General features: G+C 40.3%; 58 protein-coding genes (2 of these 58 cut by a window edge). 31 read left to right on the plus strand and 27 right to left on the minus strand.

The window, feature by feature from the left end; all coding sequences use genetic code 11:
• On the plus strand, window positions 1-186 hold the end of the coding sequence (locus AC4CU0_RS00220) for a hypothetical protein (RefSeq protein WP_078194105.1). It extends 192 nt beyond the left edge of the window; 186 of the gene's 378 nt are visible here — the last part of the coding sequence; the start codon falls outside the window, past its left edge; its stop codon occupies window positions 184-186.
• A 106-nt stretch (window positions 187-292) separates the two neighbouring features.
• The gene (gene dnaJ / locus AC4CU0_RS00225) at window positions 293-1,411 is read left to right on the plus strand and encodes a molecular chaperone DnaJ (protein WP_490743623.1); all 1,119 of its coding nucleotides are present in this window, start codon (window positions 293-295) and stop codon (window positions 1,409-1,411) included.
• Window positions 1,412-1,495: 84 nt separating this feature from the next.
• On the opposite strand, the gene AC4CU0_RS00230 is transcribed toward dnaJ, so the two are convergent.
• Window positions 1,496-3,139 carry a PglL family O-oligosaccharyltransferase gene (locus tag AC4CU0_RS00230; protein ID WP_490743622.1) on the minus strand — a complete coding sequence of 548 codons (1,644 nt, stop codon included), beginning with the start codon at window positions 3,137-3,139 and terminating at the stop codon, window positions 1,496-1,498.
• 198 nt (window positions 3,140-3,337) lie between these two features.
• Here AC4CU0_RS00230 and dapB point away from each other — a divergent pair, with 198 nt between their 5' ends.
• Together dapB and AC4CU0_RS00240 are read left to right on the plus strand one after the other, a co-directional pair.
• On the plus strand, window positions 3,338-4,159 hold the full coding sequence (dapB, locus tag AC4CU0_RS00235) for a 4-hydroxy-tetrahydrodipicolinate reductase (protein ID WP_078194102.1): 822 nt from the start codon (window positions 3,338-3,340) through the stop codon (window positions 4,157-4,159).
• Window positions 4,160-4,217: 58 nt separating this feature from the next.
• On the plus strand, window positions 4,218-4,862 hold the full coding sequence (locus AC4CU0_RS00240; protein WP_490743621.1) for an START domain-containing protein: 645 nt from the start codon (window positions 4,218-4,220) through the stop codon (window positions 4,860-4,862).
• 32 nt (window positions 4,863-4,894) lie between these two features.
• Here AC4CU0_RS00240 and AC4CU0_RS00245 read toward each other — a convergent pair whose 3' ends face one another.
• Window positions 4,895-5,323 carry a hypothetical protein gene (locus AC4CU0_RS00245; RefSeq protein WP_439737274.1) on the minus strand — a complete coding sequence of 143 codons (429 nt, stop codon included), beginning with the start codon at window positions 5,321-5,323 and terminating at the stop codon, window positions 4,895-4,897.
• 107 nt (window positions 5,324-5,430) lie between these two features.
• On the opposite strand from AC4CU0_RS00245, the gene AC4CU0_RS00250 reads away from it, so the two are divergent.
• Window positions 5,431-6,867 (plus strand): aminotransferase-like domain-containing protein, encoded by a 1,437-nt coding sequence (locus AC4CU0_RS00250; RefSeq protein WP_490743620.1) that lies wholly within the window; start codon window positions 5,431-5,433, stop codon window positions 6,865-6,867.
• A gap of 70 nt (window positions 6,868-6,937) precedes the next feature.
• Here AC4CU0_RS00250 and ahr read toward each other — a convergent pair whose 3' ends face one another.
• From ahr to AC4CU0_RS00310, 12 genes are all read right to left on the minus strand, one after another.
• Window positions 6,938-7,960 (minus strand): NADPH-dependent aldehyde reductase Ahr, encoded by a 1,023-nt coding sequence (gene ahr / locus AC4CU0_RS00255; protein WP_490743619.1) that lies wholly within the window; start codon window positions 7,958-7,960, stop codon window positions 6,938-6,940.
• A 25-nt stretch (window positions 7,961-7,985) separates the two neighbouring features.
• Window positions 7,986-8,555 (minus strand): DNA-3-methyladenine glycosylase I, encoded by a 570-nt coding sequence (locus AC4CU0_RS00260; protein WP_439737272.1) that lies wholly within the window; start codon window positions 8,553-8,555, stop codon window positions 7,986-7,988.
• Window positions 8,556-8,575: 20 nt separating this feature from the next.
• On the minus strand, window positions 8,576-8,821 hold the full coding sequence (locus tag AC4CU0_RS00265) for a hypothetical protein (protein ID WP_180003637.1): 246 nt from the start codon (window positions 8,819-8,821) through the stop codon (window positions 8,576-8,578).
• Window positions 8,822-8,836: 15 nt separating this feature from the next.
• Window positions 8,837-9,364, minus strand: a complete 528-nt coding sequence (locus AC4CU0_RS00270; RefSeq protein WP_168379469.1) for a M23 family metallopeptidase — start codon at window positions 9,362-9,364, stop codon at window positions 8,837-8,839.
• Between the two features lie 67 nt (window positions 9,365-9,431).
• Window positions 9,432-10,478, minus strand: a complete 1,047-nt coding sequence (gene mutY / locus AC4CU0_RS00275; RefSeq protein ID WP_490743618.1) for an A/G-specific adenine glycosylase — start codon at window positions 10,476-10,478, stop codon at window positions 9,432-9,434.
• Window positions 10,479-10,633: 155 nt separating this feature from the next.
• Window positions 10,634-10,993 (minus strand): HIT family protein, encoded by a 360-nt coding sequence (locus tag AC4CU0_RS00280; protein WP_078191628.1) that lies wholly within the window; start codon window positions 10,991-10,993, stop codon window positions 10,634-10,636.
• A 51-nt stretch (window positions 10,994-11,044) separates the two neighbouring features.
• A complete protein-coding gene (locus tag AC4CU0_RS00285) occupies window positions 11,045-11,785 on the minus strand; it encodes a dienelactone hydrolase family protein (RefSeq protein WP_490743617.1) in 741 nt (246 codons plus the stop codon).
• A 193-nt stretch (window positions 11,786-11,978) separates the two neighbouring features.
• On the minus strand, window positions 11,979-12,671 hold the full coding sequence (bamJ, locus tag AC4CU0_RS00290; protein ID WP_180073496.1) for a BamJ family beta-barrel-assembly machinery protein: 693 nt from the start codon (window positions 12,669-12,671) through the stop codon (window positions 11,979-11,981).
• 54 nt (window positions 12,672-12,725) lie between these two features.
• Entirely contained in the window at window positions 12,726-13,439 is a 714-nt protein-coding gene (bamJ, locus tag AC4CU0_RS00295; RefSeq protein WP_078191625.1) for a BamJ family beta-barrel-assembly machinery protein, read from the minus strand.
• Window positions 13,440-13,684: 245 nt separating this feature from the next.
• Window positions 13,685-15,877 carry a polysaccharide biosynthesis tyrosine autokinase gene (locus tag AC4CU0_RS00300; protein WP_490743615.1) on the minus strand — a complete coding sequence of 731 codons (2,193 nt, stop codon included), beginning with the start codon at window positions 15,875-15,877 and terminating at the stop codon, window positions 13,685-13,687.
• A gap of 16 nt (window positions 15,878-15,893) precedes the next feature.
• Window positions 15,894-16,322 (minus strand): low molecular weight protein-tyrosine-phosphatase, encoded by a 429-nt coding sequence (locus AC4CU0_RS00305; RefSeq protein WP_490743614.1) that lies wholly within the window; start codon window positions 16,320-16,322, stop codon window positions 15,894-15,896.
• Entirely contained in the window at window positions 16,322-17,398 is a 1,077-nt protein-coding gene (locus tag AC4CU0_RS00310; protein WP_490743633.1) for a polysaccharide biosynthesis/export family protein, read from the minus strand. Before AC4CU0_RS00310 ends, AC4CU0_RS00305 begins: the two co-directional genes overlap by 1 nt.
• A 399-nt stretch (window positions 17,399-17,797) precedes the next feature.
• On the opposite strand from AC4CU0_RS00310, the gene tviB reads away from it, so the two are divergent.
• From tviB to AC4CU0_RS00395, 17 genes are all read left to right on the plus strand, one after another.
• On the plus strand, window positions 17,798-19,075 hold the full coding sequence (tviB, locus tag AC4CU0_RS00315) for a Vi polysaccharide biosynthesis UDP-N-acetylglucosamine C-6 dehydrogenase TviB (protein ID WP_490743613.1): 1,278 nt from the start codon (window positions 17,798-17,800) through the stop codon (window positions 19,073-19,075).
• Between the two features lie 12 nt (window positions 19,076-19,087).
• On the plus strand, window positions 19,088-20,110 hold the full coding sequence (locus AC4CU0_RS00320; protein WP_490743612.1) for an NAD-dependent epimerase/dehydratase family protein: 1,023 nt from the start codon (window positions 19,088-19,090) through the stop codon (window positions 20,108-20,110).
• 10 nt (window positions 20,111-20,120) lie between these two features.
• Complete coding sequence (locus tag AC4CU0_RS00325) at window positions 20,121-21,293, plus strand: lipopolysaccharide biosynthesis protein (RefSeq protein ID WP_490743611.1); 1,173 nt, start codon at window positions 20,121-20,123, stop codon at window positions 21,291-21,293.
• Window positions 21,293-21,886: an acyltransferase gene (locus AC4CU0_RS00330; protein ID WP_490743610.1), complete on the plus strand. Its 594-nt coding sequence runs from the start codon at window positions 21,293-21,295 to the stop codon at window positions 21,884-21,886. Before AC4CU0_RS00325 ends, AC4CU0_RS00330 begins: the two co-directional genes overlap by 1 nt.
• Window positions 21,887-22,005: 119 nt before the next feature.
• The gene (locus AC4CU0_RS00335; protein ID WP_225531209.1) at window positions 22,006-22,554 is read left to right on the plus strand and encodes an acyltransferase; all 549 of its coding nucleotides are present in this window, start codon (window positions 22,006-22,008) and stop codon (window positions 22,552-22,554) included.
• A gap of 31 nt (window positions 22,555-22,585) precedes the next feature.
• A complete protein-coding gene (locus AC4CU0_RS00340) occupies window positions 22,586-23,704 on the plus strand; it encodes a glycosyltransferase (RefSeq protein ID WP_490743609.1) in 1,119 nt (372 codons plus the stop codon).
• Window positions 23,701-24,795 (plus strand): glycosyltransferase, encoded by a 1,095-nt coding sequence (locus AC4CU0_RS00345; protein ID WP_490743608.1) that lies wholly within the window; start codon window positions 23,701-23,703, stop codon window positions 24,793-24,795. Before AC4CU0_RS00340 ends, AC4CU0_RS00345 begins: the two co-directional genes overlap by 4 nt.
• Complete coding sequence (locus AC4CU0_RS00350; RefSeq protein WP_490743607.1) at window positions 24,792-25,931, plus strand: glycosyltransferase family 4 protein; 1,140 nt, start codon at window positions 24,792-24,794, stop codon at window positions 25,929-25,931. The genes AC4CU0_RS00345 and AC4CU0_RS00350 overlap by 4 nt, the downstream gene beginning before the upstream one ends.
• Before the next feature lie 32 nt (window positions 25,932-25,963).
• Window positions 25,964-26,503 carry a serine O-acetyltransferase gene (locus tag AC4CU0_RS00355; RefSeq protein WP_490743606.1) on the plus strand — a complete coding sequence of 180 codons (540 nt, stop codon included), beginning with the start codon at window positions 25,964-25,966 and terminating at the stop codon, window positions 26,501-26,503.
• Window positions 26,504-26,658: 155 nt separating this feature from the next.
• A complete protein-coding gene (locus AC4CU0_RS00360; RefSeq protein WP_490743605.1) occupies window positions 26,659-27,267 on the plus strand; it encodes a sugar transferase in 609 nt (202 codons plus the stop codon).
• Window positions 27,260-27,916, plus strand: coding sequence for a NeuD/PglB/VioB family sugar acetyltransferase (locus AC4CU0_RS00365; protein WP_490743604.1), 657 nt, complete (start codon window positions 27,260-27,262; stop codon window positions 27,914-27,916). The genes AC4CU0_RS00360 and AC4CU0_RS00365 overlap by 8 nt, the downstream gene beginning before the upstream one ends.
• 35 nt (window positions 27,917-27,951) lie before the next feature.
• Window positions 27,952-29,121 (plus strand): DegT/DnrJ/EryC1/StrS family aminotransferase, encoded by a 1,170-nt coding sequence (locus AC4CU0_RS00370; protein WP_490743603.1) that lies wholly within the window; start codon window positions 27,952-27,954, stop codon window positions 29,119-29,121.
• 61 nt (window positions 29,122-29,182) lie between these two features.
• Window positions 29,183-31,027: a polysaccharide biosynthesis protein gene (locus AC4CU0_RS00375; RefSeq protein ID WP_490743602.1), complete on the plus strand. Its 1,845-nt coding sequence runs from the start codon at window positions 29,183-29,185 to the stop codon at window positions 31,025-31,027.
• A gap of 52 nt (window positions 31,028-31,079) precedes the next feature.
• The gene (locus AC4CU0_RS00380) at window positions 31,080-32,327 is read left to right on the plus strand and encodes an oligosaccharide flippase family protein (protein ID WP_490743601.1); all 1,248 of its coding nucleotides are present in this window, start codon (window positions 31,080-31,082) and stop codon (window positions 32,325-32,327) included.
• On the plus strand, window positions 32,320-33,387 hold the full coding sequence (locus AC4CU0_RS00385) for a polysaccharide pyruvyl transferase family protein (protein WP_490743600.1): 1,068 nt from the start codon (window positions 32,320-32,322) through the stop codon (window positions 33,385-33,387). Before AC4CU0_RS00380 ends, AC4CU0_RS00385 begins: the two co-directional genes overlap by 8 nt.
• Window positions 33,388-33,391: 4 nt before the next feature.
• Window positions 33,392-34,201 (plus strand): glycosyltransferase family 2 protein, encoded by an 810-nt coding sequence (locus tag AC4CU0_RS00390; RefSeq protein WP_490743599.1) that lies wholly within the window; start codon window positions 33,392-33,394, stop codon window positions 34,199-34,201.
• A gap of 78 nt (window positions 34,202-34,279) precedes the next feature.
• Complete coding sequence (locus tag AC4CU0_RS00395; protein WP_490743598.1) at window positions 34,280-35,275, plus strand: EpsG family protein; 996 nt, start codon at window positions 34,280-34,282, stop codon at window positions 35,273-35,275.
• Between the two features lie 22 nt (window positions 35,276-35,297).
• On the opposite strand, the gene AC4CU0_RS00400 is transcribed toward AC4CU0_RS00395, so the two are convergent.
• Entirely contained in the window at window positions 35,298-36,389 is a 1,092-nt protein-coding gene (locus tag AC4CU0_RS00400) for a glycosyltransferase (protein ID WP_490743597.1), read from the minus strand.
• 341 nt (window positions 36,390-36,730) lie between these two features.
• On the opposite strand from AC4CU0_RS00400, the gene AC4CU0_RS00405 reads away from it, so the two are divergent.
• Complete coding sequence (locus tag AC4CU0_RS00405; RefSeq protein WP_004691346.1) at window positions 36,731-37,693, plus strand: IS30-like element IS18 family transposase; 963 nt, start codon at window positions 36,731-36,733, stop codon at window positions 37,691-37,693.
• Window positions 37,694-37,845: 152 nt separating this feature from the next.
• Here AC4CU0_RS00405 and AC4CU0_RS00410 read toward each other — a convergent pair whose 3' ends face one another.
• Window positions 37,846-38,412 carry an IS630 family transposase gene (locus AC4CU0_RS00410; protein ID WP_121533679.1) on the minus strand — a complete coding sequence of 189 codons (567 nt, stop codon included), beginning with the start codon at window positions 38,410-38,412 and terminating at the stop codon, window positions 37,846-37,848.
• Window positions 38,402-38,857, minus strand: a complete 456-nt coding sequence (locus AC4CU0_RS00415; RefSeq protein ID WP_004973749.1) for a helix-turn-helix domain-containing protein — start codon at window positions 38,855-38,857, stop codon at window positions 38,402-38,404. The genes AC4CU0_RS00410 and AC4CU0_RS00415 overlap by 11 nt, the downstream gene beginning before the upstream one ends.
• Before the next feature lie 50 nt (window positions 38,858-38,907).
• On the opposite strand from AC4CU0_RS00415, the gene AC4CU0_RS00420 reads away from it, so the two are divergent.
• From AC4CU0_RS00420 to AC4CU0_RS00445, 6 genes are all read left to right on the plus strand, one after another.
• Window positions 38,908-40,257: an undecaprenyl-phosphate glucose phosphotransferase gene (locus AC4CU0_RS00420; RefSeq protein WP_490747050.1), complete on the plus strand. Its 1,350-nt coding sequence runs from the start codon at window positions 38,908-38,910 to the stop codon at window positions 40,255-40,257.
• 98 nt (window positions 40,258-40,355) lie between these two features.
• Window positions 40,356-41,231 carry a UTP--glucose-1-phosphate uridylyltransferase GalU gene (gene galU, locus AC4CU0_RS00425; RefSeq protein WP_490743645.1) on the plus strand — a complete coding sequence of 292 codons (876 nt, stop codon included), beginning with the start codon at window positions 40,356-40,358 and terminating at the stop codon, window positions 41,229-41,231.
• Between the two features lie 19 nt (window positions 41,232-41,250).
• Entirely contained in the window at window positions 41,251-42,507 is a 1,257-nt protein-coding gene (locus AC4CU0_RS00430; RefSeq protein ID WP_490747051.1) for a nucleotide sugar dehydrogenase, read from the plus strand.
• The gene (gene pgi, locus AC4CU0_RS00435) at window positions 42,504-44,168 is read left to right on the plus strand and encodes a glucose-6-phosphate isomerase (RefSeq protein ID WP_490743594.1); all 1,665 of its coding nucleotides are present in this window, start codon (window positions 42,504-42,506) and stop codon (window positions 44,166-44,168) included. The genes AC4CU0_RS00430 and pgi overlap by 4 nt, the downstream gene beginning before the upstream one ends.
• A gap of 1 nt (window position 44,169) precedes the next feature.
• Window positions 44,170-45,186: a UDP-glucose 4-epimerase GalE gene (gene galE, locus AC4CU0_RS00440; protein ID WP_490743560.1), complete on the plus strand. Its 1,017-nt coding sequence runs from the start codon at window positions 44,170-44,172 to the stop codon at window positions 45,184-45,186.
• A gap of 176 nt (window positions 45,187-45,362) precedes the next feature.
• Window positions 45,363-46,820: a capsule assembly Wzi family protein gene (locus AC4CU0_RS00445; RefSeq protein WP_490743561.1), complete on the plus strand. Its 1,458-nt coding sequence runs from the start codon at window positions 45,363-45,365 to the stop codon at window positions 46,818-46,820.
• 103 nt (window positions 46,821-46,923) lie between these two features.
• Here AC4CU0_RS00445 and AC4CU0_RS00450 read toward each other — a convergent pair whose 3' ends face one another.
• The 9 genes from AC4CU0_RS00450 to AC4CU0_RS00490 all read right to left on the minus strand — a co-directional run bounded on the left by AC4CU0_RS00450 (window position 46,924) and on the right by AC4CU0_RS00490 (window position 55,969).
• Window positions 46,924-48,294 carry a phosphohexomutase domain-containing protein gene (locus AC4CU0_RS00450; RefSeq protein WP_490743562.1) on the minus strand — a complete coding sequence of 457 codons (1,371 nt, stop codon included), beginning with the start codon at window positions 48,292-48,294 and terminating at the stop codon, window positions 46,924-46,926.
• Window positions 48,295-48,349: 55 nt separating this feature from the next.
• Window positions 48,350-50,188 (minus strand): glutamine--fructose-6-phosphate transaminase (isomerizing), encoded by a 1,839-nt coding sequence (glmS, locus tag AC4CU0_RS00455; protein WP_490743563.1) that lies wholly within the window; start codon window positions 50,186-50,188, stop codon window positions 48,350-48,352.
• A gap of 12 nt (window positions 50,189-50,200) precedes the next feature.
• On the minus strand, window positions 50,201-51,565 hold the full coding sequence (gene glmU, locus AC4CU0_RS00460) for a bifunctional UDP-N-acetylglucosamine diphosphorylase/glucosamine-1-phosphate N-acetyltransferase GlmU (protein WP_490743564.1): 1,365 nt from the start codon (window positions 51,563-51,565) through the stop codon (window positions 50,201-50,203).
• A gap of 21 nt (window positions 51,566-51,586) precedes the next feature.
• Window positions 51,587-52,063 (minus strand): phosphatidylglycerophosphatase A family protein, encoded by a 477-nt coding sequence (locus tag AC4CU0_RS00465; RefSeq protein WP_180056358.1) that lies wholly within the window; start codon window positions 52,061-52,063, stop codon window positions 51,587-51,589.
• A gap of 22 nt (window positions 52,064-52,085) precedes the next feature.
• Window positions 52,086-53,003 carry a thiamine-phosphate kinase gene (gene thiL, locus AC4CU0_RS00470; RefSeq protein WP_490743565.1) on the minus strand — a complete coding sequence of 306 codons (918 nt, stop codon included), beginning with the start codon at window positions 53,001-53,003 and terminating at the stop codon, window positions 52,086-52,088.
• A gap of 20 nt (window positions 53,004-53,023) precedes the next feature.
• Window positions 53,024-53,473: a transcription antitermination factor NusB gene (gene nusB, locus AC4CU0_RS00475; protein ID WP_067765594.1), complete on the minus strand. Its 450-nt coding sequence runs from the start codon at window positions 53,471-53,473 to the stop codon at window positions 53,024-53,026.
• A gap of 4 nt (window positions 53,474-53,477) precedes the next feature.
• Complete coding sequence (gene ribH, locus AC4CU0_RS00480) at window positions 53,478-53,948, minus strand: 6,7-dimethyl-8-ribityllumazine synthase (protein ID WP_067765591.1); 471 nt, start codon at window positions 53,946-53,948, stop codon at window positions 53,478-53,480.
• An 11-nt stretch (window positions 53,949-53,959) separates the two neighbouring features.
• Window positions 53,960-55,081 carry a bifunctional 3,4-dihydroxy-2-butanone-4-phosphate synthase/GTP cyclohydrolase II gene (gene ribBA, locus AC4CU0_RS00485; RefSeq protein ID WP_078191533.1) on the minus strand — a complete coding sequence of 374 codons (1,122 nt, stop codon included), beginning with the start codon at window positions 55,079-55,081 and terminating at the stop codon, window positions 53,960-53,962.
• Between the two features lie 309 nt (window positions 55,082-55,390).
• Window positions 55,391-55,969, minus strand: a complete 579-nt coding sequence (locus tag AC4CU0_RS00490; RefSeq protein WP_427938566.1) for a TetR/AcrR family transcriptional regulator — start codon at window positions 55,967-55,969, stop codon at window positions 55,391-55,393.
• A gap of 152 nt (window positions 55,970-56,121) precedes the next feature.
• Between AC4CU0_RS00490 and AC4CU0_RS00495 the strand changes: the two genes are divergently transcribed.
• On the plus strand, window positions 56,122-56,865 hold the full coding sequence (locus AC4CU0_RS00495; protein WP_180056341.1) for an SDR family oxidoreductase: 744 nt from the start codon (window positions 56,122-56,124) through the stop codon (window positions 56,863-56,865).
• A gap of 49 nt (window positions 56,866-56,914) precedes the next feature.
• Window positions 56,915-57,508, plus strand: a complete 594-nt coding sequence (locus AC4CU0_RS00500) for a 2-hydroxychromene-2-carboxylate isomerase (protein WP_490743566.1) — start codon at window positions 56,915-56,917, stop codon at window positions 57,506-57,508.
• A 93-nt stretch (window positions 57,509-57,601) separates the two neighbouring features.
• Here the strand turns inward: AC4CU0_RS00500 and exaC are convergent, their stop codons facing one another.
• Window positions 57,602-57,671, minus strand: the 3' portion of a protein-coding gene (exaC, locus tag AC4CU0_RS00505; RefSeq protein ID WP_067765576.1) for an acetaldehyde dehydrogenase ExaC. Its footprint extends 1,442 nt past the window's final position; only the last 70 of its 1,512 coding nucleotides appear in the window; the start codon falls outside the window, past its right edge; its stop codon occupies window positions 57,602-57,604.

Here is a 57,671-nt window from a genome sequence, read left to right on the forward strand (position 1 = left end):
TCCATGATGGCCATTTTTGCCGCACTGTGGTTTATTCCTTTATTTTTCTATTATTGGGACACCTATCTTTGGGTGACTGCATGTACGGTAATTGGTGTGGTCTTTGCTGCGATTGCCTTTTTGTATTTATTAAATGCATGGATCCAAGGTCTATCTAAATTCGTTAAAAATAAGGCTGTTTTCTAAGTCGATTTATTTTTTTCCTGCCTACCCCTTGAAAAAATGGTTTGATTCCCCAATTTCAGACCACAGTTAAGTATTAAATTAAATTCCGTGAGGAGCATCGCCAGACATGGCTAAACGTGATTATTATGAGGTTTTAGGTGTATCTAAAACCGCAAGTGATGATGAAATTAAAAAAGCCTACCGTAAGTTGGCGATGAAGTATCACCCTGACCGTAATCCAGATAACCCAGAAGCTGAAGAAAAATTCAAAGAAGCTGCAGAAGCATATGAAGTTTTATCGGACAGCGAAAAACGTAGTATGTATGACCGTATGGGACATCAAGCTTTTGAAGGCGGCATGGGCGGCGGCGGTGGCTTCGGTGGCGGTTTTAGCGCAGAAGATATCTTTAGTCAGTTTGGTGACATATTCGGTGGCGCATTTGGTGGTGGTGGCCGTGGTGGTCAGCAACGTGCACACCGTGGTTCAGACTTACGCTATGTTATGGAGCTTACCCTTGAGGAAGCTGTAAAAGGCGTGAAAAAAACCATTACCTTTACTGCGCCAGCGCCATGTGATGCCTGTGATGGTAAAGGATCTAAAAATCCAAACGACGTCGAAACCTGTAAAACTTGTCATGGTGCAGGTCAAGTGCGTATGCAACAGGGCTTCTTCTCTGTGCAGCAAACCTGTAGCACCTGTCGTGGTCAAGGTAAAATTATTAAGAACCCATGTAATAAATGTCATGGTTCAGGGGTTTCTGACCGTCAGCAAACTTTAGAAGTGACCATTCCTGCAGGTGTGGATAATGGCGACCGCGTACGTTTAAGTGGCAAAGGCGAGGCGATCCGTGATGGCCAAGCAGGCGACTTATATGTAGAAGTGGTGGTACGTGAACACGAAATCTTCCAACGTGATGGCGCTGACCTATATATGGATGTGCCTGTAAGTATTGCAGATGCTGCATTGGGTAAAGAAATTCAAATTCCGACACTCGATGGTCGTGTGAGCTTGAAAGTACCTGAAGGGACTCAAACTGGTAAATTGTTCCGCTTACGTGGTAAAGGTGTGAAGCCTGTACGTACCAGCATGACCGGTGACTTACTCTGTCGTATCGTGGTGGAAACGCCTGTGAACTTAACGGCTCGTCAACGTGAATTGTTGAAAGAGTTACAAGACACGATGGATGGCGATGACAATAAATCATCTCCGAAGAAAAAATCATTCTTCGACCGTTTATTTGATTAATTGATATGATTTGCTTGAGTTCGCTGTGATGTGAACTTAGCTATAAAAAAGCCTGCATAATTGCAGGCTTTTTTATTGAGCGTTTTAAGGTTTCGGCTGTGCTATAGGTAGTAATAAACTCTCATAGCTCATGTCGAGCCTATAGATATTTTTAAGACGCTGTAGCTGATGACGTGCTTCAGCCTCACGACCATTAAAGGCCAATAAACGTGCATATTTAATGATGTGGTATTTCGCTGGATAGCTGCGAACCAATTTTTCAGTATCCTGAATGGTTTGTTCAGAAACGATGGAGTACGGATTTAAACGAATAATCGCCACCCGATGTCTAAATTCCGTCAGCAAATAGATCGGCTCATGATTAGTGATTTTCTCTGGCGTTTTTTCATATTTTGATGCCTGACCCAGCTGAATTGCTGCATTGGCATAATCACGATAAATCACCGTAATCAGCACTGCGCCAATCACGAAAACAATGCGGATAAACCACGGAGACAGACTTAATGTAGCCGTCTGTGATTTCGCAGCTTGAAGAATCCCGATAATAAAACCCGCAGGCAGTAAGAAATATGCGTAGTTTTGCGGAAACTCCAACATGGCATGAATAACGAAGACACCGACCATCAATAGGCCAATCACAGATAATGCAGACTTGGCTAACTTCTGTAATTGGATGCCCCAATAGGCGAAATAGGCCAAGAACGGTACACCAATAATGGCACCATTCCACAATAAGAAATCCAAAATAAAGTTGTGTGAGCTACGAATCCATACAGGCCCTTGCACCGTGTCCGAGATCGAGACAAACGCGCTACTGGTTTGATGCCAACCATAGCCAAACCAAGGCTGTGCAGCCACGGCATGCGCCATTTGTTGCCAAATGGCTAAACGAGACATATCGCCACCAGCACGTTTGACTACGTCACGACTTTCTTGAATATTCATGTCGGACATTTGGCTCATGATTTGACTTAATTTTGGCATCAATACAATCAGTGCCACAAAGCCGATAAACCAGGCCAAGCTGTAAAACCAGCGAAGACGGATATAATCTTTGTACTGTGCATAAGCCAAATAGACTAGGACACAGATACTTGCCACCCAAGAGGTGCGAGATTGGCTGAGCGCGACCCCAATTAAAATAGGAATTGCACAAGCGACCAAATAGCGGGTTTTAACTTTTTGCTGTTCATAAACATATAAGCAGGCTAACAAGGACATGAGCAGAAACGTGGCCATGTTATTTGGCTGAGCAAAGTTTGCAAATGGGCGCGTAGTTCCACTAATTTTCATCACAAAAGGAAGAAACGAGTCAAAATCTAACCACTGACATATTGCGATGAGCCCTGTCATGACCCCAGAAGCAACAAAGGTATAGCTCAGGTATAAGAAGGTTTTTTCGCGTTTTTCTGTACCTTGTGAGAGGCTAAAACCAAGGTTGATACACAGCCAGAAGCTGAACACAAACAGCATGCAGAGCAAGGCGATACTAAAATAATATACCTGCCCAAAAGCCAGTTGGACGAAGGGAATCAGCGCTAAAAGCAACAGGGGCAAGGAAATTTTTGCCACCATGAGCTTTTCTTTAAAGAAGGTTGCCGTTAAGGCAAACAGTGCAAAGAAGGTATAAAGCTCACCGGTATATGTGGCCCAAGGTCGGTAATGAATCGGAATCAGCCATGCCAGTGCAATACAGACTGCCGCACAAAGATACAATAGGGTTTTCATGAATATTCAAGATCAATAGAACGCGCCTATCATACCGTGAAAATGCCCAAACTTGGTGAGGGAATAGTCAGCGTCTGTCGAAGAGCTTGATTTGCAAAAGTCTTTCGGAAAATACAGGATTTTTTTGTTTGTAACTTAGCCTGCGCATGGAGTTTTGATATAGTAAGACCAATTTCGAATCAACATTAGGAAAATGTTATGTCAGCAGCTCCACGTATTGGTATCTTGGGCGCAGGCGGTCGTATGGGACGCATCTTAATTCAGGCGGTTCAGCAAGCTGGCTATCAATTGGCTGCTGCGGTAGAACGTCCTGAAAGTAGCTTAGTCGGTGCAGATGCCGGTGAACTTGCAGGGATTGGCGCGGTTGGCGTAAAGGTTGTTGGTAACCTTGCTGAAGTTTTAAAAGATTGTGATGTCGTGATCGACTTTACTGCACCTGCAGCAACGGCACAGCATCTTAAACTTTGCCGTGAAGCAGGCGTTGCGATTGTCATTGGTACCACAGGTATGAATGATGAGCAAAAAGCTTATCTCGATGAAACAGCAACAGAAACCCCAGTAGTCTATGCAGCGAACTATTCTGTCGGTGTAAACGTTTCAATCAAACTTCTTGAATTGGCATCAAAAGTGTTTGGCGATACTGTGGATATTGAAGTGATTGAAGCCCATCATCGTCATAAAGTTGATGCACCATCAGGTACAGCGCTAATGTGGGGCGAAGCCATTGCCGGTGCTTTAGGACGTGACTTAAAACAAGATGCTGTGTATTGCCGTGAAGGTCATACGGGTCCACGTGAACGTCAAACCATTGGCTTCCAAACGATTCGTGGTGGTGACATTGTGGGTGAACATACTGCGATGTTTATTGCGGATGGCGAACGTGTTGAAATTACCCATAAAGCGACCAACCGTATGAACTTTGCCTCTGGTGCAGTACGTGCAGCTGCATGGGTAGTTGGTCGTGAAGCACGTAAGTACGATATGAAAGATGTCCTGGGTTTTAACGATATTGACGTATAAAAGCGCGTTAAAATCCGTTATAACAACAGCATAAAATTAAAATAAGACGATCAATGGAATGAAAAAAGTCATCTTTATGGCCTGTGCTGTCGCATTCATTGCGGCAGTACAAGCGAAAACTATGGATAATGCCAAACTCACGATTAATAAAAATAATATTAAGGTTTGGACCTACCAAAATGCTCAAAATCCTGTCTTTCAATACAAAGCTGAAACCAGTTTTGATGTGCCCATCGAAAAAGCGGTTTCCCTGATTTTAGATGTGGAAAATGCAGTGAATTGGGTCCCTTATATGGGCAGTGTCAAAGTCTTATCCCGCGATGACCAGAAAGGTGAATTCAGCTTATATATGGTGCTGGATTTTCCTTTTCCCTTGAAAGACCGTGATTTGGTGGTACAAGGCAAAATGCGTAAAGATGCACAGGGCATTATTAGCATCCAAAATAAAGCGGTGAAAAAAGGTTATCCGATCAATCCCAATTATGTACGCCTAACCGACTATGAGGGCGATTGGACCTTCCAGCGTTTAGGCAATCAAAAAGTCAAAGTGTCGACCTATGGCTATGCCAATCCGGAAGGCTCCATTCCGCTCAGTTTTGTGAATATGTTTGTGCAGCAACAGCCTTATCAAATGCTACAAAAAATGAAAGTGCAGCTGGGTAAAAGCAAAACCGTTGCGACCGTTCCCGAAATTTTAAAATAAGCACCAGTAATGATTCAGTTCAATATGAACGATCAATGACTTTGCATCTCAGGCAGGCGAAAAGCAGTCAACTGCTGCATGTGCTGTGCTTCTGGAAGTTCGATACTGAGTAAGGTCTGTTCTGGAAATGGATGTGGATGTAACTTGATTTGAAATTGCCGCGCGGTCATTTGTTCACAGGCAAAGCGAAGTTTGGCTTGCTGCGGCATGATATTCATGCCGTTTTCAGACTTGGCTTTATAAATATATAGCTGCTGATGTAACCCACCGCTGGTGATCGGTTGGATCTGCTCAAGTTCATATTGCGTCAGTTTTTGGGCACTCAAAAAGCCTTGAATTAAAGATTTACAGATAAAATTTTGCTGGCTTTGAGCTTGAGTGTGCTGCTCGGGTTGGCACGCTATAAGCGTGAGTGTGCTGAAGATGATTAGACCTGCTCGAAACTGCGTGAAGTCATTCATTTAATTGTCCCCCTATCGTTATTTTTGAGATATCAACCTGATGCATTCAGCTTAAATCTGTTAACTTAATGGGTACAGATACAAAAATGATTAAAAAAAGGGTACAGATGGCTTTTCAATATCAGCAGCTTGCGCAGCAGTTGGCACAGAAAATTTATAGTGGTGAATTGGCCGCAGGGCAGCGTCTGTATGCGCTACGTCAATTTTCACAGCAGCATCAGATCAGTTTAAATACCGCGAAACGCTGCTATGAATTACTTGAAGCCAAAGGCCTCATTTATGTTAAAGAAAAGTCTGGTTATTTTGTGCAATCCTCACAGAAAGCCCAGCAAATTGCCGTGCCGAATCATCCTGATTTTGATTCCCGACCACGTGAAATTTCGAATTTAGAATTGCAAATTCAGATCCATGAAGCATCTGCAAATAGCCGCCTGATTCATTTGGGTTCAATTCAGTTGTCCCCCAATTTTGTTCCTGTTGAAGCACTCAGACGTTCAATCCAAAGGGCATTAAAGCATTGTAAACCAGAAGATTTTTTATATAACAATCGGCAAGGTCATCCACAATTGCGTGAAGCGTTGTCGGCACATTGGGCTGAAGATGGTTTTTACATGCCTAAGGATGATATTTACATCAGCAATGGTTGTATGCCTGCTTTGTCAGTGATGTTGCAAAATCTGAGTGCGGAAGGGGAGAGTGTCATTGTCCCGACGCCGAACTATAACGGGCAATTGCAATTATTGGCTTTATTGAAGCGGAAAATTGTTGAAATTCCTGCCAATACGGAAGGTTTTGATTTAGATCGTTTAGAGCAGGCGATGCGGGATTCAGGCGCGAAAGTATGCTTATTGACTGCAAATTTTCAAAATCCTTTGGGTTTTTGTTTAAGTAATGAAGATAAGGAACGAATTGCACAACTGGCTGAAAAATATCAATGTTATGTGATTGAAGATGATATTTATGCTGAGTGTAGTTTCAATGCAAAGCGACCATTGCCTATCAAATATTGGGATCGGGCGGGCTATGTGATCTATTGTGCGTCGATTTCAAAATCTTTATCGCCTTCTTATCGGGTGGGGTGGTTTTGTCTTCCACCACATTTGCAACATTTGCGTCCGAAATTACTTTTGCAAAATGATTCGGTGAATACGCCTTTGCAGTTAGGACTTGCCGATTTGATTTTTAGTCGTGGGTATCGCCAACATCTTGCTGAATTGCGTCCTAAATTAATGGTGCAAGTCGAGCAGTATCGTCAGTATATTTACGATGCTTTTCAAGGGGTTGATATCCGTCTAAATCGGCCTCAAGGCAGTTATGCTCTGTGGTTGCAGATGCCTGAACAAATAGACAGTTTGGCGCTGTATTACCATGCGCAAAAACATGGCATCAATATTGTGCCAGGTTTAATTTTTGGTGAGGACAATCGTTATAACAATTGTATTCGCCTAAATGCAGGGCATGAGCTATCGACAGAAATTCAGCAGGCCATTTTGTTGCTTGCAGATTGGGTGCGTAAGGAATGCAGAAACACAAATGTCATCTAGATTAATGAGTCCATAAAGCATACAAAAAAAGCCTGCATGCAGCAGGCTTTTTGGGCTTAGATTTTTGCCGTTAAAAATCAGCTTTCAACACGATACGATAACGCACGTTTCCTGAATGCAAACGTTCAATCGCTTCGTTCACCTGAGACATGGGATACATTTCAATTTGTGGTGCAATATTTTGACGTGCAGCGAATCGAAGTAATTCACGCAGTGCTGCAGGAGAGCCTGTTGATGAGCCAGTGATAGATTTAGCACCACTGATCAGCATACCTGCGGGGATTTGCATTGGCTCAAGTGCTAGGCCGAGCATGTGAACGCTTCCATTCGGTGCCAAAGTCGAAAGATAGGCTTGCCAATCCAACGTCACATTGACCGTGCTTAAAATCAAATTGAATTTCCCACGCTGCGCTTTAATTGCAGCAAGATCACGACTATTCACCACATGGTCAGCACCCATGGCTTTAAGTTCATCGGTTTTATCTAAGTTTGAACTGAACGCAGTAATTTCACAGCCCCAAGCTTTGAGCAGTTTAATCGCCATATGACCTAAACCACCAATGCCGATCACGGCAACATGGTGAATGGCCTGAATTTGGTGCTGTAAAATGGGATCAAATACCGTAATCCCGCCGCAGAGCAGAGGGCCAGCACTGGTTGGATCGAGATCATCTGGAAGCGGAATAACCCATTGCCAGCCCGCACGGACTTTGTTGGCAAAGCCACCCGCATGACCGACGATTGTCGCCGTCTTGGTTCCAGTACATTGCACTTGGCGACCATCGATACACGAGTCACAGTGTTGACAACTTTCTGCTGTCCAGCCAATGCCTACACGTTGTCCGACTTTGAGTCCTTTTGCTTCGCTGCCGAGTTGGGTAATGGTTCCAATCACTTCATGCCCTGGGACCACAGGATATACCGAAGATTTCCAATCATTTTGGATAATAGAAATATCTGAGTGACAAAGACCGCAATACTCGACTTTGACTTCAACCTGATGGGCTTGTAATTCACCTGCATCAAATTGGTAGGGAACAAGGGCTTCACCACTGTTCATTGCTGCATAGGCTTGAATTGTATTGTCACTCATTATTCTATCCTTTCTGTTTTTGAGGTCATTCTGCGTGCGTGTATTTAAAGTCACAGTGATTTTCATGATCATTGACCATGCCGATAGCTTGCATCAGGGCATAGCAAGTCGTCGGGCCGACAAATTTAAAGCCATGCTTTTTTAATGCTTTGGACATTGCCTGACTTTGAGCGGTTTGTGCAGGGGCGCTACGATATTCAACTACATCATTATTGGCAATTTGACCTTCGACAAAACTCCAAAGAAATTCCACTGGATGAATCCCTTGGGCTTTTAACTGTTGCCATGCTTTTGCATTATCTCGAATGGCAGTGAGTTTGCCGATATGACGAATCAAACCTGAATCTTGTAATTTTTCTTGTAATTGTAGGTCACTCAACGCTGCGATTTCGGCAATGGGATATTGAAAAAAATGCTGCTGATAACAGGCCCGCTTTTTCAGCACAGTAATCCAAGACAGCCCTGCTTGTTGTCCTTCAAGACACAGCATTTCAAAGAGATGCTGCTCATCAAAACTAGGTTTAGCCCACTCAGTGTCGTGGTAGGCAATATACAAAGGATCTTCGGAGCACCAAGCACAGCGTTGTATCGTCATGTTGAATGCTCCTTTTTGACTTAAATTTTAAAAGCTGTCCATTGGTCGTTTTTATTGTCCCAATACAACAGTTCCGCTTGATCGAGATCGGCAAATTGAATCCATACATCTTTACCTGATTTGTCTGCGTAGCCGGTGCTGATGAGTAATGCTTCTTCAGTGATCTCCATGATCCAGCCCTGATAAGACTGTCCATTGAGGCTGATTTTTTGTTGATTACCAGATTCTGCAAATTCCACCAGACGATTGATCAACGCTTCTGACATGTATGTTTCCTAAAATTAACGTAAATATGGATAGGGGTTAACGGCATTGCGACCTTTACCACCCAAGTAAATGCCATAATGCAAATGTGGTGCAGTATGTCGAGCATTGCCAGTATTACCTACATAGCCGATGACATCACCTTTTTTGACATAGTCGCCGACGTTTAAGCCACGCTTATGACCATCAAGATGCGCATAATAATGCCAAGAACCTGCGGGTCCCATAATCCATATCACTTTACCACCCAAATTGTTATTACGTAAGTCAGCAACTAAACCTTCTGTAGCACTGAGGACTTTTGTTCCACGTGGAACAATAATATCAATGCCTTCGTGGCTTCGTCCTTGGCTACGCGCTGCACCCCAAGTATCCTTAAGCGCACTTCGTTTGACTTGATGAACAGGAACAGGCAATTGATTGGATAAACGCATGTTTTGTAATTTTTTCACTTCATGAGCAGGCAATGTACTGCCTGATGGTTTGGGTGGAGTCGACGTACAGGCGCTGAGTAAAAGCAAAATAAAACCAATACCGCCGAACAACCCTTTGCGAAGCTGAAAAAATCCTTGAGTCACATTTGTCCCTATTCAATTGATGAGCAGTTCAAAACTATGGCATAGAATGGCTTTCGAGTTCTAGCGTAGAAATGAGTTTTTTCATGGCAGTAGGAACACCGAGAGCAGTGGCTTGTATCGGTGTAAACCACTGTGCGTTGCATTCAATCGCTAAATGCTCTTTTTGATCGGCAGCAACAGTAAATACAGTAGCTTCTAAAAGCCAAGTGAAGTGGGTAAAACTATGCGATATTTGCACTTGAGTGGTGGTAGGTTTCAGTCCAAGCTGCTGAGTGTGCGATTGAAACTCATGGGGTTGATCAAAAATAGGTAAACACCACAGACCACCCCATAGCCCGCTATTCGGACGTTGTATCCACAGCCATTCTCCTGCAGATTGAATCAGCATGACTTGAGCTTCTCTTACAGGAACAGGCTTTTTAGGCTTTTTATACGGTAATTCAGTTTCTAAACCTTGAGCATGTGCTTTGCAGTGCTGTTGCATGGGGCAATATAAACAGAGCGGCTTTTTCGGCGTGCAAACGGTTGCACCAAGATCCATAATCGCTTGGGTATAATCGTGGTTGCGTTCCATGGGGCAGAGCTCTGTCGCCAGTTGCCACATGGCCCGTTCATGTACAGGTTTCGATAAATCATCTTCAATAGCAAAGAATCGAGACAATACTCGCTTGACGTTGCCGTCCATAATCACGCCATATTGTCTTAAACCCAAAGACATCAGCGCACCTGCGGTAGACGGGCCGATGCCTGGTAGTTCCATCCACTGCTCAAGATTGATTGGAAAATGTCCCTGACGTGCAACAATACCCGCGGCTTTGTGTAAGTTCCGAGCCCGTGCATAGTAGCCTAAGCCAGCCCAATAGGGCGCCACATCATCCCAAGAGGCATGGCCTAAATCTTCAACAGTCGGAAATCGTTGAATAAATCGATCAAAATATTGTAAGACGGTTTTGACTTGAGTCTGTTGTAGCATAATTTCTGAAACCCATACTTTGTAAGGGTCATCCTTCACTTGCCACGGTAAGTCATGACGACCATGGACATCAAACCAGTCGAGAAGGGCATCAGAAAAGTTAAACATGCAATACAGTCAAAATTGAAAAAACCTGCCTAGTATACATCTTTCAATAGGCATTCTTTTTGTTCAAAACGAAAACTGTATATCAGGGGAAATGCAAAAATAGTGGCTATCAAAAAAGGAGCCGAAGCTCCTTAGTGAGTGTCAATTTTGAAATTTTAGCTTTTAAAGCCCCAGCGGGTATCAAGCGCCAATGTTTGGTTTTCATAACGTGGAATAATGTGAATATGCACATGTTCAGTGGCTTCGCCAAAAACTTGTCCATCATTAAACCCAATATGAAAGCCTGTAGGTTGATAGCGTAAATTTAATTCATTACGCGCTTGTTCAAGTAAGGACATTAAACTTTTACGTTCTTTATCAGTAATTTCAAAAAATGAACCAACATGACGTAGTGGGACAATGACAGCATGCCCTTTAGACAGTGTATGTGGTTCAGGAAGTACAACACCAAAATCATTTTTTGCAATCACGTCATATTCGTCAAAATTGCAATATGGACAATTGAGTTCTGTCATTGTGCTCTCCTCATTTTTATAAATTAAATATTGGTATTGGTGCTTATGGCTTTAAGAACCAAGCTGGCGTGCTAACAAGGCATACATGGCCGCTAAGCTTTGCTGTTCTGCAGCAGCGTTATAAGCTAAATCTACGCCGTTGGCTTTGGCACGTTCATCCGCCATCGGGTTGCTAAAGCCGTGTTTTGCGCCTTCAAAAATATTGATTTGATACTTCACTTGGGCAGCATCCATTTCATTTCTAAAGGTTGCAACATCATTTAAGCTCACCATCGAGTCGAGCTCACCATGTTGCACTAAAATCTCTGCTTGGACTTGTCCTGTTTGTGCAGGAGTCGCTGTAGCAAGTGTTGCATGGAAGGTCACCACAGCTTTTAATGCAGCACCTGAACGAGCTAAATCCAGCACGACTTTTCCGCCATAGCAAAAGCCTATAGCTGCGAGTTTATCTGCATTTACTTCTTTTTGCTGTGCCAAAGTGTGTAATGCAGCAGACGCACGGGTCACAATGGTGTCGGCATGATCAAAAGTTTGCATCATCCATTCATAAGCTTGCTTGGCATCTGTGGTGACTTTTTTGTCACCATACATATCCAAAGCGAAAGCAGCATAGCCTTGTTCAGCCAATTCGCGCGCACGTTGTTCGGTATATTCATTGCGTCCCCACCATTCAGGGGCAACTAACACACCTGCGACTGCAGTGTCTGACTCTGGTGCGGCAAAATAGCCAAAAAGTTGAGTTCCATCAGCTGCTGTATATTGAATTTCGCGCGTCTTAATTTTAACGGTCATGGTCAAATCCTTATGTGCGGCTACGCAGTTAATGAAGATTTAAAATAAAGGGAAATTGGTTTTTGTGAAATAAATATAAGATATCAATGTGAATTTTAAGTCAAATCAATCAAAAAAATTTTAAAAGAAAATAATGGAAAGAAGAAATATTGAGGAGCACCGAGATTTGTCGATGCTCCTGAATGGAGTATTGTTATTTCGGGAGAACTTCAATGAGTTCTACATCAAAAATCAGCGTGCTGTTTGGCTCAATGACGTCTGCTGAACCAATTTGACCATAGCCTAAATTTGCAGGAATGAAGAAGCGATATTTTGCACCTTCTTTCATCAACTGTAGACCTTCTGTCCAACCCTGAATGACTTGACTCACTTGGAACATCGCAGGTTGGTTACGTGCAATTGAACTATCAAAAACAGTGCCATCAATTAAGCGACCTTCATAGTGAACTTTCACTGTTGAATTGGCTTTGGGTGATTTACCTTTGCCGGCTTGAATGACTTGATACTGCAGGCCAGATTTCGTGACCAGAATGCTCGGTTTTTTGGCATTTTCAGCAAGGAAAGCTGCACCAATGGTGGCATTCGCATCCGCTTTTTGTTTCAGTTCAATCAGTTGTTTCGCTTCGGTTTGCTTTTTATATTGGGTTAAGGCACGGGTCATTTCTTCATCTGTTAGTGACGAAGCTTGACCTTTAGATGCTGCCTTTAAACCTGCAACAAATGCATCAATATCTAAGTCCTTAATGGATTCAGCATTACTGCGTCCCATTAAATAACCAAAACTATAACCCACTTGTTCTGCAGCACTACTTTTATTACTGACATCTTTGGCAAATACAGTGCTTGAGCAGAGTGCCAAACACAACATACTGATCTGTAATTTCATGACCGAGTCTCAAAATAAAGCAGGAGAGCGAAAAGCTCTCCTGTACCGGTTTTATTATTTAACTTCAATGAGTTCTACATCAAAAATTAAAGTACTGTTCGGTGGAATCGTTCCCGGAACACCTTGAGCACCATAACCTAGGTTTGAGGGAATATATAAAGTAGCTTTGCCACCTTCCTTCATTAACTGCAGACCTTCAGTCCAACCCGGAATTACTTGGTTCAACGGAAATTCAATTGGCTCGCCGCGCTGTACTGAACTATCAAATACTGTGCCATCCACTAACTTACCTGTGTAGTGAACTTTAACAACTGATGTGGCTTGCGGTTGTTTACCTGTACCTTCTTTCGTTGTTAGGTACTGTAAACCAGAAGCAGTGGTTTTAACCCCAGCTTTGCTTTTGTTTTCCGTTAAGAAATTATCGCTGCTACTTTGTGCTTGCTTATTGCTTTCGAGCTGCTTATTTTGCATTTCTTGTTGGAACTCAGCATATGCTTTTTGTAATTCTTCTTCAGTATATGCAGGTTTTGCACGAGCATGGCCTGCACGAACGCCAGTGACAAAGCTATCAATATCTAATTCTGGAGGCGTTTGATGGGCAACTTCATAACCTAGAGCATAGCTGATTTTAGCGACAGCCGAAGCGTTTGCAGCTGGTTGAGTTGATGTTGCTGATTGCGTAGCAGGTGTTTTAGTTGCATAGTAAACAGGAACAAGTGCGGCACCGCCGAGTAATACAGCGACAGCGATAGGTAGGGCCTTACTCATATATTTTCCCACAATTATTTTATATGTAAAAGTTGCTGAAATTCTAGCAGACTTTTCCTGTTCAGCGCTTACCTATCTCTATGATCAGGTAAGGTGCAGGAAAGATCATCATAGTCATGTTCTTATTTTTATACTATAACGGTATGAATATATAAAACATTTTTTATACAGAATGATGCATGCAACATAAATTTCGAAAATAAAAAAAGCCACCGTATTCGGTGGCTTTTTTGAATAGGTTTGAATTAGTCTTGGTCTTTTGAAGCTTTATAACCATAAGAATAGTTATAGCCATAACCATAACCATAACCAGCTGAGCTACGTTGAATGTCGTTTAGAATAATACCATTGACCTTCACACCCACTTGTTCAAAGCGGTTCACGGTTAACTCTAGTTCTTTCAACTGAGTTTTCGCATAACGAGCAATCACCAAATTTACACCAGCATATTGCGAAATAATGATACCGTCTGTCACCGCAAGTACAGGAGGGGTATCAATGATCACATGATCAAACATTGGTGAAATCAAATCTAAGAATTCTTTGAATTTACCAGAACTTAAAAGCTCAGATGGATTAGAAGGGCTTTTACCACGAGTAATCACACTCAAATTTGGAATTTCAGTGGTTTTAATGATGCTGTCTAGATCACGCTGGCCATTTAAATATTCAGAAAGACCTGGTTGGTTATCATGATTGAAATATTTGTTTAAATAACCACGACGTAAATCAGCATCAACAATTAAAACACGTTTATCACTTTGCGCAAGAATCGTAGCTAAGTTCGTTGAAACAAAAGATTTACCAACTTCTGGTGCTGGCCCCGAAATCATGATCAGGTTATTTTTTGCAGATGTCAGTGCAAAGTGAATGGCAGTACGCATACTGCGCAGGCTTTCAATTGCAATATCATCGCTATTTTTAACCGCAAGTACAGGAATGGTCTTTTTCTTCTTCAGTAACTTGATGCGACTTTCTTGAACTGGCGAACGTGGGACAGTGGCATAAACCGGAAGATCCAAATTATTTTCAATTTCAGTAGAATCTTTAATCCCTGAACGGAGCATATTACGGAGTAAGGCAATTAAGACACCAATAAAGCCACCGACAAATAGCGAGAGTATAAGGACAATTAACTTTTTAGGTTTAATAGGTTCAATTGGCTCTACAGCAGTATCGACAATACGGACATTTCCAATTTCACCAGCTTTGGCAATACGAAGCTGTTGGTAAGAGTTCAATAATGCAGTATAAAGTTGTTGTTTTACTTCAACTTCACGGTATAGCTGTAAATAACGACGCTGTAAATCTGGAAGCTTTTTCAAAGTTGTATTGAGTTCACCAATTTTGCTATTGATTGCACCAAGTTGTGCATTCATTTGCTGCATCACTGGATGTTCACTAGTGTACTTTGCAGAAGCTTCAGCAACTTTTTGCTCTAATTCAGCTTTTTGAGTTTCAAGAGTGACGCTTTGAGTTAAATATAGCTCAGATTCTTTAGTGACATCGACAGTATTAAACTCTTGACGGAATTTGTTAAATTCGCGTTCCGCAACATCCAGTTGTTGTTTTAGTTCAGGTAGTTGCTCATCCAAGAACTTTAAGGTCTGTGCACTTTCAGCCGAACGGCGTTCAATATTTTGTTGGCTATAGGCTGCTAAAATTGAATTGAGTACTTGGGTAATATGTTCTTTATCTTGACCCTGATAATTTAATCCAAGGACACCGGTCATTTTCCCTTTTTCAGCAACCGAAAAATTCTCTAAAATATTATCAACTGCAGCAGGTAAAGATTGCTTTTGAATTAGGTAGTGATCTTTTAACTTGTCGCGGGTAAAAATCGAAATATCCCACGATCCATCAGTGGTGCGTAATGAATTCGCTTGATTGAGCTTCGCAGTCAGAATTTTTTCTTCAGTTTCGGTATCTATCAGTGTAATGAGATTATCTTCAAAGCTTAAACTGAGGTCTTTATCACGATATACGTTAGGCACATTAAATTGACGGACTTCAAAACTTTTTTCATTGTCTTTAAAAGTTACTGATTTATTTTTATATTCAGTCACATAGTCATGTGGAGAAAATAGGCGATCAATAAATGAATTCTCTGTACCCGAAACTTTAAGATCAAGATGCAAATTTTGAATCACAGTACCTAGAACTAAGCGTGATTTTAAAATTTCAATTTCTGCTTGAGCCGGTTGCTTTTGATCAATCATGCTTGATAGATCACCCAAGAGTGCTGCTGAAGTTCCTTTACTTTCCTCAACCTGTACCAGTGCATTTACTGCGTAGGTATCAGCTGTAGTTCTTAAATAAAGTAGGGCGCAGACGAGACTTAAAATTACACATAAAGCAATTAACTTCCATTGTGCAATCAGAGAGAAAAATAATTCTTTTAAATCAATTGTATCTTCTGTATTGGTATTTTGGCTCATAATCGTACATCAAAAGTTAAATATGTTTAGTCCAATCCGCAACGCAAGACTGGATCAATTGTGAAGTTTGGTCAAAAAAGGCCTGATCATGCTGGTATGGATCGGGAACATTTTTACCTTGCCAATGCCCAAGGCGAAATGTTTTTCCTTTGGCAAAGGGCCAAGTTTGCTCCACATGTTTTTGCTGATTGCTGCTCATGACTAAAATTAAATCGGATTGTTTGATTAAATCTGCATTTAATTTACGGGCAATATGAGGGCTCATATCAATCCCGATTTGCTGCATGCAATGTTGTGCTTTGTCATCGGCAGGATAACCAATCATGCCTGAAATACCGGCAGAATGGATTGTCAGCTCAGGATAGCTCTGCTTTAGTAGATATTCTGCCATCGGGCTTCGGCAAATATTACCTACACAGACCACCAAGATATTTTTAAACTGCATTATTGACCTATTCTATCCATATTATAAATTATATTAGAGAATGGAATCACTTGGTTAATCACACGCTGCCAGCGAGCTAAACCAGATGCGTCAACATAGACAATATCATTGCTGCGCATTTTGAACTGGTTAGCGAGTCCAAAGTCACCAATACTGGTTAAATCTAAATGGTAAATTTCAGTCATCGGGCTATTTACATCGCTACGCACTACGTAGATTTTACCTCGACTTGCTGAAAGTGAGTTAATACCTAGACTTTCACCTAGGACATCACTGAGGCTCATGCCTTGTTCACGCATTGGTAACGATTGGTTTTTGCCAGACTCCCCCATCACATAAATTTTTTGGTTTTCACGTGAGTTGACATAAATTGTGTCATTCGGTTTGATGAGTAAGTTGTGTAAAGAATATCCAGCTTTTTCAAGTTCAATACTATTGAGTACATAACTTTGACCATTTCTAACTAAGGTTAAAGATGCATTGTCACCAAATTGACTATTTACTCCGCCCGCCATACCTAAAGCAGTATAAATACTTGTCGGCTGATCGGTTAGATTAAACTGACCACCTTTCATTACATTACCTTGAACCGAAAAACGTTGTCCTTGGTAGGAAAGTACGCGAACAATCACATCTGGGGTTTTTAAGTAACGAGCAAGTTGGCTGCGTAATTCCTGATTGACTTGTGTCAGCGATTTTCCTGCAGCTTTATATCGGCCAATAATAGGGAATTGGATATAGCCACTTTGATCAATTTGGTAACCATTTGATTTAATCGCTTCTGCATTGCTTATTGTATTTGTGGGTGGTGTAATTTCAGGGTATGCCCATAAATAAATAGATAAAATATCACCCGGATTTAAACGATAACTTTTTTGTTGTTGATTGAACAGATGGGCAAAATTTTGCTGATTTACTTGGGCGGGTTGAACAGCAACTAAATTTTCTTGAGTTAGTTTAATAACATTGACTGTCGAGCCTAAATCAGTCTGAAATGTGCCTTCTTTAGGAAGGTCATAGGTTTGTAAGCCTGAAGTAATGGCACAACCCGTCATACTTAGACTCAAAGCTAACATACAGCTATAACGATAGTAACTCACTCGAATACAAATCCTATTTATAAAATATTTGAATCATTGAAATACGGGTTTAAGTACCCAAATTACTCATTTTAGAATGTTAAGTTTATACTATTCACCTTGTAGAATATAGCTTTACATTTGTTTTAAATCGTAAGTTTAATCAAGACTTGCATGGATGAATATCTTTTTAAAGATCTTATTGTTATTTGAATTTTTTTAAATATACAAAGTTGGTTTTATAGGGTGAATTGTTTAATCCTATAAATATTTTTGATTAAAATTACAGTCCTCATAGAACATCATTACACAATCGAAATTTGATTTTCTGATATAATTTAACGCTATTTACAACATAACGATGATTGATGATTCATCGATGACATAGGCTTCAGTATGTTACAACTCTCCGAATTAAAAATTGCCATAATCGGATTAGGTTATGTCGGTTTACCGCTAGCTGTTGAGTTTGGAAAAAAAGTTCCCGTGGTGGGCTTTGATATTCATCAGAAGCGTATTGATGAATTACGTAGCGGACGTGATCATACCCTAGAAGTTTCTCCTGAAGAATTAGCACAATCAGCTCAATTACGTTACAGCGCAAATTTAGAAGATTTAAAAGACTGTAATTTCTTTATTGTTACAGTGCCAACCCCGATTGATGAATATAAGCAGCCAGATCTAACGCCATTAGTGAAAGCCTCAGAAAGCATTGCAAAAGTGTTGAAAAAAGGTGATGTGGTTGTTTATGAATCGACCGTTTATCCGGGTGCAACAGAAGAAGTCTGTATTCCTGTTTTAGAGAAAAATTCAGGCTTAATATTCAATCAGGATTTTTATGCAGGCTATAGCCCTGAACGAATTAATCCGGGTGATAAATTGCACCGTGTCACCAATATTTTAAAAATCACTTCGGGTTCAACACCAGAAGTGGCTGATTATGTTGATGAAGTCTATAACCTGATTATTGAAGCGGGTACTCATAAAGCAGCTAGCATTAAGGTTGCAGAAGCAGCGAAAGTGATTGAAAACACTCAGCGTGATGTGAATATTGCCTTAATTAATGAATTGGCATTGATTTTCAATAAAATGGGCATTGATACTGAAGCGGTGCTGCAAGCAGCAGGTACGAAATGGAATTTCTTACCCTTCCGTCCGGGTCTTGTGGGCGGTCACTGTATCGGGGTTGATCCGTATTACTTAACCCATAAAGCGCAAGCGATAGGCTATAACCCAGAAATTATTTTGGCAGGCCGCCGTTTAAATGATGGCATGGGCGCATATGTGGTGACGCAGCTTGTTAAAGCGATGCTGAAAAAACGCATTCAAGTTGAAGATGCCAAAGTCCTGATTTTAGGTTTAAGTTTCAAAGAAAACTGTCCTGATATCCGTAATACCCGCATTATTGATATTGTGAATGAACTGAAAGAATATCATATCGATGCCGATGTCTATGACCCTTGGGTGGATGCGACTGAGGCAGAACATGAATATGGCATCACACCAATTTCAAGCTTAGAAAATGGCAAATACGATGCTGTGATTTTAGCCGTGGCACATGAACAGTTTAAAGAAATGGGCGTAGATGCGATCCGTGCCTTGGGTAAAGCTGATCATGTGCTGTATGACTTGAAATACGTGTTATCTCAAGCTGAATCTGATCTTCGTTTGTAAGGGGCACACCAAATGAATCAATATCAACTGGTATGTGCAAACCTAATAACAGCACCTAAAACATGGCTAGTGACGGGTGTGGCAGGTTTTATCGGCTCGAATCTTTTAGAAACTTTACTCAAGCTCAATCAAACTGTGGTGGGTTTAGATAACTTTGCCACAGGTCATCAGTATAATCTGGATGAAGTAAAGGGCTTGGTGACTGCTGAGCAATGGGCAAAATTTAGTTTTATTGAAGGTGATATTCGCCAGTTTGCAGATTGCCAAAAAGCCTGTGCAGGTGTGGATTATGTCCTGCATGAAGCCGCTTTAGGTTCTGTACCGCGTTCGATTGCCGATCCGATCACCACCAATGACACCAATATTAGCGGTTTCTTAAATATGCTGACGGCTGCGCGTGATGCAGGTGTTGCCAGCTTTACATACGCAGCCAGCAGTTCGACTTATGGTGATCATCCTGCATTGCCAAAAGTTGAAGAAAATATTGGTAAACCACTTTCACCCTATGCAGTGACGAAGTACGTCAATGAGTTATACGCAGACGTATTTGCGAAAACTTATGGGTTTAAAGCAATTGGCTTACGTTATTTCAACGTGTTTGGTCAGCGCCAAGATCCAAACGGTGCTTATGCTGCGGTGATTCCGAAATGGACGGCATCGATGATCGCTGGTGAAGATGTCTTCATCAATGGTGATGGTGAAACCAGTCGTGATTTCTGTTTTATTGATAATACGGTTCAAGCCAATATTTTAGCGGCGACAGCATCGGATGAAGCGAAAAACCAAGTGTATAACGTGGCTGTGGGTGACCGTACTACGTTGAATGAGTTATATCGTGCCATTCAGGTGGCACTTGCTGAAAATGCGGTGAACTTTGAGCGCGATCCTGTGTACCGTGATTTCCGAGCTGGTGATGTACGTCATTCACAAGCCAGCATTGCCAAAATTGAGCAAGGCTTGGGTTATGCACCGCAGTTCAAAATTGCCGAAGGCATTCAACTGGCGATGCGTTGGTACGTAAACAACTTAAAATGATATTGAACAGATGATTGCGAAAATTTTCGCAAAGTATCAGTCGATTGGGCTGATTACCTTAAGTTTACTGGCAGGTGCGATAATGACATTTATCGCACTTCCTGTTTTAACACGCCTATATTCTGTTGCTGACTTTGGGGCTTACGGGATTGCATTGGCGATAGTCAGTGTTATATCGACGGTGGCGAATTTACGTCTTGATCAAGCTTTATTGGTTGCCGAAGAAGGTGATAAAAAAAGCCTGATCTTTGAAGGGGTAGTATTTTCAACTTTCATCGCGATTGTTAGCGGCATTGTTATTAGTTTTATTCTAAATATTGAAATGGCAGGGGCTGTTGCCACAGGCATACTTGCCAACACTTTGATTCAAAGTCTGTATAACTATCAATTTGCAGCGCATAAAGAATATTTTTGTGCAGGTTTAAATATTTTTAGAAGTGCCATTGTCGTGTTGGTGCAACTCTCGTTGCCATTCGTGATGCAGATCAGCTTGGTGAATAGTTATAACATTAGTTCGATTATCATGATTGTGGCGGTGCTGATTTATTTACTAAAACATCAACTTTATCAAGTCAGTTGGCAGGCTTTTAAACATTATAAAGATTTCATTTACGCCAATACACCGCATGCCTTGCTGAACAGTTTTTCACATAACTTGCCGTATTATGTGGTGTCGCATTTTGTTGGTGTGCAGGCGATGGGTTTTTATGCCATCGTCGAACGGACTTTACGTGTACCGATCAATCTGATTTCACAAACCCTACGTCAGTTTTTTATCCGTAAGTTTAAAACTACAGATTCAAATAAAAATGCCTTGAAGGCCAGTATGCTTTTAAGTTTGATGTCACTGCCTCTTTTTGCAATTTTCTTTATCTTACCTGAATCGGTATATCTCTGGATTTTCGGTTCTGAATGGGTTGGCATCTCAACTTATTTCCAAATTTTGGCTTTGGGCTATTGGGCGGTTTTCTGTAATCCGCCAAGTTCGGCTTATTTAATTGCTAAGCGAAATAGCCAAGTCTTATTTAAACTGCAAATTGTGGAACTCATGATTAAGTTCGCTTTATTTGCAGGCTTATATGTTTTATGTGCTGATAAAATTTATATGCTCTTGGCGGTGCCTGTGGCGCTGATCATTTATAACTTTGCCATTTTTTATGTGGTGTGGAGACACAAAAGCTGATGTTTTTTAAACTGTTAAAACTGATGAATTGGTTCACTGCACAATCCCGTCAGCAATTTTATAATGTGGCTTTTGGCACCCAATTTCGTTATTTCGGCAAAGCCTGTACGGTCGATATTAGCGGACAAGTGAAGATTGGCAACAATGTTTATATTGGCGATCATGTCAGTTTAATCGTTGAACAAGGTGCGAGCTTAGAAATCGCGGATAACAGTTTTATTGGTGAAAGTTGTTACATCAAATGTTTTGGTGGCAAGGTGTCGATTGGTAAAGATGTCAGCATTAACTCGAAGTCATTTATCAATGGCTGTGGCGGTGTCAGCATTGGCGATAACACCCGTATTGGTACGCAAAGTATCATCATTGCCAGCAATCATAAATTTGGTGAACCTGATGTGTTGGTGAAAGATGCGATTACTAAACAAGGGGTCAGTTTGGGTGAAAATATTTGGCTTGGTGCACGGGTGACGGTACTTGATGGTGTGAAAATTCCAAGTGATTCGGTGATTGGCGCGTGTAGCCTCGTCTCGAAACCTTTGGATGAATCAGGTGTCTATGTCGGTAGTCCTGTTAAAAAAATCAAATCGCTCTGATCTTATTTTTCATCCTGCATCGTGACTGCGGTTTCCATATCGTAAAGTGGATTTTCAGCGTAAAATAGCTGACTTATTTTCCTCCTTTTAAGTTGCCTCGCCTCATTCAGGTATTGTGTATGTCATTTATGGTTTCTGCTTTTCGACAGCTGTTTGATTTGGCTTATTTTATGGTAAAAGGCAGTGTGGCGTATGCACGTAAAAAAGGTGTGAAAGTCGGGAAAAACTGCCGAATTTATATTAAAAGCTGGGGCTCAGAACCATTTTTGGTCAGCATTGGCGATCATGTGACTGTGACCTCAGGGGTGAAATTTATTACTCATGATGGCAGTACTTGTTTGGTGAAAGATACGCAAGGTAAACGCTACCAACGCTTTGCACCAATTCAAGTGGGATCGCATGTGTTTATTGGGGTCAATACAATCGTTATGCCCGGTGTGAGCATCGGCTCCAATGTGGTGATTGGCGCAGGCTCGGTGGTGACCAAAGACATTCCTGATCACAGCGTAGCCATAGGTGTGCCAGCCAAAGTGGTATCCAGTTTTGCCGACTATCAAGCCAAAATTCAAAATACCTGTGCCAGTGATACGGACTTAGCTGGTATTACGGATTATCGTGAGCGGGTTGAGCGCGCCATGGCGATTCAAGCATCAAAAACACCGCATTAATATTCTCCCATTTTAAAATTTAGGTCTGATTATGTTGAATAAAGTCATGTTCTTTTTGCCGAGCTTGGGCGGTGGCGGTGCAGAACGTACGGTCATTCAACTGGCGAACAGCTTTGCTGAGCAAGGACTCAAAATTCATTTGGGTGTATGTGATCTTAATGGTGACAAAGCAAAGCTGTTACCAGAAGTGAGCTCTAAAATTGAATTGGTCAATTTTAATTGCGGTCGGGTGATGAATAGCATCACGCCCTTAAAACTGAAAATGAAAGCTGAGCAATACGACTGCTTGGTTGCAACACAAACCCATACCAATATTGTGGCAGGGATTGCGAAAAAACTCGCAGGTGTTGCAACACGTTTGATCTTCCGTGAAGTATCTACGCCGTCAAAAAATATGAAGTTGCAAGGTGTGGCTAAATTTGTGCTGAAAACTTTGGTGAACTGGACCTATCCCATGGCACAGCAAGTGGTCTGTGTTTCCAAAGGGGTGGAAGCCGATTTTCGTGAATATTATGGCTATAAAAATGATAATCTGAGCACGATTTATAACCCTGTATTGGACGATGCCTATTTTGAAAAGCTTAAAGCACCAGTCACACACAAATTTTTGAACGATGACCATAAAGTGATTTTGGCGGTGGGGCGTCTGACTGAAGCAAAGAACTTTGGTTTTCTGATTCGCTCTTTTAAAGCCTTGCATGATCAGCATCCTGAAACTCGATTATTGATTTTAGGTGAGGGCGAACTGCGTGCAGAGTTTGAGGCTCTAGTTGCTGACTTGGGTTTAAAAGACGCGGTGGATTTGCCGGGCTTTGATTCAAATCCATATGCTTATTTTAAATATGCATCGCTATTTGTTTTAAGCTCGAATTGGGAAGGCTTGCCGGGTGTACTTATTCAAGCCTTAGCCTCTAAAGTGAAAGTGGTGAGTACCAACTGTCCAAGTGGACCAATGGAAATTCTAGAAAACTCTAAGTTTGGTTTATTGGTTGAATGCAATGATCAAACAGGTTTGACGCAAGCTATGCAACAGGCAATTTTTGCCGATTATGTAGATTATTCAGAAGCTGATTTTGAATCACATATTCAGCAATTCCACAAAGTAACGGTATTGAGGCAGTACTTAAACATAATGGAGTCTGCAACATGAGCAAACCATTGATGGTGCATGTGATTACCAACTTTGCAGGGGTAGGCGGTGCAGAAATGATGCTGGCGCGTCTGATTCAATATACTGAAAACCAATACCAACACGTGATCATCAGTTTGATGAAAACCTCAGAGGTCTATCAAAGCACTTTGGAGCGTTGTACATCACACCATGCCTTAGGTTGGAATGGCATCAATACCCTGAGTACCATTCAAAAATTACGTAAATTGCTGAAGCAGTTACAACCAAATACCGTGCAATGTTGGATGTATCATGCCAATGCCTTAACCAGTTTGAGTGTCATTGGCTTAGCAAAAAAACCAAAAGTCGTGTGGGGCATTCATCACTCGCTGGCTTCCCCGAAAGAAGAATCCATCAGCACTAAGATTGCTTTAGGTCTAAGTAAAATTTTATCAAAACAACCGAACAGCATTATTTATTGTGCGCATTCTTCATTAGAACAGCACCAAGCATTTGGCTTTCAAAACCCGAATAGTGAGGTGATTGCCAATGGTGTTTTTCTCGATAAGTTTCAGCCAAATTTACAGTTAAATGAACCAACCGTGATTGGTTTTGCAGGACGTTATCACACCGCCAAAGGTTATCCGTATTTGTTTGAAACGATGGGCTTACTGAAAGATAAAAACATCATCTTTAAAGTCGCAGGTAGTGGTGCAAGCTTAAATAACGTGGAAGTGAAAGCTTTATTTGAGCAGTATCAGTTAGATACTCAAAAAGTACATTTGCTTGATCAAATCTCGGACATGCCTGCTTTTTATCAGTCGATTGATGCCTTTTTAATGACCTCGATTACCGAAGGTTTTCCAAATGTATTGGTCGAAGCCATGGCATCAGGTTTGCCGTGTATTAGCACAGATGTGGGTGATGCCAAATATATTGTGCAGGATTTAGGAAGTATTGTTCCAGCACGTAATGCGCAAGCTTTGGCGGATGCCATTTTAGCCTACGCACAAAAATCAGAAGCAGAAAAACAAAGCTTAAAACAGGCGACGCGTGAACGGGTAGAACAGAATTTCAGTATTGCAACTGTTAGCCGTCAATATATGCAGGTGTGGAGCCAACAGGCATGAAGTTTTTAATGATCAGCAGTTTTTTGCCATCTGTACTCAATTTTCGTGGCAAGTTATTAGAAGCGATTTCTGCCCATGGCTATGAAATTCACATCATGGCGCCTGAGTTTGCAAACTTTCCTGAAGAACAACAGAAATTGGAAGCACTTGGCTATCATTTACATGAAATTCCAATGCAACGCACCGGCACCAATCCATTGGCGGATTTAAAACTCCTTAAAAACCTGTATCAGAAGATCCGTCAAATTCAGCCTGACTATGTGCTGTCCTATACCATTAAACCGGTTATTTACGGTACGCTTGCGGCTTGGCTTGCGAAAGTACCGCATCGTTTTGCTTTAATTACAGGTCTGGGCTATGCCTTTCAAAATGTGGAATCTGGCAAGCGTAGTCTGTTTCAAAAGCTGGTGCATGGCTTATATGCGCAAGCGCTCAAACGTAGCGATAAAGTCTTTTTTCAAAACCCAGACGATTTAAAGCTATTCCAAGAGATGCATTTGCTTGATGCCAATAAACCAACTGTGGTAGTGAATGGTTCAGGGGTAAATGTACAAGACTTTGATGTCATGCCTTTACCAAAAAATGAACAAGGGCAGGTCAAAGCCTCTTTCTTACTTATTGCACGGCTTTTGGGTGATAAGGGCGTGCGTGAATATGCTGAATCGGCACGTATCATCAAAGAAAAGCATCCTGAAGCGGAATTTCATTTGGTCGGTTGGATTGATGATAATCCATCAGCGATTGCCCAAACTGAACTTGATGAATGGGTTGCTGATGGTCGGCTGAAATATTGGGGTAAACTGAGTGATGTCCGTCCTGCAATTGCAGAAAGCTCGGTCTATGTTCTGCCATCTTATCGTGAAGGTACACCACGGACTGTATTGGAAGCGATGGCGATGGGTCGTGCAATCATTACTACTGATGCACCGGGTTGTCGTGAAACGGTATCGCACGGTGTGAATGGTTATTTGGTTGCGGTGAAATCAGTCAATGATTTGGTGCAAAGCATGCAGTATTTTATTGAAGATCCCAAACTGATTGAGTATATGGGACAGCGTTCGCGGGAAATTGCGCTGAATAAATATGATGTGCATCAAGTGAATAAGCATATGCTGGCTGAAATGGGTATCCATTAAAGGCGATTCACCCAATTTAAGAGGCGATCCAGATGACCTTAAAATATATAAAAAGTGATTTATACCGTTATACCGGCAATGTCAGTTTTAAAACTTTTTTGAAAACTTATTTTTTCAATCGCGGTTTTAATTTTTCATTTTGGCTGCGTTTAGCCAGCGCGCAAAGTGCGTGGGCAAAACTGGCTTATCCTATTTATTATTATAAAAAAAAGCAGTACGGCATTGATATTCATACCAGCACTAAAATTGGTTACGGCCTCTATATTGGGCATGGTGGGCCGCTAGTTGTTAACCCTACGACTGTGATTGGTAATAATGTAAACTTATCGCAATTTACCACCATTGGTGCAAATGGCGGCCGTCAAGCTGCAGAAATTGGCGATAATGTTTATATTGGGCCCAATGTCTGCATTATTGAACATGTCAAAATTGGCAATAATGCCACTATAGGTGCAGGAAGCGTTGTGACCAAAGATATTCCTGAAAATGCAACTGCGGTGGGAAACTATGCGAAGGTGATCAGCATGAATAATCCGGGTCATGCAGTTAATCGTCGTTGGACAGATCTCTAAACGGCTATATGGTTTGGCTGCTTTTAGAATGAGGAATATTTGAGTCCCTTTGACCGTTGAAATATTTTACAAATCTGATGGCTTTGGACAGGGTATAATCATTGCTAGAAATGAATATTGACTCCGCCATTTTTATCTAACCTCAAGAGTGAACCATGTTAAAGCGCTTATTGGATATTGTGATTGCATCATCTGCGCTAGTGCTGCTGTCTCCTGTATATGCTTTTGTGGCATATAAGGTGCGAAAAAATTTGGGTTCACCTGTGTTGTTCCGTCAGGTGCGTCCGGGGCTCAATGGCAAACCTTTTGAAATGATCAAATTCCGCAGTATGAAAGATGCGGTTGATGCACAAGGTCATTCCTTGCCCGACAGTGAGCGTTTAACACCCTTTGGTCAAATGCTGCGTTCCAGCAGTTTGGATGAAATGCCTGAACTGTGGAATGTGATTAAAGGGGAGATGAGTATTGTCGGACCACGACCACTGCTGATGGAATATTTACCCCTCTATAATGAGCAACAAGCCAAACGTCATAACGTGCGTCCGGGCATCACAGGGTATGCGCAAGTGAATGGTCGTAATGCCATTTCATGGAAAAAGAAATTTGAGCTAGACACATGGTATGTCGAAAACCGTTCATTATGGCTGGATTTTAAAATCATGCTGAAAACGGTACAAAAAGTATTGTCTAAAGATGATATTAGTGCCGAAGGTGAAGCTACCATGAGTAAATTTACGGGTACTTCGGAGCCTAAAGATGACTAAGCTCTATGCAATTTATGGCGCTTCAGGCTGCGGGCGCAGTTTAATGCCTGTTGCACGCCAGCAATTAGCACGTGAAAGCGATGCTTCAGAAATCGTATTTATTGATGATGCCTTAGAATCGGTTGCAGAAGTAAACGGTCATCGTGCCATGAATTACCTCGCATTTTTAAATGAAACGGCTTCAGAAAAATACGTACAAATCGCGATTGCCAATAGCAAAGTCCGTGAAAAAATTGCCAACCGTTTAGAGGTTGATGGTATTGGGCTTTGGTCAATCTCAGCTGATAACGTCATTTTGATGGACGAGGCAGAAATTTCCGAAGGTGCAGCACTCAGTCCATTTGTCACCATCACATCCAATATTAAAATCGGCAAATGCTTTCATGCCAATTTATATAGCTATGTCGAGCATGATTGCATCATTGGGGATTTCGTTACTTTCGCGCCAGGCGTAAAATGCAACGGCAATATTCATATACACGCGCATGCCTATATTGGCGCAGGTGCGATGATTAAGCAGGGCACACCTGATCAGCCTTTAGTGATTGGTGCAGGTGCTATTGTTGGTATGGGTGCTGTCGTGACTAAAAGTGTGCCTCCAGGCGCAACAGTGGTGGGAAATCCCGCCCGTATTGTGACGAAAAAATAGATTTTTAAACTCGATTTTGAGACTAGGAAAACTCCATGTTAAACAGTGCATTTGAACCTTGGCCAAGCTTTACTCAAGCAGAAGCCGATGCGGTATCAAAAGTCCTTTTATCCAATAAAGTGAATTATTGGACAGGGCAAGAATGCCGTGAATTTGAAAAGGAATTTGCACAGTTTGCAGGAACCAAGCATGCAGTTGCCGTTGCTAATGGTACAGTCGCACTCGATTTAGCATTAAAAGCCTTAGGTATTGGTGCAGGCGATGATGTGATTGTTACCTCACGTACGTTTTTAGCTTCGGCAAGCTCGATTGTGACTGCAGGTGCTAATCCTATTTTCGCTGATGTAGAGCGGGATTCACAGAATATTTCTCGACGTACCATTGAAGCAGTGATTACGTCGAATACCAAAGCGATTATTTGTGTGCATTTGGCAGGTTGGATGTGTGATATGGATCCAATCATGCAATTGGCTGAGGAAAAAGGCATTTTTGTGATTGAAGATTGTGCCCAAGCGCATGGTGCAATGTACAAAGGAAAATCCGCTGGTTCCATCGGTCATATAGGCGCATGGTCTTTCTGCCAAGACAAAATCATGACCACGGGCGGTGAAGGCGGCATGGTCACTACCAATGACGAAAGTCTGTGGAAGAAAATGTGGTCGTATAAAGATCACGGCAAAAACTTTGATAGCGTGTATAACAAGCAACATCCGCCGGGATTTCGCTGGCTGCATGACTCATTTGGCACCAACTGGCGCATGATGGAAATGCAGGCGGTGATTGGCCGTTTACAGCTCAAACAAATGCCCGAATGGACTGCAAAACGTAATGCCAATATGGCGCGTATCCAAGCGGCGTTTGAAAATAGTCCGTATTTTACTGTAGTAAAACCGTCTGTTGAATATGTGCATGCAGCCTATAAATGCTATGTGCAAGTGAATACTTCAGCCTTGCCTGAAGATTGGTCGCGTGATCGCGTCATGGCAGAAATCAATGCATTGAATGTGCCTTGTTTTAGCGGCTCGTGTTCAGAAGTGTATTTAGAAAAAGCATTTGATGGTACGCCTTGGCGTCCTGCGCAGTCTTTACCTCAAGCTAAACAGCTCGGTACAACAAGTTTAATGTTCCTTGTACACCCAACATTGTCTGAGCACAGCTTGCAGAAAACCGTGGATGTGATCCAAGCGGTGATCGCAAAAATCTAAACCTGAAAAGAGCGTATAATATTCGCTCTCATCCGCTTTATTGACCCCATTTGAGCATCTTGTGAAAGACATTATCCGTTCTATAGCATCATTACCGCGTCGCCAAAAACAAATCGTTTTGGTGCTGATGGATATTTGTGTTTTACCGCTGATGATGTGGCTGGCTTATGCCATACGTTTGGCACGTCCCAATGTTCAGGTCATGCAAGGACTGGATGCTTGGTATATTTATGTCGGTGTGGTTGGCATTCTGATTTATGCTTTGCTCGGTATTTACCGTGCAATTGTGCGTTCATTTAATGAAGATTATTTGCTGCGGATTTTAATCGGGACATTTATTCAAATCGTGGCGCTGTACACGATTAAAAAATTGAATGTTGCATTTATTCCCATGAGTATTCCGCTCATGTATGGCTTTATGCTGTTTTCATACATGTGGTGGAGCCGTGCCGTCATTCGTTATGCAACCTTAAAAACCTTTGCCAAAAAGCAAAGCCGTAAACGTGTGGCGATTTATGGCGCAGGGCTGGCAGGTCAGCAAATTGCAGCGGCCTTAAACCGTTCAGATGACTATTTACCTGTGTGTTTTATTGACGATAAACTCTCCTTACAAGGGCAGTCACTGAGTGGTTTAAAGATTTATTCACCCAAAAAAGCGCAAGCAAAACTTGGAAAATTCGGTATTGAAGAAGTATTACTTGCCATGCCTTCTGTGGGACGTGCGCGTAAAAAAGAGATTATTGAGTCTTTTGATACGGCAGATGTCAAAATTATGGAACTGCCAGGGGTAACCCAACTTGTGGATGGTCAAGTCCAAGTTTCAGATATTCGTGAAGTGGATATTATCGACCTATTGGGACGTGATCCTGTACCGCCGAAACCTGAACTCTTAGAAAAAAATATTAAAAATAAAGTGGTCATGGTGACAGGGGCGGGCGGTTCGATTGGTTCTGAGTTATGCCGTCAGATCGTGAAGCATCAGCCGAAAATGCTCGTGTTGTTTGAAATGTCTGAATTTGCTTTGTATTCAATTGATCGTGAATTGCAGGCTTCTGATATACAAATTATTCCAGTGCTAGGTTCTGTCACCAATCAGCAAAAATTAGAACGTATTATTCAAGAGTACAAAGTGCAGACGGTTTATCACGCCGCAGCTTATAAACATGTACCACTTGTTGAAGCAAACCCATTTGAAGGTATTTATAATACGTCTATTGGTACACAGCGTAGTGTCGATGCAGCGGTGAATCAAAATGTTGAAACTTTTGTTTTAATTTCAACAGATAAAGCTGTACGTCCAACCAATGTCATGGGTGCGTCTAAACGCATGGCAGAGCTGTATTGTCAGGGCTTGGCATCTACAAATCCAAACACCCAAATCAGTATTGTACGTTTTGGCAATGTTCTAGGTTCGTCAGGTTCTGTCGTTCCTTTGTTTAAAAAGCAGATTGCTCAAGGCGGGCCTGTTACAGTAACGCACCCAGAAGTCACGCGTTATTTTATGACCATTCCTGAGGCAGCTCAGCTTGTGATTCAGGCAGGTGCGATGGGTACTGGTGGTGATGTATTTTTATTGGATATGGGTGAGCCAGTTAAAATAGTAGACTTAGCTAAACAAATGATTCGTTTGAGTGGTTTTCGAGCAATAGATGAAAATGGTATAGGTGATATTGAGATACAATTTACAGGTCTACGTCCGGGTGAAAAATTATATGAAGAGTTGTTGATTGATGAAGAGGGTGTAGAAAAAACCAATCATGAGCGCATCCTAAAATCTTTCGAAAATTATTTAAGTTTTACAGAGATAAAGAGTGTTTTTAAAATACTCCAAAGTTATAATCTAAAAGATGACTATAAAGAATTAATACGAATTTTAAATACATGTGTTGATGGTTTTAATCGTTAATAATATTTTATTTAAATAATCGAAATGAAATATATAAGGTAATATCGAGTTAATGAGTAATATTGTTAAATATATAATTGTTGCCTCAGGGACAGCTATAGGAACTGGCTCGAATTTTTTAATGCAAGTTTTTTTAGCAAATAAGTTGAGTACAGAAGGTTTTGGTTTTTTTACATCTATTTTTAATATAGTTAATTTAATATCACCATTAATTGCATTTGGTGTAACAGGTTTTTTGTTAAAATGTTATGGGGAAGAGGGTTATAGAGCAAAAAAATGGTTTAAATCTGTTTTAATTTTTAATTTAATAACAGTGATTTTTTCTTTTTTTGTTTTTAACTTATTTTTTTTGGAGGAGAAGGATAAGTTATTAGTATTTTTATTCTTTATATATATGGCATCAATTTCATTTAATAATTTTAATTTAATGAGATTTCAGGTGGGTGAAAGATTTGGTAGTTATGCTTTTTGGCTAGGCTTTCCAAATTTCATGCGATTGGTTTTATTATTTTTATTTATTAGTTACATAGGTGTTAGTATACTTAGTGTAGGAATTTTATTTTCTGTTTCAAGTATTATAGTTTTACTTTACTCATTCTACTCAATGTTTCTAATGAGTAAAGGTGATATTTATGTAAAATATGAAGGAACTAGTAGTAAAAGTGAATCGAGCAATCTTCTTAATTTGTTGAAAAATAGTTATCCTTATGGTTTGTCTGGTTTATTTTATTTAATTTATTATCAAATAGATATTGTTGTATTAAAATATTATGTTTCTTATACAGAAATAGCATATTATGGTGTTTCTATCTTGTTTATCTCAGCAATTTGTTTGTTGCCTACGATATATTATCAACAAATTTGCATGCCAAAAATTCACTATTGGGCAGCGCATAATGTGGATATGTTAAAGTTATTTTATAGAAAAAATTTAATATACTCATTATTTTTAGGTATATTTTTTTATATTTTGATTAATTTTTTCATAGAAAAAATAATATTCTTATTTTTTGACGATAAATATTTAAAAGTTTTGGATTTTTTCTATATACTATCAATTATAATTATATTTAAATTTATTAGTCAAAGTTCAGGTGCTATACTAAATAGTGGTAAGTTTATTAATCAAAAAGTAAAAATCATGGGTGCTGCAGCACTTTTGAACTTAATTTCGAATTTGATTTTAATTAAATTTTATGGGCTGAATGGAGCGATTTATTCAACTATTTTAACAGAGCTATTTTTAGTAATATATTTTTCAGTATATCTTAAATTAAATATTAGGAAGTTGTATGGGTAAGAGTCTAATTACTGGTTATTATGGCATGAAGAATTATGGCGATGATTTATTCTCAGTTCTTACTTTTTTAGCATTAAATAAATATAAAATAGTAGAAAATTGTCAAGTTTTATCGCCTGTGCTAAATGATGAAATAACTTTAAATCACTCATGTCTTCCAATTTTTAATCATGGATACCCTTATTTAAATAAATATGGAACACTTGTAAGAACCTTAAATGTATTAAATTCTCTTAGAGGTGAAGTTGATAATATATTTTTCTCAGGTGGATCTCTATATAACAGTGAAAATTTTACAACTGCAGATATAATGTATAAAAAGAAGAATTGTAAATTTCATGCATTAGGTGTTTCAGTCGGTCCTTATCATAGTGTTAATGCTGAGAAAAAGGTTATTGAAAATTTAAAGAAATATACATATATTTCTGTACGTGATAAAGCATCATATGAACGAGTGCTATCATATAACTTAGATGCAAAAATTGTACTTGCGAGTGATTTAGCTGGTTTGGGTTTTGATCTTATTGAAAAGAAAGAAAAAGTTAAAAATGAGATTAAAAAGATTGGTTTTTCACCTTGCTTGGTTGAAAATAATGCTGAAAAAACAGAGTTATATATCAATCAGTTCTATGAAAAAATATTATCTATAAATAGTAAAGAATTTGAGGTTGTTGTATTGTGTTTAAATGAAAATCCTATAAATGGGGATGTTGATTTATGCCAGAAAATCCATAAAAGGTTATTAGAAAATAATATTAATTCTAAATTGTTTTATTATAGTAATTTAGGTGTGGTTGGCACATGGAGTATGATTAATAATCTAGATTATTATTTTACAGTACGATTACATGGAGCTATAACTGCATATTTGACGAATACTCAATTTTATCTTTTCGAATATCATGAAAAATGTACTGAATTTTTGAAATATATTGGAAAGTATAATGATGAGAAATTCGATTTATATAGTGATTTTAAAATGAATGCTGAATTGCCAATTGAAAATTATTTCAATTTATCTAAAAAAAATATTATTGAGCACCCTCTGTACAAGGGATAAAATTATGAAATCTAATATATCTATATCAGTTGTAATCCCTTGTTATAATTCCAATATGACCATTGTGCGTGCCTTGGATAGTGTACTATCTCAATCGTTACACCCAAATGAAGTTGTTTTAGTTGATGATTGTGGTCAAGAAAATCTTAAAGAATATATTGATAGTATAAAAGACAAATACAACCATTATTTTGATGTCAAAGTTATAATTTCTGAAAAAAATGGTGGTGCTGGTTCTGCTAGAAATATTGGTTGGGATAACTCGATTGGGGATTTGATCGCTTTCCTAGATTCAGATGATTCTTGGTTGCCAGAAAAATTAGAAAAACAAATTCGATATTTTGAGAATGATAAGGATTTAGAAATTTTGGGGGCTAACCATTTTGTAGAGTTGGAAGATGGGACCTTAAAAAAAGAAAAATTGGTCAATTCGAGTTTAGAGTCTGTTTGTTTAAGCAATTTTAAATATTTAATTAAAAATCGGTTCGCAACATCAACTGTAGTACTAAAAAGAAATCTTAATTTTAGGTTTGAAGATGGTAAGCGATATTCAGAAGATTTTTTGTTGTGGAGCCAAATTGTTTTATCTGGATCTAAGTCACTTATTATGACGGATTATGTTTGTATTTATCATAAACCTATGTTTGGATCATCGGGTTTAAGTTCACATCTGTCAAAAATGATAAAAGGTGAGTTGAATACATATAAGTCACTATTTAATCAGGGTTATTATTCAGTATTTTTTCTAATTGGGATTCTTATATTTTCTTATTTGAAATATATCAGACGAGTTTTTATCTCCAGTCTACGATAAAATGAATATTCTTTAATTTAGTGGATCATTATGCTTATATACCTAGGTCTTCTTACTTTTGTTCTATTTTGGATATGGTTGGAAAAAGTTGCGTTAAATCGTAAAGCTATTATAGTTCCGTGTATAGCGCTTATTGGTTTTGCTACATTAAGAGATTATACAATAGGTACTGATACACCTACCTATACACGATTTTTCAGAGATGCAATTGATTTAAATTATTATATCTTTGATCCTCGAATAGAATATGGTTATCAGTTGCTAGTTTATATTTTGTTACATATAACTCATAATTATTATATTTTATTTTTAGCTTCTTCTTTAATAATTGTTCCCTCAACACTATATATATTGAGGAAATATTCTGTTAATTATACTCTATCAGTATTTATATATATATCTTTTGCATTTTATACTTTTTACTTTAATACAATTAGACAAGGAATAGCAATATCTATATGTATGTTGGGCTTATATTTCTTTGTAAATAAGAAAACATTGCCTTATTTTTTTGTTGTATTACTAGCATCATTTTTTCATGTGTCGTCATGGGTTATGATGCTTATTTATATATTAGTTCATTATGTAAATATTAGAATAGAATTTAAAGCATTAATTTCATTTCTTGTAACTTTTTTGGGAGTGAACTATGTAATTCAGTTTATGGCATCAGATAATGATCGTTATAGTCATTATACTGAGCAAGCTGATAATGCAGGTGGCTATTTGCTAATGGCATTTTATACTGTCATAGCAATTTTTATATACTTAAACGGTAAGTTTTTAAGAGAAAATAATAAGTTATTTAAAGCTTTAGAGGAAATTTTTATTATAGGTATCGCTTTGGTTCTTCCGATTGTTTTGTTAGGGACAGATCCTTCTGGCCCGCAAAGGATATTATATTTCTTCTCATTCTATATTATTTTTTTGATACCTTTAATTTTAGATAGATATAAGAATGTATATATAAATTTTATATTTGTTATATTATCTATTATTTATTTTTGTTTAGTTACTGAGTCTTTATATGAGATATATCCTTATGTGTTAAACAACTACTTCACCTTAATATAGGAAAGGAGGGAGAAGCTCCCTCTTATTTGTATAGAAGTAAATTTTTTATATTCATGGAATTTTCAGAATATTTTCTTTTAAAAACATCAATGGAATTTTGGTTATTTTTCTCAAAATCAATAGTATGAATTTGCTTGAAACAAGCGGAGAGCGACTCAGAATTTAGTTTGAAAAATGTTACATGAGGCTGTTTATTATCTTCAAGTTCTATGAATGCTTCGATATTACTTGCAATGATAGGTAAACCGTAACTCATTGCCTCCAATGGAACCATAGCAAATCCTTCCCAACGACTTGGAATAACCAGTGCATCATGATTTAAATACTGTTCTTCTAGTTGATGTGGTTTTAACCAACCTAACTCATTTATTTTAATATTTTTACTATCTTTAAACTGAATTTTATCCTCACTATTTACTGCCTCACCAACTAATGTAAATTCGTAAGAAATATTAGTATTTTCTTTAGAAAGGATTTCTATGGCTTTTGACAAGATATCAATACCTTTCTGATAATCAAAACGACCTACAAAAAGTAGTTTATAATGTGTTTTGTTGTTGGCAGTAAATGTATTAGATTTAGATTTAAGCTTAACGCCATTATGAATTACTACTAATTTTTCTTTCTTAAATCCAGCTTTTATAGCTGCATTATATTCACTTTGACTCACACAAATAATCTTATCTGTACATTTAGCCAGAAGCAACTCAGCAAAGCTATAGATCCATTTCTTAAATGAGCTAGTCTCCATAAGAAAACCAAATGCATGAGGACAATAAATTATTCTTATTTTTCTCCTTTGGCCAGTGATAAGGACTGCTATACGGCCTAGAAGGCCTGCAAAAGAGCTGTGTAAATGAACAATGTCAGGCTTTTCTTTTAGGATAGTGTTGATCAATACCCAAAAAAAAGAAAGCATTCCAGAAATGCTTCTACCTGATCTAGTGAATTCTATTTCTTTTAGATTTTTGATTTTTATTAAATTTTCGGATTGGTCGGATGGGACAATGCATATAACTTCACATCCATTTTGTTTCGTTTGATATTCTGTAAGGCTATTAATTACAGTGGCAACGCCACCTTTTATTGTTTCCGCAGCATGCAATATTTTCATGTGTAGGCTTCAAATATATTTTGTGTAGATTATACCTTTAGATTAACTTGCGTTGAAGAAAATTGCTTATAAAAATTCCAATTCGCTAGATTTAAAGTGTGCAATCTTACAGGGAGTTGATCTATAATAATTATCTGCTAATATAATGCAGTTTGAGATATTTTTATAATTTTCTGTAATGTAATGAACTCTTTATTATATGATTGATTTAAAAATTATTCCAATTGTATTATATTTCGCAGATTCAAATCCCAAGTGCAACACATTTGTAGTTAGTTGAAAAAGTTAGGTGTATTCATAGAATCATTAGACTTTTTCAACTCGCAATTGGAAAGCACACAATGAAGAAATACACCCAACTTTCTCAAGATGAAAGATACGAAATTTATGCTACTTTGAAAAGTAAAAGTTCAATCGCTACCCTTGCTCGGGAATTAGGACGTTCACGATCAACCATCTACCGTGAATTAAAAAGAAATACTGGGCAACGTGGATATAGAGCTCAACAGGCAGCTAAATTTGCAAGTCAAAGACGGTACCGTCCTTCATCATCAATGACAGCATTTGCCTTCGCTTATATTGATTATTTGATTGGTTTGGACTGGTCACCCGAACAAATTTCAGGTGCTTTAACACAACGCGGTTGGCTGGATGTACCTTCACATGAGTGGATTTACCAGTACATTTATCAAGATAAATCAAAAGGCGGTAAACTTCATCTACATTTAAGGCATCAGAAGAAATATCGAAAACGCGGTTACAAAAACACGGATCGTAGGGGTCAAATCATTGATAAAACAAGTATTCACTGCCGACACCAGGTCATTGATCAACGACAACGTTTAGGAGATTTCGAAGGTGACACGGTGATTGGTAAACATCATAAAGGTGCTTTATTGACTCTCGTTGATCGAAAGAGCCTGTATGTACATATTGTTCATTTAGGGCCAACAAGAGCATCCTCTCAAACGATTACTTGTGCATTAGATCGTTTACAAATGAGCCATGCTTATAGTGTGACATTTGATAATGGCAAAGAATTTTCCGAACACAAAAGAATTACTGATGCTGGCATAGAGACGTATTTTGCTGATCCTTACAAGTCTATTCAGCGAGCTAGAAATGAAAATACGAATGGTTTAATCCGTCAATATCTGCCAAAATCATCATCGTTTGATGGCGTGTCAAACGAACAAATAGAGCAGATAGAATTTGCACTCAACCATCGTCCTAGAAAAACACTAGGTTGGTATACACCGAGTGAAGTTATGGCTGGTTTTTATACTGTTGCACTTGCCGCTTGAATCCGCCTTTGTCAAACTTATAGTATGTATAAATTTTTTTTTATACATGCATCATTAGATTATCTGTCTGTTAGGATAGGGTCTTCGATAAATAACAAATTCAAATCATGGGCAAAAGATGGCATCAAGACTGAACGCTTCATAAGCTGTCATTAAAAAGTAAACATGTATTCTTTTCCGAATTGGTTTGATACTCTCTCCACCCATTGCTCTATTTTATCAGCTGTCATGACTTGAAAATCTCGCCAATAATATTTCATCTGCTTCCATACCATCTCGATTCGATTTAACTCAGGGCTATAAGCTGGAATAAAATACAAATTCGTCGAAAAGTTACTTTTAAGTAGCTCTCTGTAATCAGCCATCTTTTTACTTCTATGAATCGAGGCATTATCAACAATAAGAACCAATGGAAGGTTATAAGTCTGTTTTACTTGTTGAGCTATTCCAGTTAAATAGGCATAAAACCAAGTGCTTGTAACTGACTCTTGTAAACAACTTGTCACCAGTTTCCCCGTTGAAAGCAAACACCCCATGACATTAACTCGTTTTAATCTTATTGCATCAACCGCATGAACATCACCTATCTTTGTCCACGCATAGCGGTTATCAGGTGTAGATGAAAACCCTGTTTCATCAACATAACCTAATATAATTTCACCACGTGCCGCTTGCTCTCGTAATTTTTCAATCTGCTGTGTTGCTTGTTCAAATGCAATCGGATCTCTTTTTTTTCAAGCTATGACGGGTACGCTTGAAGACCATACCTGAATCTCGTAAAAACTTACGAATGGTTTCAACAGACACGGACACTTCGTATTCTTCATGTAGTTTGACTCGGATTTGTTCTGCATTGAGTGGACTTGTATTGACCCAATCTAGGATTTTCGCCTGATAGTCTGAGATCAATGTATTGGGCCGACCTGAGCGATGACCTTCTTTAATCGATTCAAACTCATACAATTCCCAACGTCGGCGTTGTAGCCTTATGGTTTCTGGTATACGTTCTTGTAGAGTGGCAACTTCCGCAACACTTTTACCTTCAGAAAGCCAGAGAATAGTTTGGGCACGTTGTCTTTCACGCCAATGTTTTGCATGCTTGGCCAGAAAAATGAGTCGTTCTCGCTGTTCTAAACTAAGTGGTACAGAAACAATTCGAGGCATGTGTGAACATCTGTTAACTAAAAAAACTTTTTTCGCATGATTAGTTATTTTTGTCAACTTATGTATCTATATTGCAAAGATTTTGTGATGTTTTAGCAATTTATGTCGCTTTATATATCGTCTTTAACTTAAACTCTCTCGAAATCACGCATCAGGCAATGCTTGTATTTCTTTGTATGGTCAGCCTTTTTCAGCTCATTGGCGGTTTGACTGATTTTTACAGATCATGGCGCGGTGTAAGCTTGTTTAATGAGCTGATTGCCTGTTTAAAGAATGTCTTGATGAGCTCGTGCTTATTGCTGCCATTTGTATGGTTTTATTCTGATATAAATGTTGCCCTATTGATTCAGTATTTCTGCGCTGTTTTATTTCTAATGGGCATCATGCGGGTTTTTGTACGCTTAATTTACGCAATTTCATTTAAAATATTTAAAAAATCCAGAAATATCATTGTTATTGGTGATTCGTCAAAAGCTTTAAAATTATTCAATGATCTTAAGAAGTCTGAGTGGATTGGATTTAATCCATTAGGCGTATTCAGTTTTAATTCAAATTATAATATGGCTGATTACAATGGCACGGCAGATCATGCTGTTGAGATCATTCAGAATCAAGATATTAATCAAGTTTATATTGTGACGACACAGCAGAATATCGAACAAGTCGACAATCTGCTGAAAATTTTATCTGATACTACCTGCTCTACGGTGATTGTGCCTGAATTATTCAGTTATGATTTTTTATATTCCCGTGTAGAGGATATTAATGGTACGCCGATTATTCCCATTATTGATACGCGAATTAAAGGCATTAATATTTTCCTGAAGCGTGTCGAGGATATTTGTGTTGCCTCAGTCATATTGCTGATGATTTCACCGCTGCTGCTGTGCATTGCGGTCGCGATTAAGCTGAACTCCAAAGGCCCTGTATTTTTCAAGCAAGTTCGTTACGGCCTAAATGGCAAGCCTATTTTAGTCTATAAATTCAGAAGCATGTCTGTAATGGAAAATGGTTCTGAAGTGAAGCAGGCGGTGAAGAATGATCCGCGTGTAACCAAAGTTGGGGCTTTTATCCGCAAAACATCCTTGGATGAATTGCCTCAATTTATTAATGTGATTTTAGGCAATATGTCGGTTGTCGGCCCCCGCCCGCATGCCGCAGCCCATAATGAAGAATACCGCAAACTGATTACCGGCTATATGCTTCGCCACAAAGTAAAGCCTGGCATTACAGGGCTTGCTCAGATCCGCGGCTGGCGCGGTGAAACAGATACGCTGGATAAGATGGAAAAGCGGGTAGAATGCGATTTGGAATATATTCGCACATGGAGCCTGCTGCTGGATCTTAAAATTATATTTTTAACGGTCTTTAAAGGTTTTATTAATAAGGCTGCTTATTAATCTATTTATATCTAAATACTGGATAAAATGTTTATTAAATTTGTGTTCATATTTAATAAACACCAGTTTAAAAAATTTAAGCTTAAAAGTGTGATGCAATGATCAAAAAAGCAATTCTTCCAGTCGCTGGTTTAGGTACCCGTTTTCTGCCAGCCAGCAAATCAATTCCTAAAGAAATGGTGACAGTTGTTGACCGTCCAGCAATTGAATATGTTGTCAAAGAAGCTGTGGCTGCAGGGATTGAGCAGATTATTTTGGTGACGCATTCTTCAAAAGCATCGATTGAAAATTATTTTGACCGCAACTTTGAGCTGGAAACAACATTAGAGAACAAAAAGAAATACGATTTATTAAAGTCGATTACTGAAATTGTTCCAGATCATGTCAGTATTGTGAGTGTGCGTCAGCCACAGCCGCTGGGTTTAGGGCATGCGGTATTATGCGCTAAAGATATTGTGGGCAATGAAGCCTTTGCGGTGCTGCTGCCGGATGTGCTAGTGAAAGACACTGACTCAAAAAATGATTTGGCGCAGATGATTGAACGCTTTAATGAGGTCAATGCTTCTCAGATTATGGTGGAAGCTGTGCCTGATCATATGGTGGATCAATACGGCATTGTGGATGTTGAACACAGTCCTGAAGAAGGCAAAAGCATCGTCATGCAGGGCATTGTTGAAAAGCCGGCTGCAGGTACAGCGCCTTCAAATCTTTCAGTTGTTGGCCGCTATGTGCTGCCTGCTCAAATTATGAAGCTGCTTCAGGAAACGCCTAAAGGCGCCGGCAATGAAATTCAGCTAACGGATGCTATAGCAATGCTGCAAAAAACCGAAGCTGTTGAAGCTTACCGCATGAAAGGCCAAACCTTTGACTGCGGCAGCAAATTGGGCTATTTAAAAGCGGTACTGCATTATGGTGTTGATCACCCTCAATTGGGCGATGATTTTAAAGCGATGATTCAAGAATTGAATTTATAAAGAGGGAAATCAGAGAAGCATGAAAATAGCAATATTCGGGACGACGCTTTATGCTGCCGTAACGGCAGCATTAATGGCTGAATGCGGACACTATGTCTATATATGCTGTGAGGACCTTCCTGAATCTTTGGATTGTTTTGATACCAAAGAACAGGATGTTATACAGGCTTTACATAAGCAGCTCAAAGGCCCATTTCTCCAATATTGCAATTTTGCTTCTTTGCCTTTGGATGTTGATGCTTATTTTTTCAGCTACAGCCCCTTGGATATCAGTAAAGCATTTGCGATGGCTGAAAAGCTGAAGCTGAAAACCATCATTCATCCTAAATTAATGGTCAATGCTTCCACTTTCGGCCTAAAGGGAACTCAAAAGCTGAAAGCAATTTTATCTGAAGATGATTGGGTTTATTTGCCGGATACGGTGCAGGAAGGTCAGGCCATTTTCAGTGTAAGCAGCGCAAGTAAAGTGATCATCGGCTGTGATGACATTAAGCTTGAATCTAAGCTGAAGGAAATGCTGCGGCCATTATTTCCCCGCGAGCAGCAGTATTTATTTATGCCGGTTGTCGATGCAGAGTTTACCAAACTCAGTATTTCAGGCATGCTGGCAACACGCATCAGCTATATGAATGATCTGGCTGTGGTGGCTGAAAAATTAGGTATTGATATTTCGAATGTCCGGGACGGCATGGCAGCAGACAGCCGTATCGGAGCAGCCTATTTATATGCTGGCGCTGGATTTGGCGGTGAAAATTTTTCACACGATATTTTAACTTTATCGAATACGATTGCCGGTACGGGCATCAAAAGCCGCTTATTGGATCAAGTCTGGGAAATCAACGAGCAGCAGAAAGAGTTTTTGTTTCGTAAACTATGGAATTATTTCCATGGGGATTTAGCTGGAAAAACAGTTGCGATTTGGGGCGCATCCTTCAAAGCCAATACATCCAGCACGCATTTTTCTCCTATACATATTATGCTTGAGGCTTTGTGGGCGCAGGGTGTCAAAGTGAGGCTGCATGATCCTCAGGCTTTGGATGAAATATTTGAATATTATGGTGACCGTGATGATTTGACGCTTTGCGCGGATCAATATCAGGCTGCTGACGGTGCGCATGCGCTGTGTATTTTGACCGCCTGGAAACAGTATTGGTCTTTAGACTATCAACAACTAAAAACAGCTATGCGCCATCCACTTATTCTGGATGGACGCAATATTTACCAGCCTGACTATGTTAAGGGACAGGGTTTCGCTTATATGGGGGTAGGTCGATAATGATGAATTTGCAGATTTTTCCAAAAAAAGATTTAGCGTCGGCTATGGCGCATTTAGATAAGTTGAAAGAAAATGTAGGGCATAAGCATTTAAGCCAATTGTTCGCTGAAAATGCGCAGCGTTTTGAGCAGTTTTCCATTGAATGCAATGAGCTGATTTTTGACTACAGCAAACACCGTGTTGACCAAACGGTCCTGAGCAGTTTGCTGGACGTTGCGAAAGCACGGGATCTCTCCACATGGATTAAGCGCTTATTTTCTCAGGAAGCATTGAATCATACCGAACAGCGCGCAGCGATGCACTGGGCTTTGCGTTTGCCTGAAAATCATGAGATTCATCCTCAATTGGCGCATCAGGTTCATGAACAGCTGGAGCGCATGTACGCGCTTGTAGATAAAATTCATGCTGGCCAGTACCGCGGCGTAACAGGTGAAGTTATTCAGGATGTCGTGAATATTGGTGTAGGCGGTTCGGATCTTGGACCAATGATGGTCAGCCATGCGCTGTCAGACTTTAAAGTAAAAACCGTTAAACCGCTGAATGTGCATTTTGTTTCCACTATGGATGGCACACAGCTTTCAGATATTCTGCATAAGCTCCGTCCAGAAACAACGCTGTTTATTATTTCCTCGAAATCATTTGGCACCGTAGATACTTTATATAATGCGCAGACAGCGCGCCAGTGGCTGGAAAAGCAGCTGGGCAAGTCTGAAAGTGTAGACTGCCATCACTTTGTGGGTGTATCCACCAAAGCTGATAAAATGACAGAATGGGGAATTTGCAAGGATAAGCAGTTCCTGCTCTGGGACTGGGTGGGCGGCCGTTATTCTTTATGGTCCTGCATTGGCCTGCCGATTGTGCTGAATATCGGGACGGAGGGTTTTAAGCAGCTGCTCAGCGGCGCTTATGCTATTGATGAGCATTTTAAAAATGCGCCATTGCATGAAAATATTCCTGTCATTATGGGCGTGCTTGGCATGTGGAACCATAATTTTCTTGATATTCAAAGCCATGCTGTATTGCCTTATGATGGGCGTTTAAAATATTTCTCGGCTTATTTACAGCAGCTGGAAATGGAATCCAACGGGAAATCGATTCAGCGTACAGGCAAAAAAGTAGAGACTAAGACCTGTCCGATTATCTGGGGAGAAGTGGGTCCGAACGCGCAGCATGCTTTTTATCAGCTGCTGCATCAGGGCACGCATGCCGTGAGCTGTGATTTTATTGCGCCAGTAAAGCGCTATGCATCAAATCAATTTACCTATGTGGAAAATGCGGATGCATTGATCGAGCAGCATCATTTGGCGCTGTCCAACTGTTTGGCGCAATCGCGCCTGCTGGCATTCGGCAACGATGCTTTGGATTCTTCTGAATTGCAGGATTTGCCTGAATATAAGCAATATGCCGGCAATCAGCCGAGCACAACCATCTTGCTGAAAGAGCTCACACCTTATACCTTAGGGATGCTGGTTGCACTTTATGAGCACAAAGTCTTTGTACAGTCGGTGCTGTGGAACATTAATGCATTTGACCAGTGGGGTGTTGAAAAAGGAAAGCAAATCGCGAATCAGGTGCTGCCTGTTCTGGAAGGCAAAAAGCACAATCTTGCTGAATTTGACAGTTCAACCCGCGGTTTGTTGAATATTTTACTTGGTAAATAATATGGCAAAAATTTTAGTGACCGGCGGTGCAGGCTATATTGGGTCGCATACCTGTGTTGAATTGCTGACAGTCGGTCATGATGTGGTGGTGCTGGATAATTTATCTAACAGTTCTGCAGCGTCTTTGAGCCGGGCGGAACAGCTGACACAGAAAAAATTAAGTTTCATTGAAGGCGATATTCGGGATACTGCTGTGCTTGATCAGCTATTTCAAGAGCATTCTATTGATGCTGTGATTCATTTTGCGGGCTTAAAGGCAGTGGGCGAGTCACAGCAGATACCCTTGAGGTATTTCGACAATAATATCGGCGGTACAATCAGTCTGATCCAAGCAATGCAGCGGGCAGGTGTGTTTAAGCTGGTGTTCAGTTCATCTGCCACTGTTTATGATGAGTCAAATGCCTCACCGTTGAATGAAGATATGCCGACAGGCATGCCGAGCAATAATTACGGCTATACTAAGCTGATTGTGGAGCAGATGCTGGAAAAGCTGGCCGCTGCAGATGGGCAGTGGTCGATTGCGCTGCTTCGCTATTTCAATCCGGTAGGCGCGCACAAGAGCGGCCGGATCGGTGAGGATCCTAATGGCATTCCGAATAACTTAATGCCATATTTGACTCAAGTTGCGGTCGGGCGCCGTGAGAAGCTTTCGATTTTCGGCAATGATTATGAAACCCCAGACGGTACCGGTGTGCGTGATTATATTCATGTGGTGGATCTGGCGAATGCGCATTTATGCGCCTTGAATAACCGTTTGCAGGCTGCAGGCTGCCGCGCCTGGAATATCGGTACCGGCCATGGATCTTCTGTACTTGAACTGAAAAATACCTTTGAGCAAGTAAATAATATCCAGATTCCTTTTGAGTTTGCGCCGCGCCGCGCAGGCGATACAGCTGTTTCTTTTGCAGATAATGCGCGTGCAGTCAAAGAGCTGGGTTGGAAGCCTCAGTATGATTTAAAGGACATGCTGCAGGACAGCTGGAATTGGCAAAAGCAAAATCCAAATGGTTATAACTAAGATTAAAATTTAGTGTGTAAATTCATTAAAGACAGTATGGCGAATTTTGTATTTGCCATACTTCTCAATACCTAACTCAAGTCATGTATTGATTGTGCAAAAATAATGATAGATCTTATCTTTTGTTTGAAAAAAATCGTTATCATATGTGAAAGATAAATTGATTGAAATAATATATGAAATATCAAACTCTTAGGGTTTTATCATTTGCTATTTTTTCTTCTCTAGCTCTGCCAGTTTACGCTCAAGGGATCATTTTGAATAATAATGATCTACGTACAGATTTAAATTGGCTGAACCAACAAGGTGTGATCCAAATCAGTACCTCGACTTGGCCATTGAGTGGAGAAGAAATTCAGCGTGCGTTATCTACTGCAAAAATTGAAAATAATGCTCAGCAGAAAGTTCTCAATTCGGTTATGGCAAATTTAGAAGCAGAAAATACCACTATTAAGCTCGCTTTATTTGCTGAAACAGATCCACAAAATATTCCGCAGCAATTTGCAGATGAGCAAAAGTCCCAATATCAAGCTGCACTTGAATTGAATGCCGGCGGAGCGCAGTGGGATGCAAGACTGCGTGTCAATGCTGAAAAAGATCCGATCATCGATCATGGACAGGATGTCAATGTAGAAGGCTCATATTTTGCTGGAAAATTGTGGAATCAATGGCTCATTGCTGGGCAAATCCCGACCTATTGGGGGCCAGGGCATGATGGTAGTCTAGTTCGAGGTGATGCAAGCCGTCCAGTCTATGGCTTGACCATGCAGCGTGCTGAACAACAAGCATTTGAAACAAAATGGTTATCTTGGATTGGACCTTGGCAATATCAAGCCTTTGCAGGTCAATTAGATGATTATGCGGCGGTACCCAATACGAATTTATTGGGTCTACGCTTAACTGCACAGCCATTGCCTTATCTTGAATTAGGAGCATCTCGCACATTTCAAATTGATGGGCAGGGACAACCAGATGGGTTAAAAGCGTATTGGAATGCTTTTATTGGGAAGGACAATGCGTGTGATGATAATGGGTGTGTGAATAATGGCAATGCATCAAATCAAATTGCAGGATTAGACGCAAGGTTGAATTTTCAACAATGGTTTAATATACCTTTGAGTTTGTATGGGCAGTTCATGGGTGAGGATGAATCGGGTTTATTGCCATCAAGAAAAATGTATTTATCAGGAATTGAATATTCTTCACAAGTGAAGAATATACCTTTACAGCTTTATGCGGAATGGGCAGATACGCGCACTAATGGAGAGGTTAGGGGGTATTCTTATAATCACCATAATTATAAAGATGGCTATTATCAGCATGGATTTCCTTTGGGTCATGCCATGGGAGGCGATGGTCAAATGTATAGTCTCGGTGGAGACATTCGCTTTGATCCTATGAATCGTTTAAATGGACGTGTGTTAGTGGCAAAAGTCAATCAGTCTAATTTAAGTATCAATCATGCATTTGCCCAAAAAGATGAAATCAAAGCTTTAGACCTAACTTGGACGCATTATATAAAGCCCAATGCACCACTTAAACTCAGTGGCTGGGTGAGTGATTCAGATGTCTATGGTCAAGACAGTGGTATATCACTGGGTGTGGAAATTCCTTTGGATCGCTCATTGTTTTAATAAGCTGTTAGTTTTTAGAGAACCCATCGAGAATTCAGCTAAAAATAAAACCATTCAACTTATTGTATAGGTTGAATGGTTTTTTATTAGAATGCAGAATAATTTAACCTTGAATCAACTGTGTTAATTCATCGACATAATCTTGCATTGGTTTCGGATTTTGGTCTTTACGGCTTTCAATGTTGAGGCGCAATAAAGGCTCAGTATTGGAAGCACGCACATTTAAACGCCATGCACCAAAATTAAGGCTGATACCATCGGTTTCATCAATCGTAGGGTTTTGATCGGCAAAGTGATCAAAAAGCTTTTGAATGGTGGCTTGAGTATCTGCAACTTTAAAATTGATCTCACCCGAGCAAGGGAACTTTTCAATCATGCCTTCAACCAGTGAAGACAGGGTTTGTTGGGTTTCTGAGAGCACGGAAATTGCCAATAACCATGGAATCATACCGCTATCACAGTAAGCAAAATCACGGAAATAATGATGCGCACTCATCTCGCCGCCATAGACAGCATTATGCTCACGCATTTTTTCTTTGATGTATGAATGTCCTGATTTCGATTGAATGGCATCACCTTGGTACTGTTCAATGACATCAAAGGTGTTCCAAACCAGACGAGGGTCATGCACAATTTTCTCACCAGATTGTTTCAGTAAGAAAGCTTGCGCCAATAGACCGACGATGTAATAACCTTCAATAAATTGGCCTTTTTCATCAAATAAGAAGCAGCGGTCAAAGTCACCATCCCAAGCGATACCCATATCTGCATGATGTTCAATCACCGCATTACGGGTACTGTCACGGTTTTCAACTAAAATCGGGTTGGGAATACCATTCGGGAAAGTACCATCAGCATCATTATGAATTTTAATCAATTCTACTGGAAGGTTAAGTTGTTTGAATTTTGCTTCAATGGCATCAACCACATGACCAGCAGCGCCGTTGCCCGCATTCATGACTAATTTGAGTGGGCGAATTTTTTCAGGATCAATATACGACATTAAATGATCAATATATTCAGGCAGAATATTGTATTTTTCAGTTTTGCCTTTAGTGATAACTTCATTAAAGTTGCCTGATTCAGCCAATAAACGAATTTCTTTTAACCCTGAATCCGCTCCAATCGGACGTGCATTTTCGCGGACCAATTTCATGCCGTTATAGTCCATCGGGTTGTGGCTTGCCGTGATTTCGATCCCACCTTGAACATCGAGATGAAAGGCACCGAAATAGACCTCTTCAGTCCCCGTCATACCTAAATCTAAAACATCAACACCCGCATCATTCAGACCTTTGATGGTGGCTTGTTTTAAATCTTCACTGCTGAGACGGATGTCGCAGCCCACCACAATTTTTTTTGGTTGATAAATTTGCCCATAAGCACGACCGATTTTATAAGCAATTTCTTCGTTCAGTTCTGTACCGAGTTTGCCGCGGATGTCATAGGCTTTAAAACAAGTAAGCTTTGTCATGTTATTTCCAACTATAGAAAAAAGGGCTAGAATTTCTAGCCCTTGATCGAAATTATTATTCCACCGTCACAGACTTCGCCAAGTTACGTGGCTGATCGACATCAGTTCCACGTAATACAGCAACATGGTATGAAAGTAATTGCACAGGAATGCTGTACACGATAGGAGCGAGTAATGCGCTCACACTCGGTACAAAGACCACATGTTGACGCTCTTTGGCTTTAATCCCACTATTTTCATCAGCGAAAACAAATAACTCACCGCCACGTGCTTGGACTTCTTCCATATTTGATTTGAGTTTATCCAGCATGTCATCTTTCGGTGCTAGAATCACAACAGGCATGTCGTTATCCACTAAAGCCAATGGACCATGTTTGAGTTCACCGGCAGCATAACCTTCTGCATGAATATATGAAATTTCTTTGAGTTTTAAAGCACCTTCAAGTGCGATAGGGAACTCAGTACCACGGCCTAAGAATAAGCAGTGATTTTTTTCAACAAACAGCTCAGATAAACGCAAAATTTCTGCATTGTTTTGCAGCGTATCTAAAATCACCTTAGGCGTATGCCACAAGTCTGCAATAATTTCAGCAATTTGAGTTTCAGAAATGGTCTGCTTAATTTGCCCCATTTTTAGAACTAAAAGCATGAGTGCTGCAAGCTGCGTAGTAAATGCTTTGGTTGAAGCCACACCAATTTCAGGGCCTGCAAGTGTCAACAAACTATAGTTGGTTTCACGGACCATTGAAGACGTCGCAACGTTACAAATGGTCATGGTGGTAATGTCTAAACCCTTAGCGCCAGCACGCTTTTGTGTATCACGCAGTGCAGCAAGCGTATCTGCAGTTTCACCTGATTGAGAAATACATACATACAGGGTGTTATTGACAATCACAGGCGAGCGATAACGGAACTCACTGGCAATTTCGACTTGGCAAGGTACGTCAATGAGTTGCTCAAACCAATATTTGGCAACCATACCAGCATGGTAACTGGTGCCGCAGGCAATGATTTGCACTTGCTGAATTTTAGTAAAAGCATCAGTCGCATTGATTAAGAAATCATCACGTAGTGCATTGCCATTTAATGCCTGAGAGATCGTTTGTTTAATCGCTTCAGGTTGCTCATAAATTTCTTTGAGCATGTAATGCTTGTATTCACCTTTCGAAGCGTTACTTACCGTTGCATCTAGCTCTTTAATTGGGCGGTTCACGAGTTGACCATCAACAAATACTTCAATGGTATTACGGGTTAAACGCGCAATATCACCTTCTTCAAGGTAGATAAAACGGTTGGTAATCGGTAAAAGTGCTAATTGATCCGAGCTAATAAAGTTCTCACCAATACCGACACCAATCACAAGTGGTGAACCTTCACGTACTGTGATTAATTCATCAGGATGATCTGTATGTACGATACCCAGTGCATAAGCGCCTTTGAGTTGAGGAACAACTTGCTTTACCGCTTCCAATAAACTTGGCGTACTTTTTAGGGCATCATTGACCAAATGCGCAACAACTTCGGTATCGGTTTGTGATGTAAATACATAGCCTAAAGCTTCAAGATCATCTTTAAGCTCTTGATAGTTTTCAATAATACCGTTATGAACAACAGCAACTGTGCCAGAAATATGTGGATGGGCATTATTCTCTGTTGGCTTGCCATGGGTTGCCCAGCGAGTATGTGCAATCCCGACAGAACCTGTAATGTCAGCTTCTTCTACAGCTTGCTCTAAATTTGCAACTTTACCAACACGACGTTCGCGAAGGACGTGACCTTTATTGATCAGTGCTAATCCTGCTGAATCATAACCACGGTATTCAAGGCGTTTTAAACCTTCTACTAAAATATTGGTAATACTACGTTCTGCAACGCCACCGACGATACCACACATAATTTTATCCTCTTATTTCTTCAATTTTTGGGGACGTTGATAGTTTTCTTTGGCAAATTGCTTAGAACGTTCTACCGCAAGACTATTTTCTGCTACGTCACGGGTAATGGTTGAGCCAGCACCGACGGTCGCACCATTGGCAATGTGTACAGGGGCAACCAATGAGCTGTTTGAGCCAATAAAGGCATTGTCACCAATGATGGTTTTAAATTTATTGGCGCCATCATAGTTACAGGTAATGGTTCCCGCACCAATATTTGATCCAGCACCCACTTCAGCATCACCTAAGTAGGTGAAGTGATTGGCTTTAGAGCCTAAGCCAATGCTTGAATTTTTTACTTCAACAAAATTGCCGATATGTACGTCATTGGCAAGTTTGGCACCTGGGCGTAAACGTGAGAATGGGCCAATTTGCGTATTTTTACCCACAATAGCACTGTCAAATACACTATACGGTTGAACTTTAGTGCCTGCGGCAATTTGCGTGTTTTTTATTACACAACCAGCGCCGATTTCGACATTGTCACCGAGCTCACAATTACCTTCAATGATCACATTAATGTCAATGCGAACATCTTGACCTACTTTTAATGTGCCACGTAAATCAAAACGAGCAGGGTCGATGAGGTGAACGCCTTGTTGCATCAGTTGTTTGGCTTGGAAATTTTGAAATTCACGCTCTAATGCCGCTAATTGTACGCGGTCATTCACACCTTCGACTTCGAATGCACGCTCTGGTTCTACAGATGCAACTTCGAGACCGTCAGCAATCGCCATGGCAACGATATCGGTCAGGTAATATTCACCTTGCGCATTATTATTGCTCAATTTTGGCAGCCATTCATGCAATTTGGCATTGCTCACTGCATAAATACCGGTATTAAACTCTTTGATTTTACGTTGTTCTTCAGAAGCATCTTTATGTTCAACAATGGCTTGAATCTTACCATTTTCACGCACAATGCGCCCGTAACCTGTCGCATCAGCAACCGTTAAGGTCACTAAGCCAATACCTGTTTGAGTAGATGCATTGAGTAGTTTTTGTAAAGTATCTTCACTAATGCATGGGACATCACCAGATAAAATCAGTGATACACCTGTTTTAGCCAAAACGGGCAGGGTTACTTTCACTGCGTGACCTGTTCCCAATTGTTCAGCTTGTTCAACCCATTTTATATTTTCATGGGCAAATGCTTTTTGTACTTGATCACCGCCATGCCCATAGATGGTAATTATTTCTGCTGCTTGTAGTTTTTTTGCAGTGTGAATGACATGGCCGAGTAAAGGTTGTCCTGCAAGTGGTTGTAATACTTTGGGTAAATTTGAACGCATGCGTGTTCCTTTACCTGCAGCAAGAATAATAACGCTCGTAGACATTTTAAATCCTAGGTGTTTCTATTACATAGACAAAATATAAAAATAAATACAGATGCAAAGCGCAGCCCAAAGGCCCGCAATAATATCGTCAAACATGATGCCAAAACCGCCACCCACTTGACGATCAATGACACGAATAGGCCAAGGCTTCCATACATCGAATAAACGGAATAGGGCAAAACCAATCAGTGCCCAAGTCCAGTTCATTTGTCCGAGGTATAAAACGGGAAGGAAAGTAATAGACTGTCCTGCAAACTCGTCCCAGACAATGCGCCCATCGTCATGCACGCCCATCACTTTCGCGGTTTGACCACAAATAAATATGCCGACAATTGACATGATGATCATGACAATAATGGAGTTGATAAATCCAATTGCAAGCCAACCAGGAATAAACAATAAAGCAAACGCAGAGCCAAATGTTCCCGGTGCTTTGGGAGCAAGACCAGAACCAAAGCCCACGCCACAGAATGCGATTATTCTGTTGGCCCAAGACATTTGTTTGAAGTTAATGGCTGGTTTATGCAAAATGCTGATATCCCTGAAATTTTAGTATATGGTCAGTGCCGTAGTTTTTGTAACGCAGCCCGAGTGGCTCAGTAATTTGACCAATTTTATGAATGTTTACATCTAATTCTAGTTGCAGAAGTTTTTGATAATTCTGCGGGCTTATTGTAAAGCATAACTCATAGTCATCACCACCCGCGAGTGCATACTGCCATTGGGATTCTTGTTGTAATTGTTTTACATGGTCGTCGATAGGAAGTTGATCTAACTCGATTTCTGCACCCACTTTAGAGGCATGCAAAATATGTCCTAAGTCCTGAGCCAAGCCGTCAGAGACATCGATCATGCTATGAGCTAAGCCTTTGAGCTGTTGACCAAGTTGGCAACGTGGTGTTGGATAATCTAAACGCTTTTGCAGTGGGTGTCCTAAATGCTGTAATCCATATGCAGCATCGCCAACTTGACCGCTGACACAAATGAAATCACCAACTTGAGCGCCTGAGCGGGTTACTGCTTTGCCTATATCGACCCAGCCTAATGCTGTGACAGAAATCGTCAGATGAGGACTTTGAGTGGTATCCCCACCGATTAAACTCACACCAAATTGATCGCAACAATCATATAAACCCTGACTAAAGCCTTTGAGCCATTCATGATCAATTTGGGGTAGGCTTAATGCCAGTAAAATACTATGCGGTTTGGCGCCCATTGCAGCAATGTCAGATAAATTGACGGCAACAGATTTCCAACCAATGGCATGTGGGTTGGTGTTGAGAGGAAAATGACGTCCAGCAACGAGAGTATCGGCACAGATGACCAATTGTTGCTGTGGAGGAGGGGTGAGCAAGGCTGAGTCATCACCGACCCCTAAATCGACAGCACTGCTGCTGTGACGATTAAAATAGGTATCAATGATAGAGAACTCAGCCATACAACGTACTACTTAATAAATTAATTAGCTTGTTGCTTTTCTGCTGCACGCAATGTAGTCGCTAAACGATCCAATACACCATTGATGTACTTATGGCTGTCTGCACCGCCAAAATGTTTAGCTAACTCGATCGCTTCATCGAGTACGACACGGTAAGGAATCTCAAGGTGTTCTTTGAGTTCATACGCGCCTAAACGAAGGGTTGCAAGTTCAACGCCATCTAAGGCTTCAACTTCGCGATCGAGTACAGGGATTAAAAGCGCATCCAATGCTTCATGATTGGCAACAACCTCGGTCAATAACTCGTGGTAATAGCCGAGATCTACCTTGTGCATGGCATTTTCCACACGCGTACGTGCTTCAATCTCATGCACAGGATTGCGGCTCATTTGCCATTCATAAATTCCTTGTACAGCAAAGCGACGTGCTTTACGTTTTGCTGCATAAGTTGCTTGAAGTGTTTGCGACATAGCGTTAAATAGCCTTTAACAAGTTAACCATTTCAATAGCAGTCAAGGCAGCTTCACTACCTTTATTACCTGCTTTTGTACCCGAGCGTTCAATCGCTTGTTCAATACTATCCGTAGTCAATACACCATTAATTACTGGTAAGCCAGTGTCTAGACCAACAACGCCTAAACCTTTGGCACATTCGCCAGCAACAAAATCGAAGTGAGGCGTGCTACCACGAATCACTGCGCCAAGCGCGATGATGGCATCGAAACGATCTGAAGCTGCAAGTTTTTTTGCAACCACAGGAAGTTCCCAAGCACCCGGTGCATGAACAACAGTGATATTATCCTCTGATACGCCATGACGTTTCAATGTATCAACGGCACCTTCTAGCAAATGTTCAACAACAAAGCTATTAAAACGACCAACTAAAATCGCATAACGGTCTTCGTTCGCGAGATGTAACATACCTTCAATACGGCGAACTGCCATAGCAACCTCGATTATTTCTCTGATGTTTGATTTGCGGTGATGTATTCCACCACTTCTAAGTTAAAACCTGATAATGCATTAAAGCGTAATGGCGAGCTAAGAAGCTTCATTTTTTCCACGCCTAAATCACGTAAAATTTGTGCGCCGACACCAATGGTTTGATACTGCTGAGACAGTGCCGCATTGGATTTAACATTTTTCGGTGCAGTTAAATTTTCTAAAGCAGGGCCTAAGTCCTGTAAATGACGCTGACCAATCCACACTAAAACACCACGATCGCTGGATGCGATTTCTTTGAGTGCTTTATCGAGATTCCACGCCGGAGCGCCATCTTGTTTATTCAGTTTTAATAAGTCACGAACTGGGCTGAAACCGTGTACACGTACAGTGGTCACGCCTTGTTTCGGTTCGCCTTTAACCAGTGCTAAATGAATATCTGGATTACCAATTTCACGGTAACGGAACAATTCAAATGTACCGTATTCTGTATCTAAGGTTTGTTGATCAATGCGCTCAACAGTTTGTTCATTGGTCATTCGGTAGTGAATCAGATCTGCAATGGTCCCCATTTTTAAGCCATGCTTTTCAGCAAACACTTCAAGGTCTGGGCGACGCGCCATAGTACCGTCTTCATTGATGATTTCACAAATCACAGATGCGGGTTCTAGGCCGGCTAAACGAGATAAGTCACAGCCTGCTTCAGTATGACCTGCACGGTGTAGTACACCACCTGGCTGCGCCATAAGCGGGAAAATATGGCCTGGCTGAACAATATCAGCGGGTTTTGCATGTGCTGCTACAGCAGTTTGAATGGTATGTGCACGTTCAGCAGGAGAAATGCCAGTTGAAATGCCATTTGCTGCTTCAATCGATAATGTGAAGTTTGTACCGTGCTGTGCACCGTTTGCATCGACCATTAAAGGTAAATTTAACTGCTGGCAACGCTCTTTACTCAAGGTTAAGCACACAAGACCACGCGCATGCGTAATCATGAAGTTGATATCTTCAGGGCGTACGTGGGTCGCAGCGATGACAAGGTCGCCTTCATTTTCACGATCTTCATCATCCATCAGGATGACCATTTTACCTGCACGAATATCAGCTACGAGCTCTTCAACAGTATTGAGCGGCATCAATCTTCACCTTTTTGTTTGTCTCGAATGACATTTACTTGCATTGATTGTTGCATAGTCTAACGTTTTTTTGCGTCCTTTGCCTATGCTTATGAGTTTCCTTTACTGGCTCATTGTTATACACAGTCGTCAGAACCTTGAAAAGAGGACTTTATTTGAATTGTGCCATTTATGCTGAATCTTTAAACACTTGAAAAGCATAAAAATGGGTAAGCTTATACAGATTTTAAATAATTCAAATGAAAGAGATGAGCAGTCTGTCGGAAAACTGTCGGTCTTTAACTCCATGAACTGTCACATAAAAATCAATCACGTTGATACGGCAGCATGACTGTCTAAATATTGCAGAATTATCATCTTATTGGCGTCTAAAATAGTTTTTTGCAAATGTGGATCTGCAGCTGCTCGCGCAATTAAAATTGCACCAGCAAGTTGGCAAATTATGGCCCAAGCGAGTTCTTTGCTACCGAGATACTGACTAAATAAAGCGTGACCACGCAGTAATTCAGTTTCATATATCAACTTAGTGTCCTGATCTGCACGCGCTACTTCACTCGCAAGCGTGGGGAGTGAACAACCTTGCTCGGGATGCTGAACATGTGCAGGGGTTAAATAGCGGTCAAGCTCAAATTCAATCCAATCCTGCGCATTATCATGTGGATTGTTTTGCCACATATCAAAACTGTGTTGTAACTCATGTTCAATTAAGGCTTTAAGTAGCTCTTGTTTAGACGAAAAATGTGAGTAAAAGGCACCACTGGTGACGCCGGCGGCTTTCATGAATCCATCCACACCTGTTGCGGCAAAGCCGTCTTTTTTCGCAATTTGTCCGCTGATGGTTAAAAGTTCTTGGCGTTTTTTTTGTTTGTATTCGGGTTTGTAGCGCATCTGCAACACCCTTGAAAATAAGATTGACGATAAATTAACCATAACATAGTATTCGTTATAGTAACGATCGTTATTTAATAATGTGTGGTTTAAAACCGACGCTTAAATAAAATGAGCATGGAATAAAAATAAAACAGCAATGGAGTGAGACTATGCAACAACTCAATCGGACTTCGTCAAAAGTCGCTTTAGTGATTGGTGCAGGTGATGCAACTGGTGGTGAAATAGCTAAGCGTTTTGCCCGAGAGGGTTATATTGCCTGTATGACACGACGAAATGCAGACAAATTACAGCCTTTAATTGATGAGATTGAACAACTCGGTGGAAAAGCCTATGGTTTTGCTTCTGATGCACGTAAAGAAGAACAAGTCATTGAGTTGGTGGAGCAAATAGAGTCCAGTATTGGTGCTATTGAGGTGATGGTCTTTAATATCGGTGCCAATGTGCCATGTAGTATTTTGGAAGAAACAGCGCGTAAATATTTTAAGATTTGGGAAATGGCATGTTTCTCGGCATTTTTAACTGGTCGGGAAGTGGCGAAGCGCATGGTGAGCCGTGAATCTGGCACAATTATTTTTACGGGTGCGACGGCTGGGGTTCGCGGTGCCGCAGGCTTTGCCGCTTTTGCTGGCGCAAAACATGCGCTTCGTGCCTTGGCACAAAGCATGGCACGTGAACTTGGACCAAGAAATATTCATGTGGCACATGTAGTGGTTGATGGTGCAATTGATACCGATTTTATTAAAGAGACTTTTCCCGATTTGTACGCAAAAAAAGAGCAAGATGGTATTTTAAATCCAGTACATATTGCGGAAAATTATTGGCATCTCTCACAGCAACCACGGGATGCATGGACGCATGAATTAGATCTGCGACCATGGATGGAACATTGGTAAGCACTGATTTAAAAATATTAGGAAAATAAGCAAAAAAGGACGAAAAAAAATGAAAGTAATCGAGTTTTATTTTGATGTTGGCAGTCCATATAGCTACATCGGATTTCACCGTATTCAGCACATTGCTGAGCAATATCAGGCAGAGATTATCTGGAAACCGATGTTATTGGGTGGGGTGTTTAAAGCTACTGGCAACAGTAGTCCGATGGCTGTGCCTGCAAAGGCACGCTATTCCATGCGGGATCTTAAGCGCTGGTCAGATCTATGGCAGATTCCCGTGCAAATGAATCCGTATTTTCCAATCAATACTTTGCAGTTGATGCGTTTGATAACCGCAGTCCAGTTATTTCAGCCTGAAGCATTTCTCAATGTGCTGACGGGTATTTTTAACGCGATGTTTGGTCAGCCACGCAATTTAAATGATCTCAATGAATTAATTCAATTGATGCAAGATCTTGGATTGGATGAAGTGCAGGTTAAATCATGGCTTGAAGATGAAAAAGTAAAGTCTGAGCTTAAAGTTATTACCGAAGAAGCTATTGAACGTGGTGTGTTTGGGGCGCCAAGTTGGTTTGTCGATGATGAATTGTATTGGGGTGTCGATCATTTACATTTTGTTGAGTATGCTTTGTCTGCAAAATGAATGACCCAGCGCGGTAGACCGTTTATTCAATTTTAAATTAGCATTAATAAAAAAGCGAACCGAAGTTCGCTTTTTGTTTTTTGAGACTCAGACTTAGAAGAAGCCCATTGGCTTGGTGTCATAGCTCACCAAGAGGTTTTTGGTTTGTTGATAATGATCAAGC

It is taken from the genome of Acinetobacter sp. LipI_15 (genome assembly GCF_058242865.1).

Coding starts and splice junctions, on each gene's coding strand:
- AC4CU0_RS00345 (WP_490743608.1), top strand. CDS start 23,701: ATGAGCAAACCATTGATGGTGCATGTGATTACCAACTTTGCAGGGGTA.
- mutY (WP_490743618.1), bottom strand. CDS start 10,478: ATGTTTAACTTTTCTGATGCCCTTCTCGACTGGTTTGATGTCCATGGT.
- AC4CU0_RS00490 (WP_427938566.1), bottom strand. CDS start 55,969: ATGCGCTACAAACCCGAATACAAACAAAAAAAACGCCAAGAACTTTTA.
- glmS (WP_490743563.1), bottom strand. CDS start 50,188: ATGTGTGGTATCGTCGGTGGCGTTGCAGAACGTAGTATTACCAATATT.
- AC4CU0_RS00240 (WP_490743621.1), top strand. CDS start 4,218: ATGAAAAAAGTCATCTTTATGGCCTGTGCTGTCGCATTCATTGCGGCA.
- AC4CU0_RS00335 (WP_225531209.1), top strand. CDS start 22,006: ATGTCATTTATGGTTTCTGCTTTTCGACAGCTGTTTGATTTGGCTTAT.
- AC4CU0_RS00405 (WP_004691346.1), top strand. CDS start 36,731: ATGAAGAAATACACCCAACTTTCTCAAGATGAAAGATACGAAATTTAT.
- AC4CU0_RS00260 (WP_439737272.1), bottom strand. CDS start 8,555: ATGACGATACAACGCTGTGCTTGGTGCTCCGAAGATCCTTTGTATATT.
- AC4CU0_RS00285 (WP_490743617.1), bottom strand. CDS start 11,785: ATGACCGTTAAAATTAAGACGCGCGAAATTCAATATACAGCAGCTGAT.
- AC4CU0_RS00430 (WP_490747051.1), top strand. CDS start 41,251: ATGAAAATAGCAATATTCGGGACGACGCTTTATGCTGCCGTAACGGCA.
- AC4CU0_RS00465 (WP_180056358.1), bottom strand. CDS start 52,063: ATGTCTTGGGCCAACAGAATAATCGCATTCTGTGGCGTGGGCTTTGGT.
- AC4CU0_RS00355 (WP_490743606.1), top strand. CDS start 25,964: ATGACCTTAAAATATATAAAAAGTGATTTATACCGTTATACCGGCAAT.
- AC4CU0_RS00265 (WP_180003637.1), bottom strand. CDS start 8,821: ATGTCAGAAGCGTTGATCAATCGTCTGGTGGAATTTGCAGAATCTGGT.
- bamJ (WP_180073496.1), bottom strand. CDS start 12,671: ATGAAATTACAGATCAGTATGTTGTGTTTGGCACTCTGCTCAAGCACT.
- AC4CU0_RS00245 (WP_439737274.1), bottom strand. CDS start 5,323: ATGAATGACTTCACGCAGTTTCGAGCAGGTCTAATCATCTTCAGCACA.
- AC4CU0_RS00365 (WP_490743604.1), top strand. CDS start 27,260: ATGACTAAGCTCTATGCAATTTATGGCGCTTCAGGCTGCGGGCGCAGT.
- AC4CU0_RS00300 (WP_490743615.1), bottom strand. CDS start 15,877: ATGAGCCAAAATACCAATACAGAAGATACAATTGATTTAAAAGAATTA.
- AC4CU0_RS00500 (WP_490743566.1), top strand. CDS start 56,915: ATGAAAGTAATCGAGTTTTATTTTGATGTTGGCAGTCCATATAGCTAC.
- AC4CU0_RS00445 (WP_490743561.1), top strand. CDS start 45,363: ATGAAATATCAAACTCTTAGGGTTTTATCATTTGCTATTTTTTCTTCT.
- ribH (WP_067765591.1), bottom strand. CDS start 53,948: ATGGCAGTTCGCCGTATTGAAGGTATGTTACATCTCGCGAACGAAGAC.
- AC4CU0_RS00310 (WP_490743633.1), bottom strand. CDS start 17,398: ATGTTAGCTTTGAGTCTAAGTATGACGGGTTGTGCCATTACTTCAGGC.
- dapB (WP_078194102.1), top strand. CDS start 3,338: ATGTCAGCAGCTCCACGTATTGGTATCTTGGGCGCAGGCGGTCGTATG.
- AC4CU0_RS00360 (WP_490743605.1), top strand. CDS start 26,659: ATGTTAAAGCGCTTATTGGATATTGTGATTGCATCATCTGCGCTAGTG.
- galE (WP_490743560.1), top strand. CDS start 44,170: ATGGCAAAAATTTTAGTGACCGGCGGTGCAGGCTATATTGGGTCGCAT.
- AC4CU0_RS00320 (WP_490743612.1), top strand. CDS start 19,088: ATGAATCAATATCAACTGGTATGTGCAAACCTAATAACAGCACCTAAA.
- dnaJ (WP_490743623.1), top strand. CDS start 293: ATGGCTAAACGTGATTATTATGAGGTTTTAGGTGTATCTAAAACCGCA.
- AC4CU0_RS00370 (WP_490743603.1), top strand. CDS start 27,952: ATGTTAAACAGTGCATTTGAACCTTGGCCAAGCTTTACTCAAGCAGAA.
- AC4CU0_RS00250 (WP_490743620.1), top strand. CDS start 5,431: ATGGCTTTTCAATATCAGCAGCTTGCGCAGCAGTTGGCACAGAAAATT.
- ribBA (WP_078191533.1), bottom strand. CDS start 55,081: ATGCCGCTCAATACTGTTGAAGAGCTCGTAGCTGATATTCGTGCAGGT.
- glmU (WP_490743564.1), bottom strand. CDS start 51,565: ATGTCTACGAGCGTTATTATTCTTGCTGCAGGTAAAGGAACACGCATG.
- AC4CU0_RS00390 (WP_490743599.1), top strand. CDS start 33,392: ATGAAATCTAATATATCTATATCAGTTGTAATCCCTTGTTATAATTCC.
- AC4CU0_RS00350 (WP_490743607.1), top strand. CDS start 24,792: ATGAAGTTTTTAATGATCAGCAGTTTTTTGCCATCTGTACTCAATTTT.
- AC4CU0_RS00400 (WP_490743597.1), bottom strand. CDS start 36,389: ATGAAAATATTGCATGCTGCGGAAACAATAAAAGGTGGCGTTGCCACT.
- AC4CU0_RS00325 (WP_490743611.1), top strand. CDS start 20,121: ATGATTGCGAAAATTTTCGCAAAGTATCAGTCGATTGGGCTGATTACC.
- AC4CU0_RS00380 (WP_490743601.1), top strand. CDS start 31,080: ATGAGTAATATTGTTAAATATATAATTGTTGCCTCAGGGACAGCTATA.
- AC4CU0_RS00495 (WP_180056341.1), top strand. CDS start 56,122: ATGCAACAACTCAATCGGACTTCGTCAAAAGTCGCTTTAGTGATTGGT.
- AC4CU0_RS00340 (WP_490743609.1), top strand. CDS start 22,586: ATGTTGAATAAAGTCATGTTCTTTTTGCCGAGCTTGGGCGGTGGCGGT.
- AC4CU0_RS00230 (WP_490743622.1), bottom strand. CDS start 3,139: ATGAAAACCCTATTGTATCTTTGTGCGGCAGTCTGTATTGCACTGGCA.
- galU (WP_490743645.1), top strand. CDS start 40,356: ATGATCAAAAAAGCAATTCTTCCAGTCGCTGGTTTAGGTACCCGTTTT.
- AC4CU0_RS00330 (WP_490743610.1), top strand. CDS start 21,293: ATGTTTTTTAAACTGTTAAAACTGATGAATTGGTTCACTGCACAATCC.
- AC4CU0_RS00305 (WP_490743614.1), bottom strand. CDS start 16,322: ATGCAGTTTAAAAATATCTTGGTGGTCTGTGTAGGTAATATTTGCCGA.
- tviB (WP_490743613.1), top strand. CDS start 17,798: ATGTTACAACTCTCCGAATTAAAAATTGCCATAATCGGATTAGGTTAT.
- AC4CU0_RS00450 (WP_490743562.1), bottom strand. CDS start 48,294: ATGACAAAGCTTACTTGTTTTAAAGCCTATGACATCCGCGGCAAACTC.
- ahr (WP_490743619.1), bottom strand. CDS start 7,960: ATGAGTGACAATACAATTCAAGCCTATGCAGCAATGAACAGTGGTGAA.
- AC4CU0_RS00385 (WP_490743600.1), top strand. CDS start 32,320: ATGGGTAAGAGTCTAATTACTGGTTATTATGGCATGAAGAATTATGGC.
- AC4CU0_RS00415 (WP_004973749.1), bottom strand. CDS start 38,857: ATGCCTCGAATTGTTTCTGTACCACTTAGTTTAGAACAGCGAGAACGA.
- nusB (WP_067765594.1), bottom strand. CDS start 53,473: ATGTCGCAAACACTTCAAGCAACTTATGCAGCAAAACGTAAAGCACGT.
- thiL (WP_490743565.1), bottom strand. CDS start 53,003: ATGGCTGAGTTCTCTATCATTGATACCTATTTTAATCGTCACAGCAGC.
- bamJ (WP_078191625.1), bottom strand. CDS start 13,439: ATGAGTAAGGCCCTACCTATCGCTGTCGCTGTATTACTCGGCGGTGCC.
- AC4CU0_RS00280 (WP_078191628.1), bottom strand. CDS start 10,993: ATGACAGAACTCAATTGTCCATATTGCAATTTTGACGAATATGACGTG.